This is a genomic window from Enterococcus sp. FZMF (assembly GCF_030263915.1).
Classification (GTDB): domain Bacteria; phylum Bacillota; class Bacilli; order Lactobacillales; family Enterococcaceae; genus Enterococcus_D; species Enterococcus_D casseliflavus.
Genome location: NZ_CP127160.1, coordinates 2218701 through 2276371, shown reverse-complemented (window position 1 = coordinate 2276371; position 57671 = coordinate 2218701). Strand labels below are relative to the sequence as shown.

The 57671-nt window shown below is 40.2% G+C and carries 48 protein-coding genes, 1 tRNA gene and 1 other annotated feature (1 of these 50 only partly in view); of the genes, 39 read left to right on the top strand and 10 right to left on the bottom strand.

Annotation, left to right across the window (positions count from 1 at the left end):
• Window positions 1–35: 35 nt before the first annotated feature.
• Window positions 36–229 (top strand) — a binding site (T-box leader).
• A gap of 128 nt (window positions 230–357) precedes the next feature.
• Complete coding sequence (argS, locus tag QN079_RS10990) at window positions 358–2049, top strand: arginine--tRNA ligase (RefSeq protein WP_015510052.1); 1692 nt, start codon at window positions 358–360, stop codon at window positions 2047–2049.
• Window positions 2050–2131: 82 nt separating this feature from the next.
• Here the strand turns inward: argS and QN079_RS10985 are convergent, their stop codons facing one another.
• Window positions 2132–2602, bottom strand: a complete 471-nt coding sequence (locus tag QN079_RS10985; RefSeq protein WP_005229424.1) for an arginine repressor — start codon at window positions 2600–2602, stop codon at window positions 2132–2134.
• Window positions 2603–2904: 302 nt separating this feature from the next.
• Between QN079_RS10985 and rpsB the strand changes: the two genes are divergently transcribed.
• The 9 genes from rpsB to QN079_RS10940 all read left to right on the top strand — a co-directional run bounded on the left by rpsB (window position 2905) and on the right by QN079_RS10940 (window position 15574).
• Window positions 2905–3693, top strand: coding sequence for a 30S ribosomal protein S2 (rpsB, locus tag QN079_RS10980; RefSeq protein WP_005229426.1), 789 nt, complete (start codon window positions 2905–2907; stop codon window positions 3691–3693).
• Between the two features lie 110 nt (window positions 3694–3803).
• Entirely contained in the window at window positions 3804–4685 is an 882-nt protein-coding gene (tsf, locus tag QN079_RS10975) for a translation elongation factor Ts (RefSeq protein WP_005229432.1), read from the top strand.
• 147 nt (window positions 4686–4832) lie between these two features.
• Window positions 4833–5555 (top strand): UMP kinase, encoded by a 723-nt coding sequence (gene pyrH / locus QN079_RS10970; protein ID WP_005229433.1) that lies wholly within the window; start codon window positions 4833–4835, stop codon window positions 5553–5555.
• 1 nt (window position 5556) lies between these two features.
• Window positions 5557–6114: a ribosome recycling factor gene (gene frr, locus QN079_RS10965; RefSeq protein ID WP_005229434.1), complete on the top strand. Its 558-nt coding sequence runs from the start codon at window positions 5557–5559 to the stop codon at window positions 6112–6114.
• Between the two features lie 191 nt (window positions 6115–6305).
• The gene (gene uppS, locus QN079_RS10960) at window positions 6306–7106 is read left to right on the top strand and encodes an undecaprenyl pyrophosphate synthase (protein WP_015510051.1); all 801 of its coding nucleotides are present in this window, start codon (window positions 6306–6308) and stop codon (window positions 7104–7106) included.
• Window positions 7103–7909, top strand: coding sequence for a phosphatidate cytidylyltransferase (locus tag QN079_RS10955; RefSeq protein ID WP_010749318.1), 807 nt, complete (start codon window positions 7103–7105; stop codon window positions 7907–7909). Before uppS ends, QN079_RS10955 begins: the two co-directional genes overlap by 4 nt.
• Window positions 7910–8058: 149 nt before the next feature.
• On the top strand, window positions 8059–9327 hold the full coding sequence (rseP, locus tag QN079_RS10950) for an RIP metalloprotease RseP (protein WP_289229753.1): 1269 nt from the start codon (window positions 8059–8061) through the stop codon (window positions 9325–9327).
• Window positions 9328–9396: 69 nt separating this feature from the next.
• Window positions 9397–11106, top strand: coding sequence for a proline--tRNA ligase (locus tag QN079_RS10945; RefSeq protein ID WP_005229438.1), 1710 nt, complete (start codon window positions 9397–9399; stop codon window positions 11104–11106).
• Between the two features lie 118 nt (window positions 11107–11224).
• Window positions 11225–15574 carry a PolC-type DNA polymerase III gene (locus QN079_RS10940; protein ID WP_289229752.1) on the top strand — a complete coding sequence of 1450 codons (4350 nt, stop codon included), beginning with the start codon at window positions 11225–11227 and terminating at the stop codon, window positions 15572–15574.
• 288 nt (window positions 15575–15862) lie between these two features.
• Here the strand turns inward: QN079_RS10940 and QN079_RS10935 are convergent, their stop codons facing one another.
• The 3 genes from QN079_RS10935 to QN079_RS10925 all read right to left on the bottom strand — a co-directional run bounded on the left by QN079_RS10935 (window position 15863) and on the right by QN079_RS10925 (window position 18243).
• Window positions 15863–16804: an AEC family transporter gene (locus QN079_RS10935; protein ID WP_123834134.1), complete on the bottom strand. Its 942-nt coding sequence runs from the start codon at window positions 16802–16804 to the stop codon at window positions 15863–15865.
• Window positions 16805–16910: 106 nt separating this feature from the next.
• Window positions 16911–17840, bottom strand: a complete 930-nt coding sequence (gene yidC / locus QN079_RS10930; protein WP_010749323.1) for a membrane protein insertase YidC — start codon at window positions 17838–17840, stop codon at window positions 16911–16913.
• Window positions 17841–17964: 124 nt separating this feature from the next.
• The gene (locus tag QN079_RS10925; RefSeq protein ID WP_142968304.1) at window positions 17965–18243 is read right to left on the bottom strand and encodes an acylphosphatase; all 279 of its coding nucleotides are present in this window, start codon (window positions 18241–18243) and stop codon (window positions 17965–17967) included.
• A 95-nt stretch (window positions 18244–18338) separates the two neighbouring features.
• Here QN079_RS10925 and QN079_RS10920 point away from each other — a divergent pair, with 95 nt between their 5' ends.
• Window positions 18339–19100, top strand: a complete 762-nt coding sequence (locus tag QN079_RS10920) for a TrmH family RNA methyltransferase (protein WP_074933054.1) — start codon at window positions 18339–18341, stop codon at window positions 19098–19100.
• Window positions 19101–19223: 123 nt separating this feature from the next.
• Entirely contained in the window at window positions 19224–19733 is a 510-nt protein-coding gene (locus QN079_RS10915; RefSeq protein WP_005229452.1) for an HD domain-containing protein, read from the top strand.
• A 48-nt stretch (window positions 19734–19781) separates the two neighbouring features.
• Here QN079_RS10915 and QN079_RS10910 read toward each other — a convergent pair whose 3' ends face one another.
• Window positions 19782–20981: a YdcF family protein gene (locus QN079_RS10910; protein WP_289229751.1), complete on the bottom strand. Its 1200-nt coding sequence runs from the start codon at window positions 20979–20981 to the stop codon at window positions 19782–19784.
• A 124-nt stretch (window positions 20982–21105) separates the two neighbouring features.
• Between QN079_RS10910 and QN079_RS10905 the strand changes: the two genes are divergently transcribed.
• The gene (locus QN079_RS10905) at window positions 21106–21618 is read left to right on the top strand and encodes a GyrI-like domain-containing protein (protein ID WP_010749327.1); all 513 of its coding nucleotides are present in this window, start codon (window positions 21106–21108) and stop codon (window positions 21616–21618) included.
• 53 nt (window positions 21619–21671) lie between these two features.
• On the opposite strand, the gene QN079_RS10900 is transcribed toward QN079_RS10905, so the two are convergent.
• The 3 genes from QN079_RS10900 to QN079_RS10890 form a co-directional block, all read right to left on the bottom strand.
• Window positions 21672–23006, bottom strand: a complete 1335-nt coding sequence (locus QN079_RS10900) for a serine hydrolase (protein WP_289229750.1) — start codon at window positions 23004–23006, stop codon at window positions 21672–21674.
• A 245-nt stretch (window positions 23007–23251) separates the two neighbouring features.
• On the bottom strand, window positions 23252–23416 hold the full coding sequence (locus QN079_RS10895; protein ID WP_005229460.1) for a hypothetical protein: 165 nt from the start codon (window positions 23414–23416) through the stop codon (window positions 23252–23254).
• Between the two features lie 214 nt (window positions 23417–23630).
• Window positions 23631–23975, bottom strand: a complete 345-nt coding sequence (locus QN079_RS10890; RefSeq protein WP_289229749.1) for a DUF4828 domain-containing protein — start codon at window positions 23973–23975, stop codon at window positions 23631–23633.
• 183 nt (window positions 23976–24158) lie between these two features.
• On the opposite strand from QN079_RS10890, the gene sfsA reads away from it, so the two are divergent.
• From sfsA to QN079_RS10835, 11 genes are all read left to right on the top strand, one after another.
• Window positions 24159–24884 carry a DNA/RNA nuclease SfsA gene (gene sfsA / locus QN079_RS10885; RefSeq protein WP_289229748.1) on the top strand — a complete coding sequence of 242 codons (726 nt, stop codon included), beginning with the start codon at window positions 24159–24161 and terminating at the stop codon, window positions 24882–24884.
• An 18-nt stretch (window positions 24885–24902) separates the two neighbouring features.
• A complete protein-coding gene (locus QN079_RS10880) occupies window positions 24903–25904 on the top strand; it encodes a Gfo/Idh/MocA family protein (protein WP_289229747.1) in 1002 nt (333 codons plus the stop codon).
• Window positions 25905–25918: 14 nt separating this feature from the next.
• Entirely contained in the window at window positions 25919–27193 is a 1275-nt protein-coding gene (locus QN079_RS10875; protein ID WP_289229746.1) for a DEAD/DEAH box helicase, read from the top strand.
• 66 nt (window positions 27194–27259) lie between these two features.
• On the top strand, window positions 27260–29974 hold the full coding sequence (locus tag QN079_RS10870; protein ID WP_005229469.1) for a sigma-54-dependent transcriptional regulator: 2715 nt from the start codon (window positions 27260–27262) through the stop codon (window positions 29972–29974).
• A 134-nt stretch (window positions 29975–30108) separates the two neighbouring features.
• Window positions 30109–30426, top strand: coding sequence for a PTS sugar transporter subunit IIB (locus QN079_RS10865; RefSeq protein WP_005229471.1), 318 nt, complete (start codon window positions 30109–30111; stop codon window positions 30424–30426).
• Between the two features lie 37 nt (window positions 30427–30463).
• Window positions 30464–30781, top strand: coding sequence for a PTS lactose/cellobiose transporter subunit IIA (locus QN079_RS10860; protein WP_005229473.1), 318 nt, complete (start codon window positions 30464–30466; stop codon window positions 30779–30781).
• Window positions 30782–30862: 81 nt separating this feature from the next.
• Window positions 30863–32260: a PTS sugar transporter subunit IIC gene (locus tag QN079_RS10855; RefSeq protein ID WP_081116262.1), complete on the top strand. Its 1398-nt coding sequence runs from the start codon at window positions 30863–30865 to the stop codon at window positions 32258–32260.
• Between the two features lie 68 nt (window positions 32261–32328).
• A complete protein-coding gene (locus QN079_RS10850) occupies window positions 32329–32550 on the top strand; it encodes a hypothetical protein (RefSeq protein WP_005231914.1) in 222 nt (73 codons plus the stop codon).
• A gap of 12 nt (window positions 32551–32562) precedes the next feature.
• Entirely contained in the window at window positions 32563–32757 is a 195-nt protein-coding gene (locus tag QN079_RS10845) for a hypothetical protein (protein ID WP_005236946.1), read from the top strand.
• Entirely contained in the window at window positions 32744–33157 is a 414-nt protein-coding gene (locus QN079_RS10840; RefSeq protein WP_005229481.1) for a DUF3284 domain-containing protein, read from the top strand. The genes QN079_RS10845 and QN079_RS10840 overlap by 14 nt, the downstream gene beginning before the upstream one ends.
• Window positions 33158–33217: 60 nt before the next feature.
• Window positions 33218–34399, top strand: coding sequence for a GNAT family N-acetyltransferase (locus QN079_RS10835; protein ID WP_289229745.1), 1182 nt, complete (start codon window positions 33218–33220; stop codon window positions 34397–34399).
• 76 nt (window positions 34400–34475) lie between these two features.
• Here QN079_RS10835 and QN079_RS10830 read toward each other — a convergent pair.
• A tRNA-Arg gene (locus tag QN079_RS10830) sits at window positions 34476–34547 on the bottom strand.
• 69 nt (window positions 34548–34616) lie between these two features.
• Between QN079_RS10830 and QN079_RS10825 the strand changes: the two genes are divergently transcribed.
• The 5 genes from QN079_RS10825 to QN079_RS10805 all read left to right on the top strand — a co-directional run bounded on the left by QN079_RS10825 (window position 34617) and on the right by QN079_RS10805 (window position 38794).
• Window positions 34617–35549, top strand: coding sequence for a DUF7916 family protein (locus QN079_RS10825; protein WP_289229744.1), 933 nt, complete (start codon window positions 34617–34619; stop codon window positions 35547–35549).
• A 96-nt stretch (window positions 35550–35645) separates the two neighbouring features.
• Entirely contained in the window at window positions 35646–36341 is a 696-nt protein-coding gene (locus QN079_RS10820) for a ThuA domain-containing protein (RefSeq protein ID WP_074536760.1), read from the top strand.
• Window positions 36342–36448: 107 nt separating this feature from the next.
• Complete coding sequence (locus QN079_RS10815) at window positions 36449–37573, top strand: baeRF6 domain-containing protein (protein WP_289229743.1); 1125 nt, start codon at window positions 36449–36451, stop codon at window positions 37571–37573.
• Window positions 37574–37851: 278 nt separating this feature from the next.
• Complete coding sequence (locus QN079_RS10810) at window positions 37852–38052, top strand: cold-shock protein (RefSeq protein ID WP_003126918.1); 201 nt, start codon at window positions 37852–37854, stop codon at window positions 38050–38052.
• Between the two features lie 109 nt (window positions 38053–38161).
• Window positions 38162–38794 carry an HD domain-containing protein gene (locus QN079_RS10805; protein ID WP_010749341.1) on the top strand — a complete coding sequence of 211 codons (633 nt, stop codon included), beginning with the start codon at window positions 38162–38164 and terminating at the stop codon, window positions 38792–38794.
• Window positions 38795–38893: 99 nt separating this feature from the next.
• Here the strand turns inward: QN079_RS10805 and QN079_RS10800 are convergent, their stop codons facing one another.
• Window positions 38894–39664, bottom strand: coding sequence for an SDR family oxidoreductase (locus tag QN079_RS10800; protein WP_289229742.1), 771 nt, complete (start codon window positions 39662–39664; stop codon window positions 38894–38896).
• Window positions 39665–39876: 212 nt separating this feature from the next.
• On the opposite strand from QN079_RS10800, the gene QN079_RS10795 reads away from it, so the two are divergent.
• The 10 genes from QN079_RS10795 to QN079_RS10750 form a co-directional block, all read left to right on the top strand.
• On the top strand, window positions 39877–42633 hold the full coding sequence (locus tag QN079_RS10795; protein WP_289229741.1) for a helicase C-terminal domain-containing protein: 2757 nt from the start codon (window positions 39877–39879) through the stop codon (window positions 42631–42633).
• Window positions 42634–42681: 48 nt separating this feature from the next.
• Window positions 42682–43182, top strand: a complete 501-nt coding sequence (locus tag QN079_RS10790; RefSeq protein ID WP_005229501.1) for a cell wall elongation regulator TseB-like domain-containing protein — start codon at window positions 42682–42684, stop codon at window positions 43180–43182.
• A gap of 50 nt (window positions 43183–43232) precedes the next feature.
• Window positions 43233–44426, top strand: coding sequence for a pyridoxal phosphate-dependent aminotransferase (locus tag QN079_RS10785; RefSeq protein ID WP_005229502.1), 1194 nt, complete (start codon window positions 43233–43235; stop codon window positions 44424–44426).
• A 43-nt stretch (window positions 44427–44469) separates the two neighbouring features.
• Window positions 44470–45768 carry an asparagine--tRNA ligase gene (gene asnS / locus QN079_RS10780; protein ID WP_289229740.1) on the top strand — a complete coding sequence of 433 codons (1299 nt, stop codon included), beginning with the start codon at window positions 44470–44472 and terminating at the stop codon, window positions 45766–45768.
• A gap of 200 nt (window positions 45769–45968) precedes the next feature.
• Window positions 45969–47132, top strand: a complete 1164-nt coding sequence (locus QN079_RS10775) for a CDP-glycerol glycerophosphotransferase family protein (RefSeq protein WP_081116199.1) — start codon at window positions 45969–45971, stop codon at window positions 47130–47132.
• Window positions 47122–47868: a WecB/TagA/CpsF family glycosyltransferase gene (locus QN079_RS10770; protein WP_289229739.1), complete on the top strand. Its 747-nt coding sequence runs from the start codon at window positions 47122–47124 to the stop codon at window positions 47866–47868. The genes QN079_RS10775 and QN079_RS10770 overlap by 11 nt, the downstream gene beginning before the upstream one ends.
• Entirely contained in the window at window positions 47849–49048 is a 1200-nt protein-coding gene (locus tag QN079_RS10765; protein WP_289229738.1) for a CDP-glycerol glycerophosphotransferase family protein, read from the top strand. The genes QN079_RS10770 and QN079_RS10765 overlap by 20 nt, the downstream gene beginning before the upstream one ends.
• A 3-nt stretch (window positions 49049–49051) precedes the next feature.
• The gene (locus QN079_RS10760; RefSeq protein WP_289229737.1) at window positions 49052–52357 is read left to right on the top strand and encodes a CDP-glycerol glycerophosphotransferase family protein; all 3306 of its coding nucleotides are present in this window, start codon (window positions 49052–49054) and stop codon (window positions 52355–52357) included.
• A gap of 134 nt (window positions 52358–52491) precedes the next feature.
• On the top strand, window positions 52492–55392 hold the full coding sequence (locus QN079_RS10755; protein ID WP_289229736.1) for a CDP-glycerol glycerophosphotransferase family protein: 2901 nt from the start codon (window positions 52492–52494) through the stop codon (window positions 55390–55392).
• On the top strand, window positions 55389–57671 hold the 5' portion of the coding sequence (locus tag QN079_RS10750; protein WP_289229735.1) for a CDP-glycerol glycerophosphotransferase family protein. 1071 nt of this gene lie beyond the right edge of the window; 2283 of the gene's 3354 nt are visible here — the first part of the coding sequence; the start codon lies at window positions 55389–55391; the stop codon falls past the right edge of the window. Before QN079_RS10755 ends, QN079_RS10750 begins: the two co-directional genes overlap by 4 nt.

Sequence of the window (57671 nt, the reverse complement as noted above, 5' to 3'; positions counted from 1 at the left end):
CATTTCTTTGCTATACTTTCTGGGAAGTAAATAGCCTTGATTTGATGAAACAAGAGAAGTAGCGATTCGAGTATCAGTTAGCGAGTTCGGGGTGGTGGAAGCCGAATTGATCAGATTGTGAAACGCACTTGTGAGAATTTGCCAAGCAAACGGAATTCTGCCGTTATCAGAAAAAAGTAGGTCCGAAAAGGACAATCAGAGTGGTACCGCGGGAAATCTCGTCTCTAGTGCATGTTATGCGCTAGAGGCTTTTTTTGTTTTTATCAATCATTTCTTGCGTTAAAAACATACAGCTGTTTGCTTGCTTCAAACAACTTTTCATCAAAACATGGGCTCAGTCATTATAGGAGGGATACTATGAATAACAAAGAAATCGTCGCACAAGCCATCCATCAAGTAGTAAAAGAAGATCTATCGATCGAACAAGTTCAGCAACTACTGGAAAATCCAAAGTCAGCTGACCATGGGGATGTGGCATTCCCAGCCTTCTCGCTAGCAAAAGTCTATCGGAAAGCGCCGCAGCAAATTGCCGCAGACTTAGCAGAAAAAATCGATCAAGCGTCTTTTGAAAAAATTGAAGTGGTCGGTCCATATTTAAACTTCTTTATGGATAAAAAAGCAATCTCTGCCCATGTCTTAGAGATGGTTCTCAAAGAAAAAAATCATTTTGGCGATCAAACCATCGGCAATCAGCAAGCAGTACCCATCGATATGTCTTCACCAAATATTGCCAAACCCATCTCAATGGGGCATTTGCGTTCCACTGTGATCGGTAACTCGATCGGCTTTATTTTAGAAAAAATCGGTTACCAGCCAATTCGCATCAACCATTTAGGCGACTGGGGCACACAATTTGGGAAATTGATCGTGGCCTATAAAAAATGGGGGTCAGAAGAAGCGGTCAAAGCGGAACCAATCAACGAACTGTTGCGTTTGTATGTTGATTTTCACGAAGCTGCCGAGACAGATAAACAATTAGAAGATGATGCGAGAGCTTGGTTCAAGAAACTCGAAGATGGTGACCAAGAAGCAATGGATTTGTGGCAATGGTTCCGTGATGAATCATTAAAAGAATTCAATAAAATCTATGATATGTTGGAAGTTTCCTTTGATTCATTGAATGGCGAAGCTTTCTATAATGATAAAATGACAGAAGTCGTGGAATTATTAGAGGAAAAACACTTGTTGAAAGAAGACCAAGGGGCAGAGATCGTTGATTTGGCTGCGTATGACTTAAATCCAGCCTTGATCCGCAAATCCGATGGTGCGACTCTTTACATCACACGGGACATGGCTGCTGCATTGTACCGCAAACGGACCTACAATTTTGCTAAATCATTGTACGTGGTAGGAAATGAGCAAAGTTATCACTTCAAGCAATTAAAAGCTGTTTTGAAGGAAATGGGCTTTGAGTGGGCAGATGATATGACCCACGTACCATTTGGATTGATCACCAAAGATGGGAAAAAATTATCTACGAGAAAAGGGAAGATCGTTCTTTTAGAAGAAGTATTGAATGAAGCGATCGATTCAGCGAAAGAACAAATCACTGAAAAGAACCCAACGCTTGAAAACAAAGAAGCAGTTGCAAAACAAGTCGGTGTCGGGGCAGTCGTTTTCCACGACTTGAAAAATGACCGTTTGAATAATTTCGACTTTACGCTAGAAGAAGTTGTCCGTTTTGAAGGAGAGACCGGACCCTATGTGCAATATTCTCATGCCCGTGCCATGAGCATTCTTGAAAAAGCCGACTTTGATCCTGCTGCTGTCAGCAGTTTGTCATTGGCAGATACTGAGAGCTGGGAAGTCATCAAATTGATTCAGCGCTACCCAGAAACCGTGCTGCAAGCAGCAGAAAAATATGAACCATCCGTCATTGCTAAACATGCCATCAAATTGGCACAGGCCTTTAATAAGTATTACGCCAATGTGAAAATCTTGGCTGAAGATGCGGAAAAAGACGCACGTCTGGCTCTAGTTTATGCAGTAACGACCTTATTAAAAGAAGATTTACGGTTGCTTGGTTTACATGCACCCGACAAAATGTAACAAAAAAAGCTGTGTCCTTGTTTCGACAAGGACACAGCTTTTTTGTAGTAAAAATACAGATAGGTCACATTTGTTCGGTGTCTTATAAGACCGCGTGGTTTCTGATAAATTGATAAAAAGTTTCAGCATCTTCGTCGCTGCGGGAAATCACCGCTACTGTATCAAAGCCCGCCAACGAGCAAACTTTTTCTGGCATAGTCACTTCATCGATCGCAGCCGAAAGCAAAGGCGCATTGTCCGCAACGGTATGGATCAACGTCATAAATTGCACACGATCTACTTTAGTGACAACGTCTTCGATCATCTGTATCAAACGCTGCTCTTCTTCTTTTTCATCTTCTGACGATTGCATTCCTTGAAAAATGACAAACTTCGTCTGACCAGTTTCATCGGGCACTTTCACGATTTTCAAATCACGAATATCGCGAGAGATGGTCGCTTGCGTGGCGGAGACGCCTTGGGCTTCCAATTGCTGCAATAATTCTTCTTGCGTGCGTACAGTATGTTCAGTAATGATTTGTCTAATAAGTAAATGGCGATCAGCTTTTCGCATAGGTAAACTCCTTTAAGCATGATTGATTAAGTCAGCCTTATCATAGCAGATAAAGCCGAAAAAACCTAGATATAATAAGAAAAGAATTAGAACGTTAAAAAAAAGCTGGACCACGAATCGTAGTTTTTCATTTGAATCAGTTGCATTTCTTTTTTAGCTACTGTATACTGTTTAAGGCGTGAGTTTTTCACGTCAATCCCACATCTTGTTCCATCTGCGAAGCGGTGCTGATCGATTCAGTTCTTCAAGGAGTAAAAGAGCAAGAGAGGAAAACAAAAAAACCAAATTGGAGGAAACACAACATGGCAGTAATCTCAATGAAACAATTACTAGAAGCCGGCGTACACTTTGGTCACCAAACTCGTCGCTGGAACCCAAAAATGAAGAAATATATCTTCACAGAAAGAAACGGCATCTACATCATTGATTTGCAAAAAACAGTGAAATTAGTAGACGCAGCTTACGACTACATGAAAAATGTTGCTGAAGAAGGCGGCGTTGCATTGTTCGTAGGTACTAAAAAACAAGCACAAGAAGCAATCAAAGAAGAAGCAATCCGTTCAGGTCAATACTATGTTAACCATCGTTGGTTAGGTGGAACTTTGACAAACTGGGAAACAATCCAAAAACGTGTTGCTCGTTTGAAACAAATCAACAAAATGGAAGAAGATGGCACATTTGCTGTTCTTCCTAAAAAAGAAGTCGTTGGCTTGAACAAAGAGCGCGAACGTCTTGAAAAATTCTTAGGCGGTATCGCTGATATGCCAAGAATTCCAGATGTAATGTACGTTGTTGACCCACGTAAAGAACGTATCGCGATCCAAGAAGCACGCAAATTAAATATCCCGATCGTAGCGATGGTCGATACAAACTGTGATCCAGACGAAATCGATGTTGTTATCCCATCAAATGATGACGCTATTCGTGCCGTTAAATTGATCACTGCGAAAATGGCAGATGCTTTCATCGAAGGTAACCAAGGCGAAGACCAAGTAGCAGAAGAAGATTTTGCTGCTGAATCAACAGAAAACGCAACTTCAATCGAAGAAATCGTTGATGTTGTCGAAGGCGACAACGCATCAGCTGAATAATAAATGATGGAGCTGTTTCAAAGGCTAGGCGCCAAGCCTCACTCTCCTTTGAAACAGCTTTTTTTAAAGACAAGCAATCTTGTTTAAAAACATTTAGGAGGAAACAAAAAATGGCAGAAGTAACAGCTAAATTAGTAAAAGAATTACGCGATATGACTGGTGTAGGAATGATGGACGCAAAACGTGCATTAGTTGAAGTAGAAGGCGACATCGAAAAAGCCGTAGACTTATTACGTGAAAAAGGTATGGCAAAAGCTGCGAAGAAAAACGACCGTATTGCTGCTGAAGGTTTAGCATCTGTAGCGATCAACGGCAACACAGCAGCAATCGTTGAAGTGAACTCAGAAACTGACTTCGTTTCTAAAAACGAAATGTTCCAAGACTTAGTAAAAGAAATCGCTGAAGTAATCGCAGCAAACAAACCAGCTGATATGGATGCTGCTTTAAAATTAGAAACTTCTAAAGGCACAATGGATGCTGCGTTGATCGAAGCAACACAAGTAATCGGAGAAAAAATCAGCTTCCGTCGTTTTGAAGTTGTTGAAAAAGATGACAATGCTGCTTTCGGCGGTTACCTACACATGGGCGGACGTATTGCTGTATTGACTGTTCTTGAAGGAACAACTGACGAATCAGTTGCGAAAGATGTTGCAATGCACGTTGCAGCGATCAACCCTCGCTACGTGAACGAAGCACAAATCTCTCAAGAAGAATTGGATCATGAAAAACAAGTCTTGACAGAACAAGCATTGAACGAAGGCAAACCAGCGAACATCGTTGAAAAAATGGTTGAAGGACGCTTGAAGAAATTTAAAGCAGAAATCGCTTTGGTTGACCAACCATTCGTTAAAGACCCAGATATGACAGTTGAAAAATACGTTGCATCAAAAGGCGCAACTGTGAAATCTTTTGTCCGCTTTGAAGTCGGCGAAGGTATCGAAAAACGCGAAGACAACTTCGTTGAAGAAGTAATGAGCCAAGTGAAAAAATAATTCTGTTCCTCGAACAGATGGGAACGCATGGAAGTGCGCTCCCTTTTTTTAAGCAAAAACGGTTTTTGAAGAAATAGTGTAGATAATTTTCAACGAAAGAGCACCAATATGCTACAATAGTATTGGAGAATGTACGGAGGAATCATGATGGGCAAACCAAAATATCAACGTGTTGTATTAAAATTAAGTGGTGAAGCATTAGCGGGTGACGAAGGCTTTGGGATCAAACCACCGACGATCCAAGAGATCGTTAAAGAGATCAAGGAAGTCCACGAATTAGGCGTACAGATGGCGATCGTGGTCGGCGGCGGAAACATTTGGCGTGGACAAATCGGCGCGCAAATGGGGATGGAAAGAGCACAAGCTGATTACATGGGCATGTTAGCGACTGTGATGAATGCTTTAGCATTACAAGACACGCTAGAAAATGCTGGTGTACCAACGCGTGTCCAAACTTCGATCGAAATGCGTCAAATCGCAGAGCCTTATATTCGTCGCAGAGCAGAACGTCACTTAGAAAAAGGGCGGGTCGTCATTTTTGCAGGCGGAACCGGAAACCCTTATTTCTCAACTGATACGACCGCAGCCTTACGGGCAGCTGAAATCAACGCTGATGTCATTTTGATGGCGAAAAACAATGTTGATGGCGTCTACTCAGCAGATCCTAAAACGGACCAAAGTGCTGTGAAATTTGAAGAATTGACCCATTTAGAAGTCATTTCTAAAGGATTGCAAGTAATGGATTCAACCGCAAGTTCATTAAGTATGGACAACGATATTCCATTAGTCGTATTCAACTTGAATGAGCATGGAAACATTCGCCGCGCCATTTTAGGTGAACATATTGGAACGACAGTAAGGGGGAAATAACATGGCTGACAAAATTTTAACAGAAGCAAAAGACAAAATGAAAAAAGCAGCAGAAAACTTGCAGCGGGAATTAGGACAAATCCGTGCTGGCCGCGCGAACGCGAGCATCTTAGACCGCGTAATGGTTACTTACTATGGTGTACCAACACCCTTGAACCAAATGGCTTCAATTACGATTCCAGAAGCAAGAATTTTGATGATCACACCTTTTGACAAAACAATGATCCAAGAAGTAGAAAAAGCTATCATGCAAAGTGATATTGGTATCACGCCTGCCAATGACGGAACAGTCATTCGTTTGGTGATTCCTCAATTAACGGAAGAACGTCGTAAAGAATTAGCCAAAGACGTGAAAAAAGAAGCTGAAAATGCGAAAATCGCGGTCCGTAACATTCGCCGTGATGCGATGGAAGCTTACAAGAAACAAGAAAAAGCTGGCGATATCACAGAAGATGATTTGCGTGAATCTGAAAAAGAAGTGCAAACTGCTACAGATAACAGCATCAAAGAAATCGATGCGATCGCAGCTGAAAAAGAGCAAGAGCTACTTGAGGTTTAAAAGGAATGACGAAGAGTCGCTTCAGCGGCTCTTTTTTTATGGTCGAAAGTGCCGTATGTACTTGAATATCACGACTGTTTTTTTGTTTTTTCTTAATATGGAAATCTTTTCTTGGTTTTCATAGGCAAGAAATCTGATTATTGTTATAATGTAAAAGATGAATTTCAAGAATTGGAAGAGGAGCGAATACGATGCTGCGTTTTTTTCCACAAAAAGACAAATATATCAAAGAAGCGGCTGAACATGAATTTGATCCATCACTGCCGATTCCCCAACACATCGCGATCATTATGGATGGCAATGGCAGATGGGCGCAAAACCGGCGCTTGCCAAGAGTAGCTGGTCACAAAGAAGGCATGGAGACGGTAAAAAAGATCACGAAACATGCTTCACACCTTGGTGTGAAAGTATTGACTCTTTATGCGTTTTCAACAGAGAATTGGAAACGGCCAAATGAAGAAGTGGACTTTTTGATGCAACTGCCCGTCGACTTTTTCGACACGTTTGTTCCTGAGCTGATCAAAGAAAATGTTCAAGTCAAAGTGATGGGGTTCACGGAATCTTTACCCGAACACACACAAGAAGCGGTCAAGCGAGCGATTGACCAAACCAAAGATAATACTGGGATGATCTTGAATTTTGCTTTAAATTACGGCAGCCGCGCAGAAATTTTGACTGCGGTCCAAGCCCTTTATGAAGAGCTTGCAGCTTCGGAGGAAGCCCTGCCCAAGCTCACGGAAGACATGCTGGCGACACATTTGATGACTGGTTTTTTGCCAAACGCGTTACGTGATCCTGAATTGGTGATTCGCACGAGTGGCGAAGAACGTATCAGCAACTTCTTGTTATGGCAGATTGCTTACAGCGAATTATTCTTTACGAAAGCGCTCTGGCCTGATTTCGATGCTGCTTTACTAGAAGATGCGATCGGGAGCTTTCAACAACGAAACCGGCGTTTTGGCGGTTTGAAAACGAAGGAGGAAGAAGAGTGAGACAACGTGTAATCACTGCGGTCGTCGCATTAGCCTTTTTCCTGCCAATTATTTACGTTGGCGGCATTGCCGTCGAATTGCTGGCAGCAGCGATGGCAGGGATTGGTGTTTATGAATTATTTCGGATGAAAGGACTAGCTGTTTTCAGTTTTGAAGGAATTCTTTCAATCATCGGTGCGGTGATTTTAGTTTTACCTCAAGAACGCTGGTTTTTCTTTTTGCCAGAGGGCACAGATAAAAGTGCCTTGTATTATGTAATCGTCCTTTTATTACTAGGGATCGCGGTTATTTCTAAAAATACGTATACTATCGATGAAGCTGGTTTTCCAGTGATCGTCAGCTTATATACGGGTGTCGGTTTTGAACGTTTCTTGACGGCACGTTCAGCAACAGATGGCTTAGTCGTTTTAGTTTTCGGTCTGTTTATCGTGTGGGCAACAGATATTGGGGCTTACATGGTGGGACGGCGTTACGGTCAACGAAAATTATGGCCAGAGATTTCCCCTAATAAAACGATCGAAGGGGCCCTAGGCGGGATTGCTGCTGCGGTGGTCGTAGCCGGTTTGTATCTGCTAGCATTTCCAGGGAAAGATTATTTTGGACATGGTAGTGCCATCATGATCTTATTGACGGTCCTCTTTTCGATCGCTGGTCAATTCGGGGATTTAGTGGAATCGGCAATCAAACGTCATTATGGCGTGAAGGATTCAGGCAATCTTTTGCCAGGACATGGCGGGATCTTGGATCGCTTCGATAGCATGCTGTTTGTGTTTCCAATCATGTATTTATTCGGTGTTTTTTAGAAATTATTTAGAAGTGCAGGCTTGGCTTGCGCTTCTTTTTTTAAATTCTTGTTACAACGGGAATGTGAGTTCCTCAACGGGAATCGGTGTGATAAAATAAGGAAAGGCTGCCCTGAATGAGAGGGATGCTGTGAAAGAGAGGAACGAGCATGAAAACGATACTTGTATTTATCATTATCTTTTCCGTAGTGGTAGTGATTCACGAGTTTGGACACTACTTCTTTGCAAAACGGGCAGGTATTTTAGTAAGAGAGTTTGCCATCGGTATGGGGCCTAAATTGTTCGCGCATCAAGCGAAAGATGGGACGACCTACACGATTCGGATGCTGCCATTAGGCGGGTATGTCCAAATGGCGGGCTGGGGTGAAGATGAAACAGAATTAACACCAGGTATGCCAGTCTCCTTGGTTCAAGATGCAACTGGCAAAGTTATCAAAATCAATACGAGCAAAAAGATCCAATTGCCGCAAGCGATCCCTATGGAAGTGACCGACTTTGACTTGGAGGAGAAGTTGACGATCACAGGGTTCATCAATGGTAATGAACAAGAAGCGATTACGTACGCTGTGGATCATGATGCAACGATCATCCATGAAGATGGGGTTGAAGTTCGGATCGCACCTAAAGACGTTCAATTCCAGTCCGCAAAGCTTTGGCAGCGAATGCTGACGAATTTTGCTGGACCGATGAACAACTTTATTTTATCCTTGGTCTTATTCACTGGGTTGGTGTTTGCACAAGGTGGTGTTGCGAATCAAGATGCAACCATCGTGACAGGAATCGAAGCAGGAACACCGGCAGCTGAAGCAGGGCTGCAAAATGGCGATGAAATCTTAGCTGTCGAAGGTGTCGATGTTTCTAACTGGTCAGAATTAACGACTGAGATCCAAAAGTACCCAGATACTCAGATTGCTCTAGCAGTCAAACGAGGATCAGAAACACTTGATTTGACGGCAACTCCTGCGAGTCAAGAATCAGGGGAGACCACGATTGGTTTCTTAGGGATCACCGCTTCCTTAAAAACTGGGATCGGAGATATCTTACTGGGCGGCTTGCAAACGACCATTGACAATTCACTGGTGATTTATAGAGCAGTCGGCAACTTGATTGCCCAACCAGATATCAATAAATTGGGTGGACCGGTAGCGATTTTCCAACTGTCTTCTCAAGCTGCATCGCAAGGGGTAACAACGGTGATCGCGATGATGGCGATGATTTCTATCAACTTGGGGATCTTTAATTTATTACCGATTCCTGGATTGGATGGCGGTAAGCTGGTTTTAAATATTTTAGAAGGTTTGCGAGGCAAGCCAATCAGCCAAGAAAAAGAAGGCATCATTACTCTGATTGGGTTTGGGTTTTTGATGTTGCTGATGGTTCTCGTTACCTGGAATGATATCCAACGTTTCTTCTTTTAAAAATAAGACGCACAAGCAAATCAATTGTTGATCGGGTGAACATGATTTTTTGTAGCAAAGGAGAAAAAAATGAAACAGTCAAAATGTTTGATTCCGACATTGCGGGAAACCCCCAGTGATGCGGAGACGTTAAGTCATCAACTGTTAGTTAGGGCAGGGTATATTCGACAAGTGGCGGCAGGCATTTATGTTTACTTGCCGCTAGCACAAAGGGTGTTAGAAAAGATCAAGCGGGTCATCCGTGAAGAATTGGCACAAATCGATGCCGTAGAGATGGCGATGCCTTCTTTGCTTCCGTATGAGCCATGGAAGGAGTCAGGACGTGCCTCATTGTATGGTGAATCCTTGTATCGATTAACAGATCGAAACGAACGAGAGATCGTTTTAGGACCTACTCATGAAGAGCCGTTTACGACATTGATCAAAAACGAGATCACGTCTTATAAACGGCTGCCATTGAGCTTGTATCAGATCCAAACGAAATATCGGGACGAACAGCGGCCGCGCTTTGGATTGATCCGCAGCCGCGAATTTATCATGCAAGATGGCTATTCCTTTCATGCCGATGAAGCCAGCTTAGATCAAACCTATAATCGTTACGAAATGGCTTATCATGCAATATTGAAACGCTGTGGGATCGAGTATCGGGCAGTGGTCGGGGACAATGGCTTGATGGGTGGCAGAGATTCGAAAGAATTTTTGGCATTGTCGGGGATCGGCGAAGAGCTGATCTGCTACTCGACCGAAAGCGATTATGTCGCCAATTGGAAATTAGCAACCAGTCAATACATCGCCAAAAAATCTCACGAGACCTATTTAGAATTACAAAAAGTCGTTCAGGATGAGCCTTTAACGTTAGAGGAGCTGGCGCAGGCATACGAAACAGACTTGCAAAAAATCGTTCAAGTATCTTTATTACTCGTTGACGAGCAAGTCATTATGGTGTTATTACGAGGCGATCACAGCCTCAATGAAACAAAGGTCAAGCATTACTTAGCCGCTGATCAAGTGAAGGTGCTGACTGTTGAGGAAGCGGAGTCTTATCTGACGAGTGAGACGCAGCTGCGCAGTCCCATTGCGCTTGCTGATTCGATCCAGTTGTACGCCGATCAGCATGTCCAAGATATGGCGAATCTGATCGTTCCAGCGGCAGAAAAACAAAGCTATTATCTCAATGCGAATGTGGGGCGTGATTTTCAACCATTAGCCTTTGCCGATTTTCGCTTGGTTCAAGAAGGTGATCCTTCCCCAGATGGAAAAGGAACCTTAACCTTTACGCGAGGAATCGAAGTTGGCCATATCTTCAAGTTAGGAACCAAGTACAGTGAGGCGCAAGAAGCGACGGTTGTCGATGAAAACGGCGATGAGCAACCAATCATCATGGGCTGTTATGGGCTGGGGGTTTCTCGGCTGCTTTCAACGATCGTCGAACAATACGGCAATGAGTTTGGGATCGATTGGCCCCAAGAAATTGCCCCATTTGATGTGCATATCATTCAAACGTCGATTGAAGATAGCTATCAAAATGCCTTAAGTGAAGAAGTAGAAGAAATGATGAACCAAGTCGGCTATCAAGTGCTGGTAGATGACCGCAATGAACGTGCAGGGGTCAAATTTGCAGATGCCGATTTGATTGGCTGTCCGATTCGCTTGACTATCGGTAAAAAAGCCGTAGAAGGTATCGTAGAGATCAAAATCAAGCATACTGGTGCGACCGTTGAAGTGAGAAAAGAAGAAGTCGCTTCGACCCTGACGATTTTGTTAGCCAATCAGGAATAAACAGGAACGAACAAGAATGAATAGCAGATCGAGAGAGGAAATCCTTTCTCGATTTTTTAATGAAAATGAGGGCAAAAAGAGGTATACTAGTGAGTACTGAGAAAAGGAGGATCTTCAATTGTCAAAAGAAAGAGAGACCTTTGAGATATTATTAGACCAAATTGCAGCTGCCCCAAATCTTCGGCAGCATCCGTTGATGCAGACTGCCCAAATCAAACAAGTAACCGTGCATCGACAATCAAAAGCGTGGACGTTTTATTTCCAATTTGAACGTTTATTACCGGTGATGGTGTATCAGTCCTTTAAACAACATATTGAATTGGCGTTTAAAGAGATTGCGGAAGTTCGTATCATCATTGAAGCTCAAGATGGTTCCTTTGATGAGCAATTCATTCAAGAATATTGGCCATTGGCGTTAGCCAATCAAAATTGTGATCGGCCATTGGTTCATCAAGTGATCAAAAACCAAATGCCTGTGCTGCAAGAGAACAAAGTGATTTTGCCAGTCAACAATGATGCGGTCATCACGATTTTGCAGCAGCAGTACTTGCCGATCATTGAGGAGAATTATAGTACCTTCGGCTTTCAAAAATTTCGGATCTTGCCGCAGCTAGACCAAGAGCAAGCGGAGGCGGCCTTAAAAGAACTTGAAGCACGCAAGGAAGAGCAAACAGCAGCGTTCCAACAACAAGCTGCTGAGAACTTGATGGCGCACGAGCAACGCAAAAAAGAAGTCAAAACAGTCGAATTTGACGGACCGATCGCACTTGGGCGTAATATTCCTGCCGATGAACCTGTGACACCGATGATCAATATCATCGAGGAAGAACGCCGAGTTACGATCCAAGGGTATGTCTTTGATAAAGAAGTCCGCGAACTGCGCTCAAAACGGAAGATTTTGATCTTAAAAATCACCGACTATACGTCATCGTTTAGTGTGAAAAAATTCTCCAACAATGAAAAAGATGAACAAGTCTTTGATGCCATCACCAAAGGTAGTTGGGTCAAAGTACGCGGTAGCGTCCAAGAAGATACCTTCATGCGAGATCTTGTTATGAATGCGCAAGATTTGCTGGAAGTTAAACACGAAGCTCGCAAAGACTATGCACCTGAAGGCGAAAAACGGGTCGAACTCCACCTGCATTCCAATATGAGTACGATGGATGCCACCAACAACGTAGCGGATTTTGTCGCTCAAGCAGGCAAATGGGGCCATAAGGCGATTGCGATCACCGATCATGGTGGAGCGCAAGGGTTCCCTGATGCCCATCATGCAGGAGAAAAGGCTGGTGTTAAAATTCTTTACGGTGTGGAAGCCAATATCGTGGATGACGGCGTAGCGGTTGCCTACAATCCTCAGCCTGTTCCACTGACCGATGCTACTTATATCGTGTTTGACGTGGAGACCACTGGGTTGTCTGCAGTATACGACACCATCATTGAGTTGGCCGCTGTGCGGATGCATAAAGGCAACGTGGAGGCATCCTTTGATGAATTTATCGATCCAGGTCATCCGTTATCGCGAACGACCGTAGAACTGACGGGAATCACCGATGAAATGGTTCGCGGATCAAAATCAGAAGAAGAAGTCTTACGTTTGTTCCGTGAGTTTTCTGAAGGAGCCATTTTAGTTGCCCACAATGCGTCATTTGATATGGGCTTCTTAAATACCAGTTATCAAAAATACGGTATTCCAGAAGCGGAGAATCCGGTCATTGATACATTGGAACTCGCTCGTTATTTGTATCCAGAGTTTAAGCGATTCGGTTTAGGTGTCCTTTCCAAAAAATTCGGCGTCAGCTTAGAACAACATCACCGAGCGATCTACGATGCGGAGGCAACCGGTCATTTAGCATGGATCTTTGTCAAAGAAGCAATGGAAAAACATGAGATGCTGCTGCACGAAGAGTTGAACCGACACGTGGGGGGCGAGAACTCCTACAAAGCAGCTCGACCCTTCCATGCCACGATCTTGGCTCGAACACAGGCAGGATTGAAGAATTTATTCAAGCTGATCTCGATGTCGAATGTGAAGTACTTCCATGATAAAGTCCCACGAATCCCACGTTCAGAATTGGTGAAATTGCGGGAAGGATTGTTAGTCGGAACCGCCTGTGATAAAGGAGAAGTCTTTGTCGCAATGATGCAAAAAGGGGTCGATGCAGCACGAGAACTTGCCAAGTTTTATGACTACATCGAAGTCATGCCCAAAGCAGTTTATGCTCATCTTTTGGAAACGGAACTCGTGAAAAGTGAAAAAGACCTAGAAGACATCATTCGGAATCTGGTAAAAATGGGGGAAGAGTTAGGGAAAATCGTTGTGGCTACTGGGAATGCCCATTACCTAAACGAAGAAGACGCCATTTATCGCAAGGTCTTGATCAATTCAATGGGAGGCGCCAATCCGTTGAATCGTCATAGCCTACCAGACGTGCACTTCCGTACTACGGATGAGATGCTGACCGCTTTTCAATTTTTAGGTCCAGAAGTAGCGAAAGAAATCGTGGTGACGAACCCGAATAAAATCGCTGATCTTTGTGAAAAAGTCATTCCGGTAAAAGATGATTTGTATACACCAAAGATTCCCGGATCTGAACAAGAGATCACCGACTTGAGTTACAACCGTGCCAAAGAGCTATACGGTGATCCATTACCAGAAATTGTGGAAAAACGTTTGAAAAAAGAGCTTGATTCGATCATTGGGAATGGGTTTTCCGTGATCTATTTGATCTCACAAAAACTCGTTCATAAAAGCAATGAAGACGGCTATCTAGTAGGGTCACGGGGATCAGTCGGTTCTAGTTTCGTGGCAACCATGACGGGGATCACTGAGGTCAATCCATTAGCTCCTCATTATTATTGTCCCGATTGCCAGTATTCGGAGTTTTACGAAGACGGTTCGTATGGTTCTGGTTATGATATGCCAGAGAAAAAATGTCCAAAATGCGGCACCCGTCTGAACAAAGATGGCCACGATATTCCCTTTGAAACGTTCCTTGGTTTCCACGGCGATAAAGTACCCGATATCGATTTGAACTTCTCAGGGGAATATCAGCCAGAAGCCCATAACTATACGAAAGTACTCTTCGGTGAAGAATACGTCTATCGTGCAGGAACGATCGGTACCGTAGCCGACAAAACAGCCTTTGGTTTCGTAAAAGGCTTTGAGCGCGATCATAATCTTCATTATCGAGCAGCCGAAGTCGATCGCCTGGCAAAAGGTGCCACAGGCGTCAAACGGACGACTGGTCAGCATCCGGGGGGAATCATCGTTATTCCCGACTATATGGATGTCTATGATTTCACCCCGATCCAATACCCAGCGGATGATCAAAATGCGGAGTGGAAAACGACCCACTTTGATTTCCATTCGATTCATGACAATATCTTGAAACTGGATATCCTCGGACACGATGATCCGACAGTCATTCGGATGCTGCAGGATCTATCAGGCATCGATCCAAAAACGATCCCCACCGATGATCCAGAAGTGATGCGTATTTTTGGCGGCACGGATGTGTTAGGCGTGACCGAAGAGCAGATCTATTCGAAAACCGGTACATTAGGCATCCCAGAATTTGGTACCCGCTTTGTGCGGGGGATGCTGGATCAAACCCATCCATCGACCTTTGCTGAACTCCTGCAGATCTCTGGTCTTTCCCATGGTACCGATGTATGGTTGGGCAATGCGGAAGAATTGATCCGTCGCGGAGATGCCAGCCTAGCGGAAGTAATCGGCTGTCGGGATGATATCATGGTGTATTTGATCCACGCCGGTTTAGATGACGGCATGGCCTTTAAAATCATGGAGACGGTCCGTAAAGGACAATGGAACAAGATCCCTGACGACTTGCGAGATACTTACTTGCAAGCGATGCGGGAAAACAATGTCCCAGAATGGTATATCGATTCTTGTTCGAAGATCAAGTACATGTTCCCGAAAGCCCATGCTGCGGCGTATGTTTTGATGGCGTTGCGAGTGGCTTACTTTAAAGTGTACTTCCCAATTCTCTATTACTGTGCTTATTTCTCTGTCCGAGCAGACGACTTTGATTTGATTGCCATGTCAAAAGGAAAAGACGCCGTAAAAGAACGGATGCAAGAAATCACTGACAAAGGATTGGATGCATCAACGAAAGAAAAAAATCTGTTGACAGTTCTGGAATTAGCCAATGAAATGCTGGAGCGCGGCTATGAATTCGGGATGATCGATCTGTATAAATCCGATGCAGAAAATTTCGTGATCGATGGGAAAAAATTGATCGCACCGTTCCGAGCAGTACCGAGTTTAGGGCTGAACGTAGCGAAACAAATCGTGGAAGCACGAAAAGATGGTCCCTTCTTATCGAAAGAAGACCTCGCCAATCGCGGGAAAGTTTCTAAGACATTGATTGAATACATGACGGATAACGGTGTTCTAAAAGATCTACCAGATGAAAATCAGTTGTCGTTGTTCGATATGTTGTAAGCCAACGGCTGTTCACTTAAAAAAAATAAGCCCATCATTGCAGCATCTAGTATAGCTAGTTTCTGCATGATGGGATTTTTATGTCTTGTTTAAGAAGGTAACCTAAGCAGCCGCAATCTGACCAAAATCAGAAAAATCGTGATCTATAGTGAAAAATCATAAGGGGAGTTGCCGCTTGGACAGCGAATCAATCGAACCTTTACCATACAAAGAGAAGAAAAATACTCGTTACCGAAAGAAGCGAATGCCTTTGGCAACGAGTATTTTTCGACAAAGTTCGTTAACTAGCTAAAAAAAGAAAAAAAGCAAAACAGGCAGATACACCATGTACAGTAAGACGGAATAGCCTAGACATGAAGTTGCAAATTCTTCATCCCCTTGGTAGTTTCGTACAAGGATCGGGACAGAGTTTTGGACGGGCATGGAGGCTTGGATAATAAACACAGAAAGCATCAGTTCAGGAACAGGGATGATCCTGCTTAATAGCCATACAACGAGGGGCGAAAGAATGAAGCGACCAAATAGGACACCAGCAATGTCTTTGGTCATTCGCAAGTTCTTGAGCCCGCCAAAGTACACGATGATCCCGATAATAAACATTGATAGAGGCGTCGTTAAATCTGCTAGGTAGCTTCCAAGTCCATCAACAAAGGAGGGCAGTGGGAATGTGAACAGCATCCAGATCAAGCCGATAATGAAACCAATCAAGGCTGGCGAAAAAATCTTTTTTAGCATGACCAATGGATGAAAGGAAATGCGGGCTTCGCCGAAATCGGGGTTATCTTTTGCTAACTCAAAAATACCGATGGTCCAAAATAATGTCGTATTTACGATGTAGTACAACAACACATAGGGAACGGCTTTTTCACCAAAAATGGCTAAATTGATCGGTAAGCCGATGAAGATCGTATTGGAAAAGGTAAACATGGCGGAAAATGCCCCTTGGTGTTTGGTTTCAACTTGCGCGAAACGGCGCCATAAATAACCGGCGAAGTAAGTGATCATCATGGAAAGCAAAGGGATGATCATCCCGGAAACTAATGAGAGAAACTCGTCTTTCGTAAAGTTTTTAATGATCGTCAAAAACATATTGGCGGGTAATGAGACATTTAACACCAGTTTTGAAAACGTATCGGCGGTTCGATTAGAAAACCATTGTTTGTAAGACAACCAATAACCGATAAACATGAGACTGAAAATGACAAAAATATTGATATATGCTTGAAACATGCGCTCACCTCTCATTTACTATAGCGAAAGGCAATAGAAGAAGCAACTGATTCCCATTTGAAAACAACAAAAAACCAAACCGCCCAATGAGCGATTTGGTCAAGAATTACTTCCGTTGCTGCTTGCCAGCGTTACGACCTTTTCCGTTAGGCTTTGTCGTGTTCAACGCTTTTTTGACAGCTTCTGTTTTTTCAGGCGTTACGTCTTTACGAGGCGTAACTACCGTTTTAGGCGGATTTGCTTTCATTTCCGCTTCGACTTGGGCACGAATTTTTGGTTTCATGATGACATTCGTGATAAACGTTTGGATACAACTGAAGACCCCACCAACTACCCAGTAAAGTGTCACACCAGCTGGTGCACTCATGGACATGAAAACGATCATCAATGGAGAAACGATCAACATGGTTTTCATCGTTTTTTTCTGTTCTTCAGGAATCCCGATGGTTGAAATATACCCTTGTGCCAAGTAGGAAAGACCAGCAATCGCCACAAAGAGGATGCTTGGGTCGCCTAAAGATACGCCAAAGAATTCAGAGTTTTGGATTCCTTGTGTGTAACGAGCGGTGAAATAAAGAGCAGAGAAGATCGGCATCTGAATCAGCAAAGGGAGACAACCGATACCGCCAAACATACTGACGTTGTTTTCAGAGTAAATTTTTTGCATCTCCGCTTGCGCTTGCATTTGTTCTTCCCGAGTGGTCGCTTTTTTCAAATTGGCTTGCGCAATATCCACTTGAGGTTTCAGAAACTGCATTTTTTCACTTTGAACCATCGTTTTTCGAGACTGATGGATCCCTAATGGTAAGATAATGACACGGACAACGATCGTTACGGCGATGATCGCCCAGCCGTAAGACCAGTTGAAGTTTTCTACGAGCATCGTGATCATATCCCCTAATGGTTTCACCAAAAAGCGATAAATCATTCCTGTTTCTTTCGGCGTACCATCAGCATTGGTACTGACACAGCCTGATAATGCTAATAACAGGCCAAATAATCCTGATGAAAGCAGCCATTTATTCATTTTAGACATTCTATTCTTCCTCTTCACAATAAATTTAGACAAAAATAACTATACTAAAAAAGACCGACTATTTCAATGTACAAAGAGAAATTCATTGAAAAATCAATCTTTCGACTTAGAAAATATTCAATTGTTAATAGTACACTACATCAAAACTCCGACGCTCTTTGATAGCATCGTCTGGTTGGACGTCGATCTGATTTACTTTCCCAGCGGGTGAAGGAGAATCCTTAACCCCAGCAACAAAGGCATCAATGGCTTTGTCATCGCCAATTGCTTCAATCGAAACAGAACCATCCGCTTCGTTTTTTACAGATCCGGTGACGCCCAACTGATCGGCAAGCATTTTTGTGGTATAACGAAAGCCGACGCCTTGGACACGTCCTTGCACATGGATTCGTAGTTTCTTCATGGACAATCCCTCCTCTGCTTTATATGATAGCGTTTTTTCAGTAAAAGAACAAGTTAGATCGATTGACTCATGCTATAATGAATCGAGGTGACAAGATGAAAGAAATTCAATCGAAAAAAAATACCTTTATCAAGGAAATCAAAAAACTAACACAAAAAAAACATCGAACACAAACCAATACCTATCTGATCGATGGCTGGCATTTGGTGCAAGAAGCATTGCATGCACAAGTACCCATCAAAGCATTGTTGGTGACCCCGCGAGGGTTAAGTGAAGCCAACGGGCAACTCGATGATTATCAGGAAGAAAGCTATTTGATCACAGAGGAGATCGCAGCGATGCTTTCTGATTTGCCAACACCACAAGGGATTTTTGCCGTGGTGGAAAAGCAAGAACAAGACTTACAGACACTGACGGGCAATTGGCTGATTTTAGATAATGTGCAAGATCCTGGAAACGTTGGCACCATGATTCGAACAGCGGATGCCGCTGGATTCAGCGGGGTTTTTCTCGGCGAAGGAACAGCCGATCTCTACAGCACCAAAGTCTTGCGCAGCATGCAAGGGAGCAACTATCATCTGCCGATCGTAGAAGGAGCGATCCCGCCATTTTTAAAGCAGCTGCAGGCAGCTGGTGTGGCGATTTATGGTACCGAGTTAAACAAAGAAGCAGTCCCTTATACCGAGCTTCCTAAAGAACAAGCGGCTGCCTTCATTTTAGGCAACGAGGGGCAAGGGGTCAATCAGGAACTGTTGGCATTGACCGATAAAAATCTATATATTCCTATCTATGGTCAGGCGGAATCATTGAACGTCGCCATTGCGGCAGGTATTTTGATGTATTTTGCTGTCAGCTAGATTTTTAAGGAACTGTTAAACTATTTGAATCTATTGCACCTCACCTAGAAACTTGCAGGAATAGGTGCTATACTTTGTCTTGTAACAATCAAGCAGATCAAAAAAGGTGGCAGACAAAAATTTATGACAGAAAAATGGCAAGAAGATAGCGAATATATGTCTTACGTGGCTGACCTGTTAGAAACAGAAGCTGTAAAAAAATTAGCCAATTTTGTGCAGCATATGAACTCCACACGTTTGGAACATTCGATCAGCGTCTCTTATTATAGTTACAAATTGGCCAAGAAATGGGGCGGCGATGCTCGTGCAACAGCTCGTGCAGGACTCCTTCATGATTTATTTTATTACGATTGGCGTACTACAAAGTTTGACGAAGGTACCCATGCGTACATGCATCCACGAATCGCAGTAAAAAATGCCGAAAAAATCACTGAACTTAGTGATCTTGAAAAAGATATCATCTTGAAACATATGTGGGGAGCAACGATTGCACCGCCACGCTATAAAGAAAGCTATATCGTCACGATGGTGGACAAATATTGTGCGATCAAAGAAGCATCAGAACCCCTTACAGACAGCATGAAAGAAAAATGGCAACAACGCTTCTGGAAGAAACATCGCACGATTCAATAAGAAAAAAGTTCTTCGAACCAACTGGTTCAAAGAACTTTTTTTGTTTGTTTAGCCAAAAATAAGTTGGAGGATCGCTGCTCCTGCATAGAGAATCAGTAAGGTGATCAATACCGTTAAATGTCGTCTTTTGTGCATAAAAAGGATTGCCACGAATTCTCTTAAAAAGGCATTCGGTAAATAGTAAAAGGCAGTAAGTGCTCCGATACCATCCGCTTTAAGTTGGGCTTGATCTGCATAGAGACCAGCACGAAAAATATGGTAATTGTTTGAGGCAAAGATTGCTTTGTAGCCGTTTGGCTTAAGCGAATCCATGATTTCTTTCGAAAATTTCATGTTTTCATAAGTAGTCGTGGAATTTGTTTCCACTAAAATCTCACCTTCTGGTACGCCTTGGGCAATCGCATATTCTTTCATAGCAACAGCTTCCGGCAGCTGCTCATCGCTTCCTTGTCCACCTGACATCAGTAATCGAGGCGCGGTTTTTTTCGCTTTAAATTGCGATTCGTAGAACGAGATCGCTGTATTGATGCGTTTTGCCAATAAAGGGGAGACCGTGGTGCCATTCAAAAGGCCTGCACCTAAGACGATGATAAAGTCCTGATTATAGCGAGGATGGTTGAACTGATAAATGACTGAAATGGATAAAAAGTTCAAAAAGACTACAAACAGATACAAAAGACTTAGGGGAACAATGCCGAATAAGGTTCGGATCCAATCTGGGAAAAAGTGCAAAAGGGTATCTGAAAATAGTAAAACGGTCAAAACCACCGCTAAGATCAGGGTTAACAAATTGGCGATCGATCGCGATTCTCTTCGTAGTACGATAATGGAATTCCAGTAAAGAAAGACCACGAGTGTTGCCAAACCGAATAATAGTACAGCAACGAAGATTGCCAGTAATACAGCGAGTAAACCACCTACGAGTATGTCTTGGGTTCGGTATAAATTAATGACTAAGTAGCCGCCAAAAGCCAGCACGAACAAATTAAAAAGCAAGCCATTTACAAGTTGGTGCTTGTTGCGCCGATAAGAAAATAAAAAAAGGCCGGCGAAGGCGACGGGTATCAGAATAAAGAAACTACCTGTCCGTAATTCTGAGACAGCTAAATAAATTAGCAGGGCTAGAATCGTCCAACAACATTCAAAAAAGAAAATATCCGGATCATCTTTTTTCTTGCGCCATTTTTGAACGACGATCACGCCCGACACATAGCTGATGGCAAAAATCAGCAATTGCGTAAAATCCATGTTTTTCACTCCTTTAACGATACACTTAGTATACCGAAAAATGGCAGAAATTGCTTGTTGCTAAGGTCAAAGTTGCTGAATTTCTTGCAGTTCGCTAAAATGAAGGAAAGAAGGAGGAAGGAACATGCAATTAGGTGAAGTGATTCGCGTCGAACGACCCGCTTTTTATGTGATTGGAAAAGAGGGCAAGGGGTTAGCAGAAGAAGGTGCTTCTTGGGTACCAGCACTTTGGGAACTTGCAACAAAGGATTTTGAAGAGATCGAATTTCTCGTAAGTGATCAAAAGGCAGAAGAACTGGAATTTTGGGGCTTGATGAGTGATGGCACCAATTGGTTAGAGCCTTGGCAAGAAACCGGTCGCTACTTGGCAGGCGTTCAAGTCCAGACAGAAAATTTTCCTCCTGTCGGTTGGGTCCGTTGGGAAATGCCCGCAATGACCTATCTCGTTGTAAAAACGGATGAAAAAAACTTAACGATGATGACTGAAAAAATGCTGATGGAAGTTTTACCAGAAAACAACGTCCAGTTGTCAGCAGCCATCCAAGAAAGGTATCTTCCTCATTTTAAGGAGGGGGAAGTTGAATTGTTTTTCCCTGTAGAACCATTGGCAACAGCAACGGTGGAAACAGTAGAATAAAAAAAATCTGTCCGAGAAGCAGTCTTTGCTTCGGACAGATTTTTTCGTTTAGGTTAAAAAAGATTACTGAAAAAGTTGGACACGCCGCGCCAAGCCCGAACAAAGATGTTGGCTTTTTCCACTGTTTGTGTTGTGATCAATCCTGCAGTCTCGTCATGATCGGAATCATCAATATAACCAAGCGTATCAGCTGGAATCGAAGCACTTACGGTACCGACTTCTGTGCCCTCAGTCAATGACGCTTGCAGGGCAGAATCACGATAATGCTCATTAAAGTCAATGGTTGTTTCAAAGGCGGTGGCATCCATATCTCCACGTACCCATAAGGTCAAACCTTGATTTAAGGCAACGGGCACACTCAATTCTTTCCCATCTTTGACTGCAACCGTCTGGGTATCTTCTAGTTGCGCATTTTCTGGTAAAATCTCTACTTGTTCCCAAGCGTCAAACGAGTAATCCATCAAACGGCCTGTTTCAATAAAACGAACACTAGGATTTTCTGCATGACCATTGACGTTTAGCACCACGGTGATGATTCGTTGGCCATCTTTAACGGCGGTTCCGACAAAGCAGGCGCCTGCCATATCTGTCGTACCAGTCTTCAGACCGTCGACACCATCTTTCGTATTCGTAAAACCTGGAAGCATCCAGTTCCAATTGACCATCTCGACAGGCGAATAGGAACCTTCACCAAATTGTTTCGTTGAAAGGCTGGTTACTTCCAAAACATCTGGAAAGTCTTGTAACAAATGACGGGCAATCAATGCCACATCTTTTGCGGATAGTTCGTTTTCATCAGTTGATGTTGATCCTGGGTAAATATTTTCCCCTAGATAAGCATTGTTCAAGCCAGAAGCATTGACGATCTTTGCATCGGTGATGCCCCATGATTGCACTTTTTCTTGCATTAAATCCACAAAGGCACTTTCAGAGCCAGCAATCAGCTCCGCGAGCGCGACGATTGCAGCATTTGCAGATTGGATATAACTGGCATCATACAGATCTTTTACTGTATAGGTAACGTCTTGATGCAAAGGGACATTTGATAAGTTAGGGGACACGCTGAGATTAGCGGCATAATCGGAAATCGGCACAGGATCATCCCAAGCGATCGTTCCTTGTTCTACTTGCTCAGCGACAAGGTAGAGGCTGATGATCTTGGTAATGGAGGCAATACCCATGGCTGTCTCGCCATCTTGATCATACAACACTTTCCCTGTGTCAAAATCAATGGAGTAGGCGGCTTTGGCGTCAATCGAAAAATCTTGGATCTCTTCGATGCTCATTGCTGTATCATCAGCATATGAAACGAGGGGGATGCCGACAGCAGCAAAGAGGATTGCCAAAGCAGCAACGAAGGAATACCCGAACTTGGTTATTTTCTGCATATATGTAGTAGCTCCTTTTAAGTTGTATCTAAGCAAAAATTTTAACAAAGAGTATCCGCTGTTGCAATACTCTAAGAGAAAACTTAGCATTTAATTGCACGAAGACCGCTCAAAGGGGGAATGGGCGTTGTTAAACCATTTCAAACTAGAAGACCTAAGGGCAACAGACAGCAAAAAAAACTTGCCTTCCTATTTAATAAAGAAGACAAGTTTTTCTGAATTGACATTGGGTCAAACGATTTCACTTAGCGACGATTGGAATGGATTCTCGGGTTTTGGTTTTGGGCTCTGACGGGAACTTTCACTGCTCTCGTTTCTTGTTGCATGGCCAATTTTGCTAAAAAGAATGTCCCAGCTAGTAACGCAGCTAAAGCAAAGATGGAAAAGAGTGAAATAAAGGTCGTTAACATAAAAATCCCTTCTTTCTGTTTAAAATAAATGTGGAAGGTAGGAATCGAACCTACACCTTAATCTATGAACGATCAAACATCACTCAACGGAACACCTTGTTCAACCACTTGTTAAGTTAATGATAGCATGGATTGCCAGGAAATGCTGATAAAAAGTCTGAGAATTGACCGAAGAAAATGTGAAGAAAACATGAACTCGATCTTCTCATGTCCCTTAGGCGATTTTTGTCAAAGAATAGTGGCAATCTTCTGCTTCATCATATAAAGTAATAACGGAGCCTTTTTGTTCCAGGACTAAATGATAGCCAAATGTGTCCAGTAACACTAATCGCGTCGGAGTCAGTTCAACAATGGAAACAGGCAACGGTTTGCCTTCGATGGTCAATGAATAATTATTGGCAATTTCTAAAATGACATCTTCTTTTGTCTTTGAAGTAAAACGCCAATTTCCAATGAAATTTTGGCGGTTTTCATTTTTTTGTTTTTCCTTTCGCAACAGTAAGGAGCTGACCACTCCTGTTGCTAGAGATAAACCAATCAATAGAGACCTTTTCTTCATTTATACACGTCCTATCACTTACGATTCATCTAGTTGCACCTTGTGAACAAGATGCCCGCTTCTGCACACTAGAAAATAATTGCCATAAGTATACCATGAGAAGGTAAAAAAGCATGGTACTTTAGTTTGAAGTTTAGAAGTTTTTATCAAAATATGCTATGATTCAAAAGAGCAGGTGAGAAAATGAATTATCCAAATACCCTCTTAGCCACGTTTCTCGTTCGCGACAACCGATTCATTGCCCGATGTCTAGTCGATGGGCAAGAAGTGATCGTCCATGTGAAAAATACGGGACGAGGAAAAGAACTATTGCACAAAGGGGCACTCGTGACCCTCCAATATTGGGACAATCCGAAACGTAAAACCAATTACGATTTGATCTCAGTCAAGAAAGAAGACCAATGGATCAATATTGATAGTCAAGTACCCAATCGGTTAGGCTATGAAGGCCTTTTGGATGGCACGATCCAGTTGCCAAATATCAAAGGGAAAATTGCCCTCTTGCGGCGTGAAGTCGTCTATGGGATGTCTAAGTTTGATCTTTATTTTGAAACAGACGAACAAGAAAAAGGGTTTATAGAAATTAAAGGGATGACACTTGAAAACAAGCAAATCGGCGCTTTCCCAGATGCGCCAACGATTCGCGGCTTGAAACACGTCAATGAATTGATCCATGCCAAAGAAGCAGGCTATTATGCGGCGGTTTTGTTCATGATCCAATTTGAAGTGGTGCAAAGAGCCACGATCCATCGACAGATGCAGCCGGATCTGGCCGATAAGATCGCTGAAGCGCAAAGCAAAGGTGTCGAAGTGTTTGCTTATAATTGCCAGGTAAACCAAGGGATGATTGCGGTCAAAGAACCGATCCCTTTTGATTTGAACGTCGAATTTGACGACCCCAATCTATAGAAGAAAGAAGGAAAACACATGATTCATTTAGGGATTATCGGCACAAATTGGATCACCGATCAATTTGTACAAGCAGCCCACGAAACCAAACGGTATCAATTGGTAGCCGTATACTCAAGAAAATTAGCCACAGCGCAACGCTTTGGGGAAAAATACGGGGACATCGAATATGCGACCGATTTGGCCACTTTTTTTGGCTTAGCTCATATGGACACGGTCTATATCGCTTCTCCGAACAGTTTGCACTTTGAACAAGCCAAGCAAGGTATTTTGGCAGGAAAAAATGTCATTGTGGAAAAGTCAGCCTTTTCAACACCTGAGGAAATGGCGGAGATCATTGACCTAGCAAACCAACAACAGGTTTTATTCTTTGAAGCAGCTCGCAACATTCATGAAGCGAGTTTTTCAACCGTAGCCGAATTCTTACCGACACGCGGTGCCATTCTTGGGGCGAACTTTTCTTATATGAAATACTCGTCTCGTTATGACGCTGTACTAGCTGGGGAGGAACCAAATATCTTTTCTCCACATTTTTCTGGCGGAGCTTTAGCCGACTTGGGTGTGTATCCAGTATATGCGGCGGTCGCTTGGTTTGGTAAACCGCAGGACGTTCATTATTTTGCGCGTAAATTATCGACCGGTGTAGATGGTATCGGGACTGCTGTGCTACGCTATGCTGATTTTGATGTCACGATCCAAACAGGCAAAATCGCTGATTCAGAGTTACGATCAGAAATTTATTTTGAAGACGGGACATTAGATTTGAATGCCGTCAATGCTATTGAAGAAGCAGCATTTTATGAACGCCAAACAAAACAAACGCATCCATTAGCAGTCGCTGCTTTAGACAATCCGATGATCGAAGAAGCGCAAGACTTTGCAGACATCATTGAAAACAAAGATGATCCTAAACAAGGACAACGCTATGAGGAATGGGTGGAACTTGCCCGCAGTGTCAATGAAACCGTCTCTTTGATGCGTAAGCAGGCCGACATCATTTTTGATGCAGATAAAAAATAAGGAATGGAACATTTATGACAGTATTTGAATTGACACAATTGCCAGACGTCTGGCAGGAAAAATGGCAAGCGGCTGGGTATCACGCACCGTCCTTGATCCAAGAAAAAACCTTTGGTCCTTTAAAAGACGGCGCGTCTGTCATAGGAATCTCACCGACCGGTTCAGGTAAAACTTTGGCGTATCTCTTGCCATTGTTAACGAAGGTTGAAAAAAAGCAAGGCAATCAGCTGTTGATTTTGACTTCTTCACAAGAATTAGCGATGCAAGTCACAGAAGTAGCACGGGAATGGGCCCAAGCCATTGGTTTGACCGTTCTGCCGCTAATTGGCGGCGCAAGTACAAAACGCCAAGTGGAAAAACTAAAAGACAAACCCGAGGTCTTGATCGGTACCCCAGGCCGTGTGTTAGAGTTGATCAAAGCCAAAAAAATCAAGACCCAGCAGCTGCAATCGTTGGTATTGGATGAGGTTGACCAATTATTGAAAGAGGGTGCCTTCACCCTGGCAGCCAAGATCAATCAAACATTACCAAAACAAATCCAGCGTAGTTTCTTTTCAGCAACCGCGAACGAAGTGATCGATGAGATTCGACCATTCGTGTCAAAAGAGCCGCTGATCATTGATGTTACCCAAGAAGATCAGAGCAAAGGCGTCATCCATCATTACTATTTGAACTATCCGCAACGACGAATCGTGGATGCTTTAAGACGCTTTGCTCATTTACCAAACTTTCAAGCCTTGGTTTTCTTCAATGAATTAAGCACAATGGGGAATGCGGAAGAAAAGCTATTGTTTCATGGCTTGCCGGTGGCATCTCTGGCATCTGATCAAAACAAACTTGCACGAAAAGGTGCATTAGAGAGCTTTCGTCAAGGAAAACTAGTGGAACTATTGACGACCGACGTCGCCTCTCGCGGCTTAGATGTCGTGGATCTGCCTTACGTGATCAATACAGAAGTCCCTTTAGAAAATGAATCCTATTTACACCGCGCAGGACGCGTTGGAAGAATGGGTAAAGAAGGAACTGTCGTTACGATCGTTCAAGACCATTCGTTGAAGGATTTGAAAAAAATCGCGAATCAGTTGTCCATTGAACTCAAGGAAGTCTATCTGCATGGAGGACAGTTACACACAGAAGCTCCTGTTGTCGAAAAAGAAAGCAAGAAAGAAACGAAAACAGCAAGTGTGCAGAAAATTTCCAAGAAAACGCCTGAAAAATTACACACTCCTGTCAAAAAGAGCAAGAAAAAGACGAAAAAGCAAAAAGACAAAGGAAAAAGACGCCATTGAGCGTCTTTTTGTGTTACCATTAACGTTGTTTATTATTAGTGTGTAAAAAAATGAGGAGGCTATCGAATGAATTCGCGAAAAGAAGAGATTTTTCAAACGATCGAACTGCATAAGCAAGGGTTGACCGCAGTTGATGTCGCTAAAATCTTACAAATCGATCGCAGCAATGCAAGCCGTTATCTCAGTGAGCTTTATAAAGAAAAGAAAATCGGCAAACGTTCCGGCCGTCCGGTTGTTTATGAGCCTTTAGAAGAAACGGTCCATGTGGATGTTTCCTCTGAAGTTAGTTTTGAAAGTCTGGTTGGAGTCCAAGCTTCCTTGAAAGTAAGTATCCAGCAAGCCAAAGCGGCGATCTTATATCCACCTAGAGGACTCCATACCATTATTTTTGGTGAGACAGGTACGGGTAAATCCTTATTTGCCGAATGTATGTATCATTTTGCGGTTGAATCAAATATGTTAGAAAAAGATGCCCCATTCGTATCCTTTAACTGTGCGGATTATGCACAAAATCCGCAATTGTTGTTTGGTCACATCTTTGGCATCAAAAAAGGCGCCTACACTGGTGCGGCAGAAGATAGTCCGGGGTTGATAGCAAAAGCCGATGGCGGCATCCTGTTCTTAGATGAGATCCATCGACTGCCGCCAGAAGGCCAAGAAATGCTCTTTACCTTCATTGATAAAGGGATCTACCGTCCATTAGGGGAAAGTAATCAAGTTCATGAAGCCGCCGTGCAGATCATCGGTGCCACCACGGAATCATCAGAAACCTTTTTAACGACCTTCAATCGGCGAATTCCCATGGCTATTACTTTGCCAAATGTGGAAAGTCGTTCCTTAGATGAACGGTATGAAATCATTTCGTTGTTTATCAAGCAAGAGGCGACCCGTCTGAACCAACGAATTGATGTCGAACGAGATGCGATATTGGCCTTTATGCTCTATGATGCAGAAGGCAACATTGGTCAAATCAAGCGCGACCTTAAACTCGTCTGTGCCAAAGCATTTTTGCATTATCGAACCTATGGAAAAAAACACTTGCTGATTCGAAAAGGCGACTGCTCCTTGCAAGTTCAAAAAGGCTTGCTGAAGATCAAAGAAATGTCGGAACGCTTGGATCGGTTTTTGGATGGCAAAGGCGACTTTCTAAGTTTTGAACCTGGCGACCCAGATGTCGTCTGGTCTCGTGATCCGCAACGGAATATGCAAGTGTATAACGAGATCGAAGAAAAAGTTAGCTCGCTGATTGAAACGGGCGTAGCCAATGTCGATCTGGAAAATTTGATCTCTAAAGATGTCGATGCGTACTTTGAAAAGTATGTCGAAGAATTGATCCAAAATCCCGTTCATAAAGAACTGATTCCAGAAGACATTTGGAAACTGACAAATGTTCTTTATGATCTAGCTGGGCAAAGATTGTCTCGAACCTATAGTGAAAAAGCCCGCTTTGCCTTTGCACTGCATTTGCAAAGTACACTGGAACGTGTCAAGGAAGGACATATGATCGTTCACCCAGATTTGAATACAGTCAGAAAAAACTTGAAATCCGAGTTCCAGGTGGCAATGGATCTATCGACCATTATCGAAGAAGAACGCCATGTCGAGATCCCCTTCGATGAGATCGGCTTTATCAGTATGTTTTTAGCGATTCAAGTCAAACAACCCTCGCAACTGCCCCTTGAAAAAGTCGAGATCATTGTCTTGATGCACGGCAAGGCGACTGCCAGTAGTATGTTGGAAACGGCACAAGAGCTGCTTGAAACCGACCACGGCAAAGCGATGAATATGTCTTTAGATATGGAAGTCGGTCAAATGTATGAGCAGCTATTGAACTATGTCACTGACAATAAGGAAAAGATGAGCAACGGCTTATTGCTTTTAACTGATATGGGTTCCCTCAATTCATTTGCGAATTTGATTTCCGAAGAGACCGGAATTCGTACGAAAGCCATCTCGATGGTCAGTACGATGATCGTCTTAGAGGCTTTGCGAATGGCGGAAAGTGGCCGAAGTTTAGAAGACATTTATCAAAACATTCAGCGTTCTTTTGAAACCATCGTGCAAGAACAGTTCCGCACAGTGCGCGAAGCGAAGGGGAATAAAAAGGCAGTCATCGTCACTTGCTTTACTGGAGAAGGTGTCGCTGCCAAACTTTATCAACGAATTTATCCCGTCGTCGATCAATCAAAAGTCGAGATCATTCAAATGCAATTTATTGAAAAAGAAACCTTCAAAAAACATATTGATGGCTTGCTAGAAGAATATGAGATCAAAGCCATTGCGGGCACCGTCGAGATCGATTATCAAAATATCCCGTTCTTTTCCGCCTATGATGTCTTTGATGACAATCGGTTGAATGTACTGAAGCGGATCGTTTCAGATGAAGTGCCGATCGAAAAAATCGTACGTTCATTAGAAAATACCTTAACGCATGTGGGGTCCGTCTATCATCTGATCGAAAGTCTGCAGCGAATCGTTCATCAAATTCAAAATCAATTGCATGTGATTGTTGAACCTACCGTTGATGCGGGCTTAGTGATTCATTTAGCCTTTCTAGTGGAAAGTTTATTGAAGAAGGAACATTCCCGTACCTTCCCCAATTTGGCGGCCTTCCAAAAACGCTATCGTATCGAAACAGATGTGTTACGAACTCATTTATTGCAGATAGAGAAAAACTATCAAATCAAAATCTCTGAAGATGAGATCGCCTATTTAACACAAATGTTCTTAGAAAATGAAATAAAAAGTTATGATGAATCCGCACACAATATTAGTGTGTAATGAAAAATCCGTGAGTGTGCAAAAGAAAAATTGGTTCAGACCATTGATACATAAAGGTCTGGACTTATTTTTTTTTGGCACGCTTTTTGCTTTATAGTAAAGTGTAACTTACAACAGAAAGGAGCAGATACGCGATGGCGAAAAAAACGATTATGCTTGTTTGTTCAGCAGGAATGAGTACCAGTCTATTGGTGACGAAAATGCAAAAAGCAGCCGAAGCAAAAGGAATGGAAGCAGATATCTTTGCTGTTTCAGCTTCAGAAGCCGACCAACATTTGGAGTCGAAACCAGTCGATGTCCTATTATTAGGACCACAAGTACGATTCATGAAATCACAATTTGAACAAAAGCTAGCACCAAAAGGCATTCCTTTGGACGTGATCAACATGGCAGACTATGGCATGATGAACGGCGAAAAAGTATTGCAACAAGCAGAAACATTAATGAACTAAGATTTTTAGGATCGAAGTGTAAGGAGGATTTTTAAAGATGGATGAGCAAAATTTGGAAGCCATTATGGGATTGATCATGTATGGTGGTAATGCAAAAAGTGACGCAATGGAAGCAATCGCGGCAGCAAAAGAAGGGGACTTCGAATTAGCTGACCAAAAAATCAAAGATGCTGAAGCATCTCTTGTGGAAGCGCATCATTCGCAAACAGGATTATTGACACAAGAAGCGCAAGGCAATCATATGACCGTGACATTGTTGACAGTGCATTCACAAGATCACCTAATGACGTCAATCGCATTTACCGATTTAGCGAAAGAAATCATTGATGTCTATCGACGTCTAAATAACGAATAATCTTTGAACGGATAGAAGTAGTTATTGTCGATGAATCAAAAAATCTTCTTTGACGAATAGAACTTATAGGAGGAATTAAGAATGGATGGATTAACAAGTTGGATGGAGAGACACATTCTCCCAGTTGCAGCTAAAATTGGTGCGCAAAAGCATTTGGTTGCTTTGCGGGATGCCTTTATCGGAATGATGCCAGCAACGATGGCTGGGGCAATTGCAGTATTATTGAACGCCTTCATGCGTGATTTTCCAAACACTTATCTAGGTGCGGACAATGCAATCACCAAATTTTTCACACCAGTGATTGCCGTCAACGGATTAGTTTGGACAGGTACCTTAGCAATCATGGCGGTTATCTTCTCAGCATCTTTTGGCTATAATTTAGCAAAGGCTTACAATGTTGATGCACTATCAGGTGCGTTGGTTTCTTTAGCAGCATTTATTATGGGTATTCCACAATCAGCTTCTCTTTCTTTAGCATTAGAAGAAGCACTACCAACCAACGTAGTAGACTTGATCAACAGCACAAGTGCTACATCAGGATTTGCAGCAGATGGTTCAACGATCAGCGCTGCTGGCTGGGGCTATTTCCCATTTAGTGCTTATATGGGCGGCTCAGGATTGTTTACCGCAATCATCTTTGGTTTCGTTTCAGTTATTATCTTTGCAAAATTGATGCAAAAAAATATTATTATCAAAATGCCAGATTCAGTGCCACCAGCAGTTTCTCGTGCTTTCGCAGCAATTATCCCAGGGATCGCCGGGCTATATGCATCAGGCTTGATTTACTACCTATTTGAACGTTTCGTTGGTATGCCAATTATTGACTGGATCTCCGAATCGATCCAAAAACCATTATTGGGTCTTTCTCAAGGATACTTTGCCGTATTTATCATTGTATTGCTTGTCCATGTTTTGTGGTTCTTTGGCTTACATGGTACAAATATCATGGGACCCGTTTTACAATCGATTTACGGTGTGGCCATGGTTGAAAATACCAATGCTTACCAATTAGGGGAAGCAGTTCCTTATAAATGGGTAGCAGGTTCGTTCGAAGCGTTTGTTTGGCCTGGTGGAGCAGGTGTGACTTTAATGCTCTTGATCGCAATCTTGCTATTTTCTAAACGTGCCGACTACAAGACAGTTGGTAAACTAGGGATTGGACCTGGTTTGTTTAACATCAATGAACCAGTAATGTTCGGTCTACCGATCGTGTTGAACCCATTGTTTATCATTCCATTTATTGTTGCACCATTAGTTACAGCGACAATTGCTTACTTTGCAACAACATTAGGCTTAGTTGCACCAGTTGTGGTAAATGTGATCTGGGTAATGCCAACGATCCTAAGTGGCTTCTTGGCTACCGGTGGGGACTGGCGTGCAATCATCTTGACGATCATTAATTTGGCTGTAGCTTTATTGATTTGGGCACCATTTATTATTGCTGCCAACAAAATCAATCCAGCAGACCAAGAGAACTAATCAAACGAAGCAAACGTTCTAGATGGGTGATTTCACCCATCTAGCTATCTTTTTTAGGAGGAGAAAAAATGATTATCGTAAATTCCGCAATGCAGCAAGACAACATCAAAGCATTACTTGAGTCTTTGTCAGAAGATGAGATCAAGTATACCTTCAAAGAAAAAAAAGGGATTCAGTTGATTTTTGAAACAACGGCAGATGACAAAGAAAAAGCAGTGAAACTTGCCAAGGACGCAATCAAAAATACCGATTGGGGCCGAGTACTATACTTCAACGTCGTTAGTCAATAGTGAGGTGATATCATGTTTAAAAATGGATTGTTTTTTATAAGTATCGGTAGTATGTTATTTATATATAGCGCCAATGCGCAGTCAGGTGAATACCACTGGGTGAATCTCATCACGTCAGTCATTCTAATGGCTATTGGAGGAATCATGGCTTCAATTGGACACAAACGCAACAAGAAAGACAAGGAGGCGCAAGATGGAAATCACTAAAAAAATGAATGTACCCGCTGACTTTTTATATAAAACGATCATCGATTCCGTTTTACATGATATTAAACAAGCGACAGATCAAACGTTGACAGAAGACCAATTAGAAGGCTATAGTTATCTAAAACAATTTTATAAAGATAGCAATGCCAACATAACGATTGAAACAGTCAAGAAAAACCAAGCCTATGCGTTCCAAACGGCGACGAAAAAAAATACCTTCCGTGTACACTATCAAATTGAAGCGATAGATGACGCGCATTGCACCTTGCACTATGAAGAAAAAATGACTTCTGAAGGAATGATCCAGCAATTGAATGACATGCTCTTAGGCACCATTCTAGGATATTTCAAACGCAAGCAATTTAAAAAAATGTTGAGTATGATGGAAGAAGCATATTAAGGGGTCGACTGACGCCTTTTTTGCGTTTCTTGCGTGTTTTCAAGTAGAGGAGATGAAGGAATGACAGATGTCAAAAAAATGACCGAATTCGGTTCGCAAGAAGTACTGGAATTGGTTTCTTATGCCTTTCAGTGGGAGTTGAATGAAACAAATATCAAGCGCTATCGCAAGCTTGCGGAGAATTCATGGAATTATGGTTCTTACGACGAGGACGGAAAACTAGCGAGCCAAATCATGGCAACTATTTTTGATGTGAATTTTCATGGAACGACTTATCCAATGGCAGGGATCGGTTTTGTGGCTTCTTATCCAGAGTATCGCAGCCAAGGTCGAATCGATCGGATCATGAAACAAATCATTAAAGATTGCTATGAACAAAAAATCGTTCTTTCTTATCTAGCACCTTTCTCCTTTGCGTTTTATCGCAGATATGGGTATGAATATACCTTTGAACGCACCGTTTATGAAGTTGATGCGCATCAATGGCCCGATGGCAAGAAAGTGAACGGAAGGATTCAACGCATGAATTGGGAGGAAGCACAGCCGATCATTCACGAGATTTATCATCAATTGCCTCGCCATCAAAAAGGTGGGCTGATTCGCCAAGCCTGGTGGGAAGAAATCAAGTTTGTTATGCGCAGACCGTATACGTTTGCGATTTATCGCAATGAAGCGGGCGTTCCTGAAGGGTATTTGATCTACTTTGTTGAAGGAGGACGCTTTGATATTCAAGAGCGGGGCTATTTGACCGCTGACGCGTATCAAGGATTCAATCGGTTTATCGTTTCCCATGCAGATTCAGTAGCGCAGATCCATTATCGACCGGGGTTTGATGGGGAAGTCCTGCAAGTAAATGCAGCCAAACCATTGGCTCACTACCAAGTGCGCCCAGACATGATGGCAAGAGTCGTCGATGTGGAAGGGTTTCTAAAAAGCTATCCATTTACGTTGAAAAAAGCTGGTCGTTTTGCCATAGAAATTCAAGGGGACGAATATGCCCCATGGAATAATGGGTGTTATGAAGTGACGATCGAAAACGCTCAGCATCATGTCACGAAAACGACCGCCACCCAGATGCCAAAAGCAACCTTGACGATTCAGCGCTTTGTGCAACTGTTTTTGCAGGCGCAATCCCTTGATTCCTTGGTCTTTTTCCAGCAAATGGAAACGGAGAAGGAAGCTGCAGTGATGATTCAGGAAAACTTACCAGACGGAAAGCCGATTCTGGAAGATTATTTCTAAGCAAATCGAGGCAGAGGTAGTTGCTTTCCAACAAAAAAAGATTCCTTAAAAATAAGGAATCTTTTTCTTCAAAAAACGTTCCCTGCCGGAATCGAACCAGCAACTAATCCTTAGGAGGGACTTGTTATATCCATTTAACTAAGGGAACACAATAGCTATATTTTACCTGTTATTCGTGTTTCTCGCAAGATGAGAAGGAAAAGAAAGGAAGAAAAACATGGTCAAACGCTTGATAAGTGCAAACTATAGTGAAATCAAAGAAATGTCGGCGCAAGAATTGAAACAATCCATTAAAGCGAGCGAAGGACGAGTGATCGTCTGTGAAACGGTGGTTCAAACCATGCCGCAAGCTGGCGACATCACCAACGCAGAAGTCGCGGCAGCTTTTGGGGCTGACTTGATTTTGTTGAATGGCTTTGATTGTTATCGTCCAGCTATTTTTGGGATGCCTGGTATCACATTGGAGCAGCTGCTTGATCCTTCACAGCCCATTGAAAATCCGATTCCTCAACTAAAACAACTGATTGGACGACCTGTCGGCATCAATCTTGAGCCGATCCCAGCTACGACGGAAATGATGAGTGAAAAGATCAGCATCAGTCAAGGCCGAACAAGTTCGGTTGACACCATTAAAAAAGCCCAAGAACTCGGGGTGGACTTTCTCTGCTTTACAGGCAATCCTGGAACGGGTGTGACCAACCGAGAAATCGCTAAAGCAGTAAAATTGGCAAAAGAACATTTCTCTGGGTTGATCATCGCTGGAAAAATGCACAGTGCCGGCTCAGATGAACCTGTGGTTGATCGAGACGCCATCATTTCTTACGCTGAAGCTGGGGCAGATATTTTGTTACTGCCTTCCGTTGGCTCGATTCAAGGCTTTCTAGAAAAAGATCTGATCGAAGCTGTTCAAATTGCCAAACAATATGACTTATTGACGATGTCAGCGATCGGAACGAGTCAAGAAAGCGCGCGTCCAGAAACGTTGCGACAATTAGCCATTATCAACAAAACTTGTGGGGTCGATCTGCAGCATATCGGTGATGCCGGCTATGGCGGCATGGCACCGACCGAAAATATTTTCGAAACATCAGTTGCAATTAGAGGCATGCGCCATACGATCAATCGTGTCGGGCGTTCAATCAATCGTTAAATCAGAAAAAATTACTAGCGAAGGAAAACGGAGAATCGTTCTGCTTCGCTTTTTGCGTTTTTTTCGCTAAGTTAGAAAGAAAGGAGGAAACACAAAATGAAACAAGCATTGATCATTTACGGAGGTTGGGAAGGACACGCCCCAAAAGAAACCAGTCAGTTTTACCAAACACTGCTGGAGTCAGAAGGATATCAGGTGACACTCGCCTCAGATTTTGAACCTCTCTATCATAAAGAAGAATTAAAAAGGCTGGATCTGTTGATCATGAATTGGACGCGAGGAGAATTGCCTGATGAGCCGCTGCAAAATGTCACTCAGGCTGTAGCAGAAGGGTTAGGATTAGCAGGCGTTCATGGCGGCTTTGCTTCGGCTTTTCAAGCCAGTAAAGGCTGGTTGTTTCTGACTGGCGGCTGTTTTTTGGCACATCCTGGTGGATTGGAAACGACCTATAGCATCGATCTTACGACAGATCACTATATTACGGCAAATACTCAATCGATCCCTCAGTTGACGACGGAGCAATACTATTGTCTGGTTGATCCAGCCGTCACTGTGTTAGCTACCTCAACATTTGCCGCTAAAGATCATCCGAATGCAGCTAACCAAGAAGTCATACTGCCAATGATGTGGATCAAAAAATGGGGCAAGGGCAGAGTCTTTTTCCAATCCGTTGGACACAGTCTAAAAGAGCTAGAAGAGCCCACCATTCAGACTTGGACCAAACGAGGCTTTCTATGGGCCACCAGAAATACCTTGGCTGATCCGCTGAAAAATAGCCAGTATAGTGAGTAATCAGAAAAACGAATGAGGAAATAAACGCGTGCAATCGTTTTACTTTATGGAAGAAAATAAGCATGGTACACTTTATTTGTATTTGATTAAGCAGGAGGTAATGTGGAATGGGAAAATTTGGAAAAAGTTTTTTATCGCAGGTAATATCTGACGGAATCAAAGGACCATTTGTCACGATCATGCTCAATACGCATGTCGGCCACCAGAATGTCGAAAAGGATCAAATCAAATTTAAGAACTTTGCCAAAGATGCGAAGCGCCGCTTTGAAAAGAAATACCCAGAACATTCTTGGGATCTTTTTCAAACGAAAATTGATGAACTGCTTGCAGATCAATCATTTTGGCGTAACAGTACAACGAGTGTGGCGGTGATTATCACACCAGAAGATGTACTAGTTCATCGGTTAAGTATTCGTGTGGATGACCAATATTACGTAGGGGAAACCCCGTATGTATTAGCTGTCATCAAAAACGCACAATTTAATTACCCATTTTATCTCTTAGCGTTGAATCGCGATTCAATGCAAGTCTATCAAGTTGAAAACAATCAAGTGCGTGAAGTCGAGTTGCCAGAAGAGGCACCGACAACGATCGAAAAAGCGCTAGGGGAAGAAATCACTGGCGGCGGCAACTTTAATTACAGTGCCCAAGGTGGCCCTAACTCAGGAGGAGAAGGCGTCGCTTATCACGGCTTTAGTGCCAAAGATGAAGAAGTCGAGATTGATCACGTCAACTACTACCAAGCAGTTGATGCATTTTTTAAAAATGATTTTTCAAACGAAGAGCATTTACCAATGTATCTTTTTGCTTTACCAGAAAATCAAACGCTGTTTAAAAAAGTGGCAAAAACGAACTTTTTCAAAGCAGAACCAAGCATTTCCTCTTCACCAGCATCGTTATCTTTGAAAGAGATCCAAACGTGTACGCAAAAGCTGATTGCGGAGTTGACACAAAAAGAAGTTGGGGAATACGGCAAGCTGTTGGATCGGAAATTTATTGACCAATTGGTTGATATCGTACCTGCAGCTAAAGAAGGCAGGATCGCCAATCTGTTTGTAGCGACTTCCAATCTCGCCGATGGGTTTGGAGAAGATCCTGACACGGAATACGATCGTCGCCAAGTGTTAAATACGCTGGCAATCGATGTTTTAGAAAACGGCGGCGAGGTATCTATTTTGGAACAAAAAGATGCCCCAGGAGAAAAAAGTTTGACTGCGGTTTTGCGCTACTAAACGCAGTTTCGTCCTTCGTAAATAAATCGTTTCCAAAAAAGAAAAGACTGTTGTAGATCTTTAGTGCAGCAGTCTTTTTGCGAATCATAAAAAAATAAAGGCGTTTTCATTTTTTTTGATTTTCTATTAGTCATAAAGAAGATAATGTGCTATAATACAAAGTGTAGTTTTTGTTACGGTAAATTATGGTAGCTTGTTTCATCTTAAACATCTTCCACATTTTCACCTTATACAAGTAATTGCAAAATATGTGTATAAACACAAGGAGGATTTTTATTATGGAAACAGGTACAGTTAAATGGTTTAACTCAGACAAAGGTTTTGGATTCATCACTGCAGAAAACGGTAACGATGTATTCGTTCATTTCTCAGCTATCCAAGGCGAAGGCTTCAAAACTTTAGAAGAAGGTCAAGCAGTGACTTTCGATATCGAAGACGGACAACGTGGCCCTCAAGCGACTAACGTTAACAAAGCGTAATTTATGAATGCCTTTTAAGAGCAGCTTAGCTGCTCTTTTTTTTGTGCGCGTGATATTTGCTTGCGGAGAAAGTAGTTGTTATACTCTTAGAAAAAAAGGAGGCAGACTGATGGGATTGAATGAATTTATTCTTGGATTGGCTAATTTAGAAAAAATCCAACGAGCACCTGGATTTTTTAAGTTTACCGAGCACAGCGTGGCCGCTCATTCGTTTCGAGTAACCATGATTGCCCAGACCTTAGCCGATATCGAAGAACAAGCGGGAAATCAAGTCGATTGGCAAATTCTTTATGAAAAAGCCTTGAACCATGATTACACGGAACGTTTCATCGGCGACATCAAAACGCCAGTCAAATATGCAAACAAAGAATTGCGGGCGATGTTATCAACCGTTGAAGAAAAAATGACCGATGCCTTCATCGAAGAAGAAATCCCCCAAAGCTTTCAAGCGACGTATCGCAGACGCTTGGCGGATGGCAAAGACAACAGCCTTGAAGGACAGCTGTTGGCAATTGCGGATAAGATCGATCTTTTATATGAATCTTTTGAAGAGATCTCAAAAAGCAACCCCGACAAAGTGTTCAAAGAAATGTTTCGTGAAGCGGTTTTGACGGTCAAAGCGTTTCAGCATCGTCCATGTGTGACCTATTTCTTTGAAGCCATTTTTCCCGAGTTATTGAATGCAGATTTTTATGGCAAGACTGCTTTTCTAGAAGAAATCGCAGCTTTGGTGGAAAAATAAACAAAAAGAAAAAACGAAAAATCAAGAAATGATCCATCTCACAGGTTTTACTTGAAACAAGTGAGGGGAGCAGGTTTGATTTTTCGTTTTTTTGTTGTATTAAAGCAAAGATTCCGCTCCATCAATATAGACTTCCGTTCCAGAAATATTGCCCGCAGCCTCTGAAGATAGAAAAAGCACAAGGTTGGCGACTTGTTCTGGCACGCCTGTTTCTTGTTTTAATGGTCGAGAACGTTCTGGATATTTGACGGGGATCTCAACGCGAGCAACCTCTTCTTCAATCTCTGTGCTGGCATCGATATTCGTTGTGATCGCCCCAGGGCAGATGGCATTGACCCGAATATTATAACCAGAAAGTTCCAGCGCAGCCATTTTTGTAAAGGCGACTTGACCTGCCTTAGATGTACTGTAAGCAGTTGCACCAAAATTGCTGAAGATGCGGTTTCCATTGACCGAACTCGTAATGACAATGCTGCCGCCGTTTGCTTTCATAAATGGGATCGCAGCTTTGACGGTAATAAAGGTACTGCGTAAATTTGTGTTGATAGTCTGGTCCCATTCTGCCACCGTCAATTCTTCGATCGGTGTCCAAGTACCGTTGATGCCGGCATTGACGTGGAGTACATCGAGACCGCCTAGTTCTTCCACAAGACCACTCATCGCTTCTTGCAGCTTCTCTGCTTCAGTGACGTCAACGGCACGATAGTGGGTTTGTGCGTCATAGTCAGCAAGAAACTCCTGTAGCTCCTCTTCGTTGCGATCAATCAACCCAACAAGAGCACCCTGGGCTAGAAATTGTTCTGCCACCGCTTTTCCAATCCCTGAAGCAGCACCCGTTACAATCACTCGTTTGTTTTTGAAATCATTCATTTTTTTCGCCTCCTTAGAGTAAATTATAAAAAAGATCCCTTTTTTTGTCGAAAAAAGCGATCAAAGACGAGTGACAAATTCCTCTAGCTGATAAATACGGATACTAGATAGTAAGGTTCTTCTTCCTGCGAACCCTCGTATCCGATGGGAAAACAGATGTAATCGCCATTGATTTTGTAGTATAATGCAGACAGTGTGCAAGGAGGAATACAATGAAACCCATATACGCTGTGGTGGATCTTGAAACAACAGGAACCGATTCGACGATTGATCGAATTATTCAATTTGGCTGCGTCTTAGTCCAAGATGGCAAGATCATTAATCGTTTTGCCGCAGATATCAACCCTGACCGCAGAATTTCTAAGCAAATTCAACGATTGACACACATCACAAACCAGCAAGTAAGCAAAGCGCCTTATTTCGAAGACATAGCTGACACGATCTACAACTTACTCAGCAATACGATTTTTGTGGCGCATAACATTTATTTTGACTATCATTTTTTAAGCAATGAATTGGTTCGTTGCGGTCTGCCGCCTTTATCGATTCCAGGGATCGATACGGTGGAATTGGCGCAAGTGTTTTTGCCGACAGAAAGCAGCTTTCGCTTAGGTGATCTGGCAGACAGCATCGGCTTTCGTCATGACAACCCGCATCAAGCCGATAGTGATGCAGAAGTGACCGCAGCATTATTTTTATACATTGAAGCAATCATGCGACAGCTACCACGGACGACTCTTAAACAGATTGCGCTTTTAAGCGGTCAGATGGGGATGCAAACGAGTGAGTATATTCACGGAATTTTGAAAGAAAAAGGACCAGAGTTGGCGGAAGATTTCGAAGTGATCGACGGCGTCGTCCTGCGAAAAAAAACTGTTCCGCTTTTTGAAGCCACGCATTTTCAAGAAACGTATCCGAAAGTAAAAACGGAAAAAGAACAGCGCTTTGGCGAGCACTTGATCTATCGGAAACAACAAGCACGTTTGATGAATGCGGTGTATACGCATTACACCCAACCAGAGAAAAATTTGATTATTGAAGCAGAAACGGGGATGGGAAAAACCATCGGTTACTTGTTTCCAGCCGCTTATTTAGCGACGCCAGAAAATCCATTGATCGTTAGCACCTCATCGATTCTTTTACAAAATCAGATCATTAGCAAAGACATTCCATTGGTGAACCAAGTACTGCAGCAGCCTTTGCAAGCGGTCTTGGTCAAAAGCCATCGTCATTACATTGATTTGCAGCGCTTTAAAGCGACGCTGGATCAACCGGTAGAACAAAAGCAATACGCCCAATATCAGATGGGGATCTTAGTCTGGCTGACCAAAACAGAAACAGGTGACTTTGATGAATTGAATTTAGTTCGTCTTGATCATCCTTTATTTACCGACATTCGCCATCGCGGGGTCGACTTTTTAGCCAAAGATCAACCCTTCTATGAACAAGATTTTGTTCGACATTTATATCGGCGGATGGCGCAAAGCAATGTTTTGATCGTCAATCATGCCTTTTTAATGCAGGAAAACCGACGGGCGCAGCCACTGTTGCCAACGAGTGATTATTTGTTGATCGATGAAGCCCAACAGTTGCCGCAGCAAGCAGAAGGATTTAGTCAACATGTCTTTGACTCTGCTCATTTCAAGCGGCAGTTTTTACAGCTGAATGAAGAAGGACTATTTGAAGAAATTGCCCAGATCATTACCGAGGACGATTTTTTGCAACGGATGTTCTCGTTGTATCGAAATGCATTGTCGGTTTTGGTCGAAACACAAGAACAGTATTTTCGCACCTTATCGATCGATGCCCCAGAATTACAAGTCGTTCAGCATCGTGACCTCTATGATGGGTCATTAGAGCAGGACAAGCTACATCAAAAATTGAGCCTCTATTATCAGGAAATCAATGAGATTCAACAGCAGCTGCGTCAGCGATTCGAGTTGACCAATGATCGGTGGTATGCAAGACAACGGATCGTGATTGCCCGTTTATTTGATTTCTTTAGTCAAATGGACGCACAGGAACAAACAGTGACCGCGTGGTTGACTTGGTGGCATCCTCGTTACGTTCATTGGCTGAAAAAGCATCCCCAGTCAGGAAATGCTGTGATTGAGTTAGCTGATCTAGAAGGACATTCGATCGTGGAGAGCACATGGTACCAACGCTATCAGCACATCATTTATCTAGGGGGGACATTGAAGATCCCAGGCAACAAAGAATATTTTGCCCATCAGATCGGCTTGACGGATGTGCCAGTCAAAACGATTCCTGCCTTTTATGATTACAGCAAGCAAACGCGACTGTATGTAATCAAAAAAGGTCTCTCGATCCAACAAGCATCAGCTGCCGAATACGCGGATTATTTAGTCGAAGCGTTGGTCCCGATTTTGTTTGACAATCCGCAACCAGCGCTTGTGTTGTTTACGGCGCACGAAACTTTGAAAAATGTCTATGATCGATTGAATAAAAAAGCCCTGCATTATGGCAGAGAAATCGTTGCTCAAGGGACTGGCGGAACCCGTGAGAAAATCTTAAAGAAATTTTTATTAGCGGAAAATGGTATCTTATTAGGGACTAGCAGTTTTTGGGAAGGGGTCGATTTACCAGGACAGGCACTGAAGATCGCTGTGGTGACCCGATTGCCTTTTGAGAACCCTAAACAACCCATGGTCCAAGCACGGCACGCCTTTTTGGAAGCAGAAGGCATTGATTCTTTTAAAGAAGATGCCTTACCTAAAGCGATTTTACGGCTGCGCCAAGCATTGGGGCGCTTGATCCGTTCCGAGGAGGATACCGGCGTGATGGTCGTCCTTGATCGACGCTTGCTATCGACAAAATATGGCAAACGAATGGTCAAAGGCTTACCCAAAAACTTACCTCTGATTGAAGCAAGTCCAATCGAGATCGCCGAAGACATCCAACATTTTTTTGCGCAAGAGGAAAAAGCAGCAGCCGATTTTGAAAAATGAGTTGAACATCTGATATAATGAATTTTATTTAAGATTGGAGTACGAAGTGTGAAAACAAAAGACAAAGAACATCGGCGTGTGGTTATTTTGCTGAGTGCGATCACAGTCTTACTGGTCGTTATTCTCTTCGCTTCTATTTTCTATCTCCGTTCTTCTCGTCCAATGCGACAAGCAAGAAACGAAGCAATCGAAATAGCAGAAAGATACACCGATTTAGCAGAGGTCGAACAATTTTATTGGTTTACCCGTGAGGAAACCTCCTTTAGCATTGTTGGAAAGGATACGAATAACAATGAGATCGTTGTGATCATCCCAAAAAGCGGTGAGAAGGTTTCTGTTTTTAATCAAGCGGATGGGCTGACGGAAGCACAAGCTAAGGCATTTGTTCGCGACAATCATCAAGGTCAGGAAATCCAAAAGGCCGCATTGGGTATTTTTGAAGGCCAGCCAACTTGGGAAGTCATGACGAAAGATGGCGAGGGTCGTTTGAACTATTATTTGATTGGTTTCAAAGATGGCGAAGAAATCAAAGCGATCACTGAACTATAGGAAGACGCTTATGATAGAATGAATTTTGGATCGTAGAAAGGATGATAAACATGGTACTTTCAAAAAGAGCAGAAAAATTGGAACCCTCCGCAACGTTAGCGGCATCTGCTAAGGCAAAAGCGTTAGCGGACCAAGGTGTAGACGTATTAAGTCTAACTGTCGGTGAACCCGACTTTATTACCCCGAAAAACATTCGCCAAGCAGCGATCGCAGCGATTGAGAGCGGCAAGGCCAGTTTTTACACAGCAACTGCGGGGATTCCTGAGTTAAAACAGGCGATTCTTGCTTATATGAAAGAGTTTTATGGTGCTGACTATGATTCAAACCAAGTGATCGTGACAGATGGCGCGAAGTTTGCCCTTTATACGCTGTTTCAAGCGCTCCTTGATGAAGAGGATGAAGTACTCATTCCAGTGCCTTATTGGGTCAGCTATGCGGAACAAGTCCGTTTAGCGCAAGGGACACCTGTGTTTGTTGAAGCCAAGCAAGAAGCCGATTTTAAAGTTTCTGTGGCTCAATTAGAAGCTGCTCGTACAGAGAAAACGAAAGCCATCATTTTAAACTCGCCTGCCAACCCTACAGGGGCGATTTACTCAAAAGAAGCGTTAACGGCAATCGGCAACTGGGCAGTGGAAAATAATATTTGGATCATTGCCGATGATATCTATGGTCGTTTGGTTTATAACGGCAATACCTTTACATCGATCGCAAGCTTATCAGAAGAGATCCGCAAACAAACCATCGTGATCAATGGCGTTTCTAAAACCTATTCTATGACTGGGTGGCGGATCGGATTTGCTGTCGGCGATGCAAAAATCATCAAAGCGATGATCGATATCGCTTCCCAAGCTACTAGCAACCCGCCGGCTGCTAGCCAATACGCAGCAGTTGAGGCACTGACTGGGAATCAAGAATCGATTGAAGTGATGCGTCAGGCCTTCGAAGAGCGCTTGAACAAACTATATCCGCTAATTGCCGCTATTCCTGGTTTTCAGGTGACGAAACCCCAAGGCGCGTTTTACTTGTTCCCAAATGTCAAAGAAGCCATGACGATGTGCGGCTATCAAACCATTGATGCCTTCGTGGAGGCCTTGCTGATGGAAGCCCACGTGGCAGTAGTGACTGGTGCTGGTTTTGGTACACCAGATTATTTACGCATCAGCTATGCAACTGATTGGGACACGTTAGCGGAAGCTACCAAACGAATCCATGATTTTGTTGAAAAGAAACGCCAAAAAGCTTAAAATGCTCTATGGTGCCTTTATTAATTAGATAGGAGAGAATCAAGTGGAATCTATTCAAATTTTAGATGCAAAAAAACACGTTGGCGAAACCGTTCAAATCGGAGCATGGGTTGCTAACAAACGTTCTAGCGGCAAGATCGCCTTTTTACAACTTCGTGACGGAACAGCGTATTTTCAAGGAATCGTTGTAAAAAGTGAAGTAGGGGAAGAAGTTTTCCAATTAGCGAAAAATCTAAATCAGGAAACTGCCGTACTGGTCACTGGGGAAATCAGAGAAGACAGCCGCTCAAAATTCGGCTATGAAATTGGTATCTCTGGTTTAGAGGTTGTTGGGGAAAGCCATGATTACCCAATCACACCAAAAGAACACGGAACAGATTTCTTGATGGACCATCGTCATTTATGGTTGCGTTCCTCAAAACAACACGCCATCATGCAAATCCGAAACGAAATCATTCGGGCAACGTATGAATTTTTCAACAAGAATGGCTTCATCAAAATCGATCCACCGATCCTAACCGGATCAGCACCAGAAGGAACGACTGATTTATTCGAAACCAACTATTTCGATCAAAAAGCATATTTGTCTCAGTCTGGTCAATTGTACATGGAAGCTGCCGCTATGGCGTTTGGCAAAGTCTTTTCTTTTGGACCAACTTTCCGTGCCGAAAAATCAAAGACACGTCGTCACTTGATTGAGTTTTGGATGATTGAACCAGAAATGGCCTTTATGCACCAAGAAGAAAGCTTGGAAGTCCAAGAGCAGTACGTGGCATTCTTAGTGCAAAATGTGCTCGATAACTGTGACTATGCATTAGACGTCTTAGGCCGTGACCGTGAAGTCTTGAAAAAATACACCAAATTACCATTCCCACGAATCTCTTACGATGATGCAGTGGCATTATTACAAAAGAACGGCTTTGATGATATTCAATGGGGCGATGACTTTGGCTCACCACATGAGACCTTTATTGCCAATTCATTCGATCAGCCCGTCTTTATCTTAAACTATCCAAAAGACATCAAACCTTTCTATATGAAGCCACATCCAACGAGAGAAGATGTCGTGATCTGTGCCGATATGATCGCACCAGAAGGCTATGGCGAGATCATAGGCGGTTCTGAACGTGCTATCGATCATGAATACCTGCTAGAACAAATCCGCGCCCACGGCTTGGACGAAAATGAATATTCATGGTATTTAGATCTACGCAAGTACGGCTCAGTTCCTCACACCGGCTTTGGTCTTGGATTAGAACGGACCGTTACCTGGTTATCAGGAATTGAGCACGTAAGAGAATCCATTCCGTTTCCACGGTTGTTGAATCGGATTTATCCGTAAAAAAGATAAAAAGTCAGCTTGATTTGAAGCTGACTTTTTTGATTTCTTAAATGTGATGAATAAGATTACTGCTAATTGACTGATGCTAATGAAAGAAAAGCTCAAAAACAGTTAGAGTAATATAACGGTTTTGTTACAATTATTTTCTTTTCACTAATAATCATGTAAAATAAGAACTAATGTGAAAATAGAGGGTAATTATGAAAAAAAATTTTTTTGTTTCATTATCAAAAGAAGTATATTTATTTTTAGTTCGTCTTTGTTCCTTAGGGAAAAGGCGTAAAAATGATAAAATCATTTTTCTTGTCAGTTTTCCTTCAACAAGCAACTACGTTTTGGAAGCTCTGGCTGAAGCCTATGGTGATCGACTGATAATTTGTTACACCAGAAATGCGCGACAAATGGTTTCAGTATTTGAGAAACAAGGATTTAAGAGCTATCTTGTGGATTCCTTTGCAATCCTTTGTTTAAAAATCATACCGATACTAAAGAAGTCAAAATTGATCATTTGTGATAATTACTTTGCTTTTTTGGGTGGTATGATATTAGATAAACAAACGAATGTTGTTCAAATTTGGCATGCCAATGGAGCAATTAAAAAGTTTGGTCTTCAAGCACAGTATGCAAAAAATGCTGCTCCTGCGGATCGTCGGCGCTATCAGAAAGTTTATAATAAATTTACTCATTTTGTAGTAAGTTCACCCACAATGGCAACGATTTTCAAGGATAGTTATAATATTGATCCGATCTTTCTAAAGTTCGGCTATCCATTAACTGATTATTACTATCAATTAGATGATGAAACAATAACTTATCAAAAAAACGCTTTGCTAGAGGATATGAACAAGAAAATCGCTCTTTATTTACCTACCTACAGAGAGAATACCGATGATAATAATCCCTTAGATTTTGATTCTATATCAAATCAACTGAATGAAGATTGGGCATTATTCATTCATCCACATCCACATGATAAAAAGATGATAGAATTAGCAAACCAATACCCAGAATATTTTATTAAAGATGATAAGGACTACGATTTAAAAAATTTAATAGCAATGGCGGACTGTTTGATTACAGATTATTCTTCAGTACCTTTTGAATATTCTTTAGTAAACCCTCGTGGGAAGATCATTTATTTCTGTTATGATTTTGAACTGTACGATGAAATTGTCGGAATTCAAGAAGAGTTTAAGAAAGATATAGGTTCTTCCATTGTGAAATCCTCCGAGGAACTTTTTTCCAGTATAGAGACGATGGGAAATGAGGATTTGTCAGATTTTAACCAAACTTGGAATACGTATGTTTCCGGGCGCGCCATTGACTCTTTTTTAGAATGGATTGATAAGCAATATGAAATCTGAAAATATAATGGGCGTTTTAGTTGATCCAATCACCTATGGAGAAGTGATGGACGATTTACCTCACTATATCGATAGTAATAAAAAAATGACTATCATTAGTGTAAACCCGCAGATTATTACTGAAAGCAGAAAACATCCAGATATCGTAACGTTTATCAATCAGAGTACCCATCGGATACCTGATGGAGTCGGAGTGGTTCTTGTTTCAAGATTAACTGGAGGAAAGATAAAAGAAAGAGTTACTGGTTATGATTTAATGGTAAGATTGCTAGGTTACGCAAATGAAAATAAGATGAGTGCTTTTTTTTATGGCGCTAAACCTGAAGTGCTGTCTGATGCGATAAAAAATATTAATGATCAGTACCCCAACCTAGGGATTGCGGGTGCTATAGACGGTTATACGACTCTTGATAATGAGTCAATTGTAAATAAAATAAACGCTGTAAAGCCAGATTTTGTATTTGTTGCGTTAGGATTTCCCAGACAAGAACGGTGGCTTGCCCAAAATATGAATGCGATACACGCTTCTGTTTTTCAAGATGTTGGTGGGAGCTTTGATGTTTTGAGTGGTCATGTAAAAAGAGCCCCTAATTTTTTTATAAACCTTCACTTAGAATGGTTGTATCGCTCGTTAAGTAATCCGACCAGATTAGGAAGAATTGCGCAATTGCCTGTTTTTTTAGTTAAAAGTATCTATTGGAAGCTGGTGAATAGAAGTGATCAAAAGAATAATTAGTTTTTTTTATCGAATACTATTTAATTTTATAGCATCTATTTTTCCAGTAAAAAAACAAATGGTTATATTCGAAAGTTTTAACGGGAAAATTCCTTCTGATAATCCTTTAGCGATCTATCAAGAGATGATACAATCGACTGATTTTGCAGATTGGACTTTCTACTGGAGTATAAAAAAAGAAAGTTTGTCAGAAGCGAAAGAAAAATATCCTGAAATATTTTTTATCTCACGTTTTTCCTTTAAATGGCTTTTGTTAATGCCAAGGGCTGGTTTTTGGATCTTTAACTCCCGTTTATCTGAATGGCTTAAAAAAAATAAGCAGACAATTTATTTGCAAACGTGGCATGGTACGCCCCTTAAAAAATTAGGAGCAGATATTGATAACGTGGTTATGCCAAATACTGATACGCAAAAATACAAAGCTGGCTTCTACAAAGAAAGTAATCGGTGGGATTACTTGATTGCCCCAAATGAGTATTCAAAAAATATCTTCAAGACGGCGTTTGGTTTTGAAAATACTTTCTTAGATATTGGTTATCCAAGAAATGATGTTTTAGTACGTTTCAAAGATGATAATACTACAATTAGCCAGCTTAAGAAAAAAATTATTGGAGATAGAAAAGGGCATGTTCTATTATATGCACCGACCTGGCGGGACGATTATTTTATTTCAAAAGGAAACTACAAGTTCTTTATGCCATTTGAATTGAGTCAACTTACTTCTAGAATGAATAAAGACGATACATTGATAATTCGACCGCACTATTTAGTCAAAGAATCTATTGTAATAGATGGCTATGAAGACCAAATCAAAATATGTTCGGATGAGGATATTAATGAGTTATATTTAATTAGTGACTGTCTCATAACGGATTATTCTTCTGTAATGTTCGATTATTTGATATTAAAAAAACCGTTGATTTTCTATCCATATGATTTAAATCATTATGAAAATGGGATCCGAGGATTTTACTTCGATTATAGTGAAGTACCAGGATCTATCTGTTTAGATGAACAGTCATTCTACCAGGTTATAGAAAAATTTTGTCGTCAAACTATTGATTCAGAATGTTCGGATACGAAATATTTAGAATTCTATAATAAATTTTGTTCTTGGGAAAATGGTGATGCTGCTAATAAGGTAGCTGAACTGATCAAAGAATGCAATATAAGGGGATAACACATGAGTGCTTTAAGTAATGTGAAAACGATATTAAGTAAAGTAGTGACTAGTTTTGTTTCAGAAAATGGCAAAATAGCATCATACTATATAAAAGCGAGTAAAAAGAAAATACAAAAGAACACGATCCTTTATGAAGTTCGAGATGGGCAATCGATTGTAGATTCTCCCTACGCAATGTTTATGCATTTAGTAAAAGATCCCGAATATGCTCATTTTCATCATATCTGGGTTATCAACGACTTAAATTATCCCACAGTAAAACGTATTAAGGCAGAGTTCGACAATGTTGAATTTGTAGAAAGAAACTCAAAAAGATATTTGCTTTGGCTGGCAACAGCAGAGTATTTAATTAACAATGCTACTTTCCAGTCATTTTTCTTAAAGAGAGAAGGTCAAACATACATAAATACTTGGCACGGAACGCCTTTGAAATATATGGGATTTGACATTCCTGGTAATCCTGCCCATTCTCAAAATGTTGTACGAAATTTTTTAATGGCTGATTACATCTTGTCACCTAACTCACATACAACAGAGATTTTCTCAAAAAGCTATCGTCTAGATGGATTGTTTCCTGGAACGATTTTAGAAGGCGGATATCCAAGGATCGATAGGACGAATAAAACGGAACGGCTGAACACTCAAAAAGAGTTTGACTTATTAGGTCTGGATTACAATGACCAATTACCTACGATTTTATATACACCTACATGGAAGGGAGCTTCTATTCTAAACCCTTCAAATGATAAGCAGCAAATTATCAATGAAACAATATTTTTAAAACAATATTTCAAAGGACGATACAATGTTTTGGTCAAAGTACATCCGTACGTTTATAAATCACTAAGCAAAAATGATCAAATTAGAACAATATTAGTTCCTGATTATTTTGATCCAAATGAAGTCTTATCGGTGGTAGATTTACTAATTACGGATTATTCTAGTATATTTTTTGACTATTTAGTTACAGATAAGCCAGTTATTTTTTATGTATGGGATAGAGATTTATATGAAGTAAATCGAGGGATGTATATTAAAGAAAGAGATCTTCCAGGTCCTGTAGCTGAAACGATAGAAGATCTTATAGATTTAATAGAAAATAAAGAAACTTTTATTACTGAATCTTATGAACGTTATGTTGCTATGAAAAATAGTATCAATTATTACCAAGATGGACAGGTAACACAACGTTATATTGAGAGGATATTTCGCAATGTAGCTTCTACCAAAATTAAAGAGATATCTCTTAGAACACAATTGAAGAAAATAGTTATATATCCTGGAGGAATGAGAAATAATGGGATAACCACTAGCTTTATCAATTTGTCTAATACAATAGATCATCAGCAATATGATGTTTCGATTATTCTTAATAAACCAATTTCAGATGAAGAAGTAAAAAACTTGAAGAAAATCAATCATAATGTACGTATGCTTTTTAGACCTGGGAAACCTCTATATACAAGAGGTGAATTACTAAGAGATGTTTTTTTTCAAATGTTTACAGTGAAAAAATTTTTAAGAACAATTTTACCAAGCAAAGCATATGAAAGAGAAGCTGCGAGAGCTGTAGGTAATGTATATTTTGATGTGGCTATTGATTTTAGTGGCTATAGTTTTTTTTGGTCAAAATTAATAGCATTCATGAAATGTAGAAAAAAAATAATATTTCAGCATAATGATTTATTGAGCGATTCAAAAAAAATCATTAATGGAAAAGCACCGCACAAAAAAAATCTACCAGCAGTTTTTTCGATTTATTACTTGTTTGATCGTATTTTAAGTGTTTCAAAAGAAACAATGGAAGTAAATAAAGTGAATTTGAGTAAGTATATTCAAGATGATCAAATTGGATATACAACTAATACAATTGATATTGAAAAGATATTAACAAATAAATCCCCTTCGTTTAATTTTTCTGATGGAGAGGATATAAAAATATATGATTATAGATTTAGTGGCAAAATTATTAAGTCAGGCAATTATAAGCTAGCTAAAAATTTGTCTGCTGTAGTTAAAAAGACTTTCTCTAGTATGAATATTACGGAGGATGATAATCTTTATGTAATAGCATCCGCTTTTTATGACAACCATGAATATGTAAAAGTAACAATAAATGGAATATATAGAGGTTGGATGCAAAAAAAGTATATCTATGTTGTTAATGAAACAGAGACGTCATCGAATGAATTGGTAGAAAGATGCTCGTTAATTGCCACTGTCAATTGTATTAATGATGATTTAATCTACCATTCATTAGATGATTTCGAAAAAGCTAGATCTCCACTCAGGTATTTAAATAATACTTATGTATATCTAAGCAAAACTAAAAAAATCAATGATTATGATTATTACTATATCGAAAATCGTTTAGGCGCTATTGGATGGGTTAAAACTGATTATTTATCAAACTTTCATCGTATTTTTCATTTTGGGCTGCTAAAAAAATATTTTCTAAATAAAATATCGGAACGCAAATCACTTGTTTTGGACAACTTTGAATCTATTTCTATCCTAGGAAAATTTAAAAAAGATATTTCTGTGGCTTGGTCTGAACCTGAACAAATTTTAGGAAGTGAGCCTGTTTTCGTAGATTTTAAAAAAAACGATAAATTATTATTCATTAAAAAAGGTGCTATGAATAACGTAGAATATTATTGTAGTAATGTGATGGATGGGAAATTATTGTGGTTCAAAGCTGATAATGTTGTTGAGATAACGACGGAAACTAAGCAGAAGCCTCCTATAGATTTTGAAATAAAGAAAGATTTAATACAAAATTTAAGGTTACCTGAAATAAAAAATGAATGTATTAATCTAGTTAATATGGGAAGACTTTCACCAGAGAAGAACCAACTGAATTTGATTAAAGCAATAGGTATGTTGATTAATAAGTACCCAAAATTGTGTTTGTATATTCTGGGGGAAGGTCCATTAAAATTGGAAATGCAACAATTGATCCAAGAGTTAGACCTAAAACACAATGTGTTTTTATTGGGGCATCAGGACAATCCGTTTGATATAATGAAGCAATGTGATTTCTTTGTTTTTCCTTCTATTTATGAAGGACAACCGATGGTACTACTTGAAGCACTAACGTTAAAATTGCCAGTCTTGGCATCTGAAATACCTGCCAATATCTCTGTTTTAAAAGGGCAATCTTCTCAGTATATCAAAGGTTTTACACCTATGGAAATAGCAGAAGCGATTCAAAAATACTTAGAGACAAATAAAAAAGAAGTTTCTTTTGATCCATATGCTTACAATGAAAGAGCAATAAGAAATCTATATTTAGAATTAGAATAATTTGAAATATAAAATAGGATAATTTATATATACATGGAGACGATTCTATATAAAAGAGCAATAACCATTGCTCTTTTTCAAAAAAACAATCATATATGTGAAAAAATCTACGCTTAATAAAGTGAGGAAATGAAATGGCTTCTGAAAAAAACACACTTATGTCTGAATTTAGTTCAGAAGAAAACAAGTTAGAAAGAATTTATTTAAATTTTGGTAACTATTCAGAATTGAATATGGGGGATATTTTATGTCTCAAAGATATTCATGAAGAATGTTTCCAATTTCCAATAATTACAGACGGTCAAAGTTCATTTATTTCTGTTAATCAAAATGATTTTGAAAATCTAGTGGGAAAACCATTATATATTGTTAGCAGCAACAATAATGAATCTAAATTCCCATCAATATTAACAAAATATATAAAGTTATCTGGCAAGTTTACACAGCCAGAACAAATAAATGAATCTTTCTGGTGGGTCCTCCAAAAAGATAAAACTGATTTCTTGATATATATTGATTCTAAGCAAAATGTGCTTAACTATGTAGCTCAAAAGATTATCTCAGCAAACATAATCTCTTTCAAAGAACTAGTTTATTCAGAAAAAGTTGAATTAACAGCTGAGTATAATTCAAATGAGTTTGAATTTTCTGGCGTTCATTTTCATCAAGGTGGAATGAATAATTGGGACAGCTTTATTCCTTGTTCAGCAGAAAATAATCGATTTTCTATAATAATAAATTTTAATGATATATTAAGGGAACCTGATAGATATGAAATGTATTTAAGATTTACGTATGAAAAGCATTTGTTTTTTGTGCCATTGAATTCATTATTTCAAAAATATCTAAAATATTCCCTAGAAGAAAATGAACGTATAGCAATAACTTTTGAAAAAAATAGACCATTTAGTGTAAGATGGTATTTTGAAAATTATAATTTATCGATAACTAATTTTCATTTTGACTCAAATAAATATAAATTTAAATTGGTAGAAAGAGTTAGTGTTGGTGAAACAACAAAACAAATTAGAATCAAAAAGAGGAAAACAAATCAGTTTTATTATGTAACTTTATTTAAGGAAAATGATTATTATTGCTTTTCTGCTGAAGAATTGTCAACTATTAAAGTTGATGAATTATTTCGAGGGGATCTCCAGCTCCCTGTGATTTATCCCTCTGGTAGAGTGGATTATTATTATTTGAAAGAACAAATTAAATTGATTGGAAAGTACATTAATATAGATGCCTGTAATCATTCTGATTTTTTGAGTCAGTCGTTTTACATCGCTCAAAATGGAAGGGTTTCTTATGTTATAGGAACGCATCAGCGAGTTCTTAATGAGTCATACTCATGGATCAATCCGCTTTTGAACAGAATCTCGGTAAAAAAAAATCACTTTATTGTAGAAGTAGATACCAGAACTACAGAGTTTAAGGCATCATGTCTTCATATCCATTTTCGTAAAGGTGAGGATTGGAATGAAAAACAAATAGTTCCTAACTCTGAGAGGCTCTCAAAAGATGGAAATATTATTCAGCTTTTTTTTATTGATGTACAAAAATATGATTGGGAGCAATTTTATCAAGATTTATATTTAAAATATGAAGCAAATTCGGGAATTACTTTTTTCAGAAAAATTAAAAATGAATCCAGAGTTACAAAATGGAAATTAAGATATAGCTTAAACAGTAACCAATTTCTTTTTCCTTATGATTCAGAAATAGATGGACGTTATCTTATATATCCATACATCACCAGAAGCAATGAATTAAGCCTAAATTATCGGATTCAAGGTAAATTCGAGACAAGAAAGTATAAATGGAATGAAAAATTAGCCGTTCTTCAATTTCTATTCACATGGTGGCGTCCAGATTTGAAAAACCTTTGGTTGACGCATGAAAAGTATGGAGAAACTGCTCAAGATAATTCTTATTATTTTTTTAAGTTTATGTATGATCATCATCCAGAAAAAAAACTGTTTTATGTGATTGACGATACATCTAGTGACTTTAAGCGATTGAGCGGTATGGAGGATCGAGTTCTTTCATTTATGAGTAGAAAACATTTATATTATTTGCTTTTCGCCAGTCTGATAGTTGCATCAGAATCTAAAGGTCATGGTTTTTCATGGAGAACATCTAAAGGACTTGTAAGGCAAGCATTGGATTTAAAACCTTTTGTTTTTTTACAGCATGGTGTATTGGGACTTAAGCAAATTGATGATACATTCTCTGCTTCGGGACTTAATAAAGCTGAAATGTTCACTACTAGTTCAGAGTTCGAAAAACATATAGTCATTGATTATTTGGGGTATAAGGAAGATGCAGTTGTGGTAACTGGACTACCAAGATGGGATAATTTGAATCAAGGAGAATGTAAAAAAAATAAGTCAATTCTTATTATGCCCACATGGAGAAACTGGCTGGAGGAAGTGGAAGACAAAGTTTTTCTACAATCTCAATATTTCATTACTTATAACAATCTGATAAATTCTCAAGAATTTGCAGCTTTTCTAAAAAAATATGATTTAACCGCTAATTTTTACCTACATCCTAAATTTAACCAATATAGCCATCTATTTAAGAATGTAAATCCAAATTTACACATTATTTACTTTGGGGAAGCTCCGGTAAATGAATTAATAAAGCAGTCCTCAATTTTAGTAACTGATTATTCAAGTGTCGCCTGGGAAGCCTTATATCAAAAAATTCCAACGATATTTTATCAATTTGATCAAGAAAAATATTTAGAAGAGCAAGGTGCATATATGGATCTTAATAAAGATTTATTTGGACCTGTGAGTATTACTGAAAAGGATCTTTTGAATGACCTTTCTCTATCAATTGAAAATGGACTGGATGAAAATACAATTAGTGATATACAAAAAAAATACTTTTCATTTGTTGATCAGAATAACGCTAAGCGAGTCTATAGAGAGATTTTGAAGAGAGAAAAGAATATCGAAGTCTCAACTGTAGATCTGATTATCCAAAGAATTAAATCAAGATTGTTATTCTGGAGGAGGAAATTATGAATATAGAGTTCAAAGAGAGTCAGGATACAATTGTAATAGACGCTTTTGGTAGTATCATTCTTAAAGAAAATGGTGAAAATAATAAAAAAGCTCTTGTTTTAACTCATCTAGAAAGAAATATAACTAAAAAAATTCATGTAGATAAAAATAGTGTGAGTAAGGAAGAACTTTTAGAACAGGTAGCACTACTCGATAAAGGGGAATGGCTGTTACAATTCATTATAGAGTGCCAAAATAAAATAGAGGTGTACAATGTAAAAGCTGAGTTTTTCAGTGAAATTATTAGTAGTCCTTTTTATCGAATATTATATCGAAATAATGAGTGCATTTTGAACGTGCTCACAAAAAAATTAACATTTTCTTTCATAGAACTTAATACTCATATTATTACACTTTCTTCTGAAATATTGAAAAAAGTTGAAATAAAGAAAGTGATCAATAAAACTAATAGCAAGTTTGAAACGAAATTTGAAGTGATAAATGATAAACTGCTAATCGATTTGGAAACTATTACTTCGCATAAATATTATGGTGAAATTAATTTAGAACTTGAGTATTGCGATGGAGTCACACTAAATACATCTGCAATTACTTGCATAAACGTAGAGAATGAAGAAAAAAAATATAAATTAGAGACAAAAGATATATCGGAAGATTGGGTGAAAATTAGTTCGAAGGGAACTCTTTCGATTGTCAATTCAAAATTTGGCAAAGAGTTATTGCAATTAGAAAAGTTATCAAGCTTAAAAGAAGAATTTACATTGTTTATACAAAATGAAAACGGAAACTCTTTTTCTTTTGCATTATCTTCAAGAATGAGTGATGAAGAGCAGATTGCGAATGAAATTAATAATATTATTTCTGAGATGCCATATTCAAAAAAATGGCAAATGCTTGCCGTGGACTCAAAAGGACATGTGCATCAAATTATGTATGATAATTTTTTTGCAGAAAAAGTGAATGTATTTTATAAGGAACAATTTATATTGGTATCTGACGAAAGGAATTCAATGGTATGTATTAATCAAAGATTGGCAAAAGAACATCCTATTTTTGGTATTAAAGAATTGTTCAAAAATGGAAGCCATGATTTAATAATTACATTGCTAAATTCAAAGAATTTTTCAAATCTTAGATTTTATTTTATTCATAGAAGAACAAAGAATAAGACTAGTGAAATACTTTATTCTCAGAATGGATTCGAAATTTCGATTGACCTGTCACAGTTAAATCAATCAATCTATAAGTTAAGAGGGCTGTATGATTTATATTGTGAATATGATTTTCAAGGTAATAGCTTTACATTAAAAGTTACAGATTCAATAAAAGATTCCACTTTTTTAGTAGAAAAGAATATTTTCTCTGAAGATTTTTCAGTTTATCAAAAAGTCTATTTATCAAAGGAACGATGTATCACAGTTTACGGTTCTTCACTTAATGCAAGAATTAAATATCTTTATGAAAATGAGGAGCATATAGTACTGGCATACCAATTCTTACTTAATAGTTTGAATTTAGATGAGGTGAAAAATGAGTCGGTCAGTCTAACAAACATAACTACTGAAGAAAAGCACCTGTTAGAAAAAAGTTTTGTTAAAAAAGAGACGAATGAATTTCTTATTTTTTTAGATAAAAAAGAAATGCTTCATATTGTTAATGAGATCTCAAACCTTAAGTTCTATATTGATGTAGATCTTTCGTATAACGACACTATTTATTCTATAAGGATGAATGAGAACAAATTTGAAAAATTTTCTCCTCAGAAATATAAAAGATATCCTGAATTCAATATATCTGATGTGTATAAAATTCAGTTTTTATTTGCGAAGAATGAACTAATATTAACTATATCTTCTCAAACAAAAACAGAAGTACTTAGCATAAGAAAAAATACGATAGTTATAAAAGATATTTTCAGAACAGATGTAAGACTTGTTGGTATAAAAGGAAACGAAATTTTTGACATTGCAAAGGGTGTTAGAAGAAAGCACGGGCTAACTTTCGAAATCGATTCATTATTTTTAGAGTCACTAAAAATGAATAATAGTTACTTTAAGTTGCTTATTATGGATGATGAGAATAATTTATTTAATATATTAAAAGGAAAGATGGACCAGAAGAAAGTTTGCTATAAAAGCTACAAAGATGGTGCATATAAAATTTCATGGCATACTAAAAGCGAAGAACTGTATCTTGATTTTTTATATTTAGTTAATCCGATTACAAAATCTTATCTTTTGAAAAATAGGTTAGCTTATATAGGAGCATCTGTCTCTCGC

What these genes read in the sequence shown, in the direction of transcription:
- argS (WP_015510052.1), top strand. Translation starts at nt 358, where the DNA reads ATGAATAACAAAGAAATCGTCGCACAAGCCATCCATCAAGTAGTAAAA.
- QN079_RS10985 (WP_005229424.1), bottom strand. Translation starts at nt 2,602, where the DNA reads ATGCGAAAAGCTGATCGCCATTTACTTATTAGACAAATCATTACTGAA.
- rpsB (WP_005229426.1), top strand. Translation starts at nt 2,905, where the DNA reads ATGGCAGTAATCTCAATGAAACAATTACTAGAAGCCGGCGTACACTTT.
- tsf (WP_005229432.1), top strand. Translation starts at nt 3,804, where the DNA reads ATGGCAGAAGTAACAGCTAAATTAGTAAAAGAATTACGCGATATGACT.
- pyrH (WP_005229433.1), top strand. Translation starts at nt 4,833, where the DNA reads ATGGGCAAACCAAAATATCAACGTGTTGTATTAAAATTAAGTGGTGAA.
- frr (WP_005229434.1), top strand. Translation starts at nt 5,557, where the DNA reads ATGGCTGACAAAATTTTAACAGAAGCAAAAGACAAAATGAAAAAAGCA.
- uppS (WP_015510051.1), top strand. Translation starts at nt 6,306, where the DNA reads ATGCTGCGTTTTTTTCCACAAAAAGACAAATATATCAAAGAAGCGGCT.
- rseP (WP_289229753.1), top strand. Translation starts at nt 8,059, where the DNA reads ATGAAAACGATACTTGTATTTATCATTATCTTTTCCGTAGTGGTAGTG.
- QN079_RS10945 (WP_005229438.1), top strand. Translation starts at nt 9,397, where the DNA reads ATGAAACAGTCAAAATGTTTGATTCCGACATTGCGGGAAACCCCCAGT.
- QN079_RS10935 (WP_123834134.1), bottom strand. Translation starts at nt 16,804, where the DNA reads ATGTTTCAAGCATATATCAATATTTTTGTCATTTTCAGTCTCATGTTT.
- yidC (WP_010749323.1), bottom strand. Translation starts at nt 17,840, where the DNA reads ATGTCTAAAATGAATAAATGGCTGCTTTCATCAGGATTATTTGGCCTG.
- QN079_RS10925 (WP_142968304.1), bottom strand. Translation starts at nt 18,243, where the DNA reads ATGAAGAAACTACGAATCCATGTGCAAGGACGTGTCCAAGGCGTCGGC.
- QN079_RS10920 (WP_074933054.1), top strand. Translation starts at nt 18,339, where the DNA reads ATGAAAGAAATTCAATCGAAAAAAAATACCTTTATCAAGGAAATCAAA.
- QN079_RS10915 (WP_005229452.1), top strand. Translation starts at nt 19,224, where the DNA reads ATGACAGAAAAATGGCAAGAAGATAGCGAATATATGTCTTACGTGGCT.
- QN079_RS10910 (WP_289229751.1), bottom strand. Translation starts at nt 20,981, where the DNA reads ATGGATTTTACGCAATTGCTGATTTTTGCCATCAGCTATGTGTCGGGC.
- QN079_RS10905 (WP_010749327.1), top strand. Translation starts at nt 21,106, where the DNA reads ATGCAATTAGGTGAAGTGATTCGCGTCGAACGACCCGCTTTTTATGTG.
- QN079_RS10900 (WP_289229750.1), bottom strand. Translation starts at nt 23,006, where the DNA reads ATGCAGAAAATAACCAAGTTCGGGTATTCCTTCGTTGCTGCTTTGGCA.
- QN079_RS10895 (WP_005229460.1), bottom strand. Translation starts at nt 23,416, where the DNA reads ATGTTAACGACCTTTATTTCACTCTTTTCCATCTTTGCTTTAGCTGCG.
- QN079_RS10890 (WP_289229749.1), bottom strand. Translation starts at nt 23,975, where the DNA reads ATGAAGAAAAGGTCTCTATTGATTGGTTTATCTCTAGCAACAGGAGTG.
- sfsA (WP_289229748.1), top strand. Translation starts at nt 24,159, where the DNA reads ATGAATTATCCAAATACCCTCTTAGCCACGTTTCTCGTTCGCGACAAC.
- QN079_RS10880 (WP_289229747.1), top strand. Translation starts at nt 24,903, where the DNA reads ATGATTCATTTAGGGATTATCGGCACAAATTGGATCACCGATCAATTT.
- QN079_RS10875 (WP_289229746.1), top strand. Translation starts at nt 25,919, where the DNA reads ATGACAGTATTTGAATTGACACAATTGCCAGACGTCTGGCAGGAAAAA.
- QN079_RS10870 (WP_005229469.1), top strand. Translation starts at nt 27,260, where the DNA reads ATGAATTCGCGAAAAGAAGAGATTTTTCAAACGATCGAACTGCATAAG.
- QN079_RS10865 (WP_005229471.1), top strand. Translation starts at nt 30,109, where the DNA reads ATGGCGAAAAAAACGATTATGCTTGTTTGTTCAGCAGGAATGAGTACC.
- QN079_RS10860 (WP_005229473.1), top strand. Translation starts at nt 30,464, where the DNA reads ATGGATGAGCAAAATTTGGAAGCCATTATGGGATTGATCATGTATGGT.
- QN079_RS10855 (WP_081116262.1), top strand. Translation starts at nt 30,863, where the DNA reads ATGGATGGATTAACAAGTTGGATGGAGAGACACATTCTCCCAGTTGCA.
- QN079_RS10850 (WP_005231914.1), top strand. Translation starts at nt 32,329, where the DNA reads ATGATTATCGTAAATTCCGCAATGCAGCAAGACAACATCAAAGCATTA.
- QN079_RS10845 (WP_005236946.1), top strand. Translation starts at nt 32,563, where the DNA reads ATGTTTAAAAATGGATTGTTTTTTATAAGTATCGGTAGTATGTTATTT.
- QN079_RS10840 (WP_005229481.1), top strand. Translation starts at nt 32,744, where the DNA reads ATGGAAATCACTAAAAAAATGAATGTACCCGCTGACTTTTTATATAAA.
- QN079_RS10835 (WP_289229745.1), top strand. Translation starts at nt 33,218, where the DNA reads ATGACAGATGTCAAAAAAATGACCGAATTCGGTTCGCAAGAAGTACTG.
- QN079_RS10825 (WP_289229744.1), top strand. Translation starts at nt 34,617, where the DNA reads ATGGTCAAACGCTTGATAAGTGCAAACTATAGTGAAATCAAAGAAATG.
- QN079_RS10820 (WP_074536760.1), top strand. Translation starts at nt 35,646, where the DNA reads ATGAAACAAGCATTGATCATTTACGGAGGTTGGGAAGGACACGCCCCA.
- QN079_RS10815 (WP_289229743.1), top strand. Translation starts at nt 36,449, where the DNA reads ATGGGAAAATTTGGAAAAAGTTTTTTATCGCAGGTAATATCTGACGGA.
- QN079_RS10810 (WP_003126918.1), top strand. Translation starts at nt 37,852, where the DNA reads ATGGAAACAGGTACAGTTAAATGGTTTAACTCAGACAAAGGTTTTGGA.
- QN079_RS10805 (WP_010749341.1), top strand. Translation starts at nt 38,162, where the DNA reads ATGGGATTGAATGAATTTATTCTTGGATTGGCTAATTTAGAAAAAATC.
- QN079_RS10800 (WP_289229742.1), bottom strand. Translation starts at nt 39,664, where the DNA reads ATGAATGATTTCAAAAACAAACGAGTGATTGTAACGGGTGCTGCTTCA.
- QN079_RS10795 (WP_289229741.1), top strand. Translation starts at nt 39,877, where the DNA reads ATGAAACCCATATACGCTGTGGTGGATCTTGAAACAACAGGAACCGAT.
- QN079_RS10785 (WP_005229502.1), top strand. Translation starts at nt 43,233, where the DNA reads ATGGTACTTTCAAAAAGAGCAGAAAAATTGGAACCCTCCGCAACGTTA.
- QN079_RS10775 (WP_081116199.1), top strand. Translation starts at nt 45,969, where the DNA reads ATGAAAAAAAATTTTTTTGTTTCATTATCAAAAGAAGTATATTTATTT.
- QN079_RS10770 (WP_289229739.1), top strand. Translation starts at nt 47,122, where the DNA reads ATGAAATCTGAAAATATAATGGGCGTTTTAGTTGATCCAATCACCTAT.
- QN079_RS10760 (WP_289229737.1), top strand. Translation starts at nt 49,052, where the DNA reads ATGAGTGCTTTAAGTAATGTGAAAACGATATTAAGTAAAGTAGTGACT.
- QN079_RS10755 (WP_289229736.1), top strand. Translation starts at nt 52,492, where the DNA reads ATGGCTTCTGAAAAAAACACACTTATGTCTGAATTTAGTTCAGAAGAA.